This window comes from Mycobacterium angelicum (genome assembly GCF_002086155.1).
Classification (GTDB): domain Bacteria; phylum Actinomycetota; class Actinomycetes; order Mycobacteriales; family Mycobacteriaceae; genus Mycobacterium; species Mycobacterium angelicum.
The window spans coordinates 1-57,671 of record NZ_MVHE01000007.1 but is presented as its reverse complement, the minus strand read 5'-3'; the positions used below and the strand labels follow the sequence as shown (position 1 = coordinate 57,671).

Here is a 57,671-nt window from a genome sequence, read left to right as displayed (position 1 = left end):
CTGTCGCGCCAGCACCGCGGCCACGTCGAGTTCGGGGAAGCTGCCGCCGCGGTACTCGATGTAGCGGGGCGCGATGATCTCGATGCCGTCAAGCAGCTCAGCGGTTTTAGTTCGTCCATGGGTCTCGACGACGGCGGCCACCAAATCGGTGCCGCGCTCCAGGCGCCGGTGTGCCTCGCCGAGCATCGCGTAGGTCTTGCCGACCCCGGGCGCCGCACCCAGATAGATGCGCAGCTCCCCGCGCTTGGGACGGTGGCCGGCGACGCTCACCTCACTATCATCCACCAGCGCCGCTAGCTGGTAACCGGATAGCGATGGTCCAAGGCCAGATTGAGTTGCACCACATTGACGCATGGCTCACCGAAGATGCCGAGGACGCGATCGCTGCGGTACTGCTGGACCACCGCACGCACCTGATCTGCGGTGACGTGGCGGGCTTTCGCGACGCGCGCAACCTGGATTTCGGCGTAGGCCGGGGAGATATCCGCATCCAGCCCACTGCCGCTTGCCGTCACCGCGTCAGGCGGTACCGGGGGATCGGCTGGGGCGGCGCCACGTACGGGCACGATCAACCCGTTGGTGTAGTCGTCGCCGAACACCGCGCATTCCACCCGCACGCCCTGATAGAGGTCCAGGAACGGCTGCTTGGTGCTCGCGCACGGCTCGTTGACGCTGACCACCCTGGCCGGGTGAATCACGTTGCCGCGGGCATCGCGTGGCCCGATCACCGAAAGCACCGCGCCCACACCGCCGCCGGTGCAGAACGGGCGGGATCCATTCACGTTCTCCAGCTGACCCACCGCCAGACTGCGCGAACACACCATCGTCAGCAGGCTCGCCTTGAACCCCGCGTCGGCCGGCTTGGCGCCGGCGGCCAGCTTGGCCGGATCGGCCGGAGTGTCGACCACGCTCTCGGGCCCGAGATTGCTGCCGCCACTCGACAGCGGGTCATACCCCCCCGCCGACGGCCGGGGCTGAAAGTACTGGGGCAGCGGATTGCCCGCCGCATCGGTGAACGACTGGCCGATCAGCGCGCTGCCCACCGCCTTGCCGCCGGCAGTGATGATCGAGCCTTCGGCGTTGTGGTGCAGCCCGGGAATCAAACTCACCAGCCAAATCACCAGTGGATACCCGAAACCGAGGATCACGGTGAAGACGAGCAGCGCGCGCAGCGCGGCCCAGTACTGGCGAAGCGTGTTCGCGACGTTCATCTCACGCCATCCCCGGGAGTAGTTGTACCAATAGGTCGATGAGCTTGATCCCGACGAATGGGGCGACGATGCCGCCCAACCCATAGCGATACAGGTTGCGGCTCAACAGTTTCGAGGCCCGGCTGGGCGTGTAGCGGACACCCCGCAACGCAAGCGGAATCAGCGCGACGATGATGACCGCGTTAAAGATGACCGCCGATAGGATCGCCGACTGCGGGCTGTGCAGCCGCATCACGTTCAGCAGATCCAGGCCCGGGAACAGCGTCACGAACATCGCCGGGATGATGGCGAAGTACTTGGCGATGTCGTTGGCGATCGAGAAGGTGGTCAACGCGCCGCGGGTGATCAACAGCTGCTTGCCGATCTCCACGATCTCGATGAGCTTGGTGGGGTCGGAATCCAGGTCCACCATGTTGCCGGCCTCTTTGGCCGCCGCGGTGCCGGTGTTCATCGCCACCCCGACGTCGGCCTGGGCCAACGCCGGCGCGTCGTTGGTGCCGTCGCCGGTCATCGCGACCAGCCGCCCACCCTGCTGCTCGCGCTTGATCAACATCATCTTGTCTTCGGGAGTGGCCTCGGCCAGAAAGTCGTCCACTCCGGCCTCCTCGGCAATTGCCTTGGCGGTCAAGGGGTTATCGCCGGTGATCATGACCGTCCGGATGCCCATCAGCCGCATCGCCTCGAACCGGTCGCGCATGCCCTGCTTCACCACGTCCTTGAGATGGATGACCCCGAGCACCTCAGCGATTGAGCCGCTGTCACCGTCGATCACCCGGCCCACCACCAGCGGGGTGCCCCCGGCCGCGGAGATGCCGTCGACGATCTGTCCGAGTTCGGCGGGCACGGCGCCGCCGCGGCTACGGATCCAGTCGGCGACGGAACTGGCCGCACCCTTGCGTAGCTGCCGGCCGTCGATGTCGACGCCCGACATGCGGGTCAACGCACTGAATTCCACCCAGGACGCGTTGGCCAGCTCACCTGCCGTCCGGGCGCGCAGTCCATAGGCGTCTTTGGCGTAGACGACGATCGAGCGGCCCTCGGGAGTCTCGTCGGCCAGGCTGGACAGCTGCGCGGCGTCGGCCAGCTCGCCGTTGGTCACCCCGGTGACCGGAATGAATTCCGAGGCCTCCCGATTTCCCAGGGTGATCGTTCCGGTCTTGTCCAGCAGCAGGGTATTGACGTCGCCGGCCGCCTCGACCGCGCGCCCGGACATGGCCAGCACGTTGCGCTGGACCAGCCGGTCCATGCCGGCGATACCGATCGCCGAGAGCAGCGCGCCAATTGTGGTGGGAATCAAGCACACCAGCAGCGCCACCAGGACGATGCCACTGATGCCGTCGGAACCGAGCGCTGCGGTGTCGGGCACACCGGGGTTATTGGCCTTGGAGTAGATCGCCAGCGGCTGCAACGTGGCCACCGCGAACACGAAGATTATGGTCAGCGCGGCCAGCAGAATGTTCAGCGCGATCTCGTTGGGCGTCTTCTGCCGATTCGCGCCTTCGACCAGGGCGATCATCCGGTCGACGAAGCTCTCGCCCGGCTTCTGGGTTATCTTGACCACGATGCGGTCGGAAAGCACTGTGGTGCCGCCGGTTACGGCTGAGCGGTCGCCACCGGACTCCCGGATCACCGGCGCCGATTCGCCGGTGATGGCCGATTCGTCCACGGAGGCAATGCCTTCCACCACGTCACCGTCGCCGGGAATCACCTCACCGGCGGTCACCACGACGATGTCACCCTGCTGTAGCAGCGGCGCCGGTACCTCTTCGGGCGTCCCCGCCGAGCCTGGCGCCCAATCCCGCAGCCGGTGGGCGATGGTGTCGGCCTTCGACTTTCGCAGCGTATCGGCCTGTGCTTTGCCCCGGCCCTCGGCGACCGCTTCGGCGAGGTTGGCGAAAAGCACTGTCAGCCATAGCCAGAACACGGTGAGCCAGCTGAACCAGGTGTTCTGGCCGCATGCCAGCACGGTTGCCCACACCGCCCCGATCTCGACGATGAACATCACCGGGTTGCGCCACAGCGTGCGGGGATCGAGCTTGCGCACTGCGTCGGGCAGCGACTTGCGCAGCAACGCGGGTTCGAGTAATGCCGACACCGTCAGTGGATCCCTTCAGCGAGCGGCCCGAGCGCCAGCGCGGGCAGGAAGGTGAGGGCAACCAGAATGATCGTCACACCGACCACCAGTCCGACGAACTGCGGCCGATGGGTGGGCAGGGTGCCGCTGGACTCGGGAGTGGCGCCCTGGCGGGCCAGCGAACCGGCCAGTGCCAGAACGAGAATCATCGGCAGGAACCGGCCGAATAGCATCGCCAACCCCAATGCGGTGTTGTACCACACCGTGTTCGCCGACAGCCCCGCGAACGCCGAGCCGTTGTTGTTGGCCGCCGAGGTGAACGCGTAGAGCACTTCCGATAGCCCGTGCGGACCGGTGTTGGCCATGCCCGCACGCTGGCCCGGCAGTGCGATCGCGACGCCGGTGCCGATCAGCACGATCAGCGGGGTGATCAGGAAATAGCTTGCGGCAAGCTTGATTTCGCGTGGATTGATCTTTTTACCCAGGTACTCCGGAGTCCGCCCGACCATGAGCCCGGCGACGAATACCGTGATGACGGCCAGGATCAGGATGCCGTACAGGCCCGAGCCGGTACCGCCGGGCGCGACCTCGCCGAGCTGCATGTTGAACATCGTCATCATGCCGCCCAGGCTGGTGTAGGAGTCGTGTGCCGAGTCGATGGCGCCGGTGGAGGTCAGCGTGGTCGCGTCGGCGAAGACGGCGGAATCGGCGACGCCGAAGCGCTGCTCGACTCCTTCGGTCGAGGCACCCACCGCGGTCGGCACGGTGCCGTGGTGCTGCAGCTGGAACAGCATCATGACAGTGACGCTGAACGCGGCGATGACGCTGACCACCGCGGCGATCGCATACCCCTGCTTCTTGCTGCCCACCATGCGGCCGAAGGTGCGCGGCAACGAGAAGCTGATCACCAGCAGCAGGAAGATCTCGATCCAGTTGGTCCACGCGGTCGGGTTTTCGAAGGGGTGCGAGGAGTTGGCGTTGTAGAAGCCGCCGCCGTTGGTGCCGAGCTCCTTGATTGTTTCCTGGCTGGCGACCGGGCCACCGGGAATGGTCTGCTGCGCGCCGGCCAGTGTGGTGACGACTTGATCGTTGAGGTGGAAGTTCTGCACGGCGCCGCCGGCAACCAGGACGATGGCACCGAGGATCGAGATCGGCAACAGGATGCGCAGCGTGCCACGGGTCAGGTCGACCCAGAAGTTACCGAGTTCGCCGGTGCGGTGCCGGGCGAATCCGCGGACCAGCGCCACGGCTACGGCCATGCCGACCGCCGCGGACACGAAGTTCTGCACCGCCAAACCGGCCATCTGCACCAGGTGGCCCTGAGTCGTTTCGCCGGCGTAGGCCTGCCAGTTGGTGTTGGTGACGAAGCTGACGGCGGTGTTCCAGGCCAGCGCCGGCGTCATGTGGGTGGCCGGATTGGCAAGGTGTAGCGGCAGTTTGCCCTGCACCAGCTGCAGCACGAACAGAAATATGACGCTGACCGCCGAGAACGCCAGCACGCTGCGGGCATACGTCACCCACGTCTGTTCGGCCGCCGGGTTGGCGCCGATCAGTCGGTAAATGAAACGCTCTGTGCGGGAATGCTTTTCGGAGGTGTAGACGCCGAACATGTAGTCGCCCAGCGGCACGTGTACGGCCGCGAGCGCGGCAACGAGCAACAGCAGGAACAGCACTCCCGCGGTGGTAGTGCTCATCAGAACTTCTCCGGATACAGCAGGGCTGCGGCGAGCAACAGCGCGATGAAGATGGCCAGCGTCAGTCCGACGGTGTTAGCGGTACTCACTATTACTTCAGTCCCAAGTTCAGCAGTGCGCCGAACGCGGCGAATACCGCCACCGTCAGCACCAGGTACACCACGACGGACATCCCTAACTCCGTTCACATGCGACATCGATCCAGCCCGCCGGGGGAGGGCCGAAGAAGAGGCTAGGCGTCGCCACGGGCCGCCGGGACACCCCTTAACGGATTTTTTACGGCCGCGGCGGTGACTTTTGCTAGGTGTTATCGGTGACGGGCTCGTCGATCATCGGCAGCCGAACCCGGAAGACGGTGATGCCGCCGGCGGACTCGGCGGCCACCGAGCCGCCGTGGGCCTTGACGATGGAATTGACGATGGCCAGGCCCAGTCCGTGGCCGGTCCCATCGGATCGCGACTTGTCGGCGCGTACGAAGCGCTCGAACAGCCGGGGCAGCAATTCCGCGTCGATGTCGGGTCCGTCGTCGGTAACCGTCAATTCGGCGTACGGCCCGTTCGGGTCCTGGCGATCGCAGGTGATTGCCGTCGTCACCGTCACACCGGGCGGGGTGTGCACCCAGGCGTTGGTGAGCAGATTGCTGACCAGCTGGTGCAGCCGCGCGTGGTCGCCGTTGACCCATACCGGCCCGTCGGGCAGGTTCTTGACCCAGTGGTGGGTAGTCGCCGTTACGGCTACATCGTTGACCGCGTTGAGCACGAGATCGGCCAGGTCGAGGTCTTCGGTTTGCAGATCTTGGCCCTCGCCCAAACGGGACAGCAGCAACAACTCCTCGACCAACAGCGACATTCGCCGAGCTTCTGACTCGATGCGGGCCAGCGCGTATTCGGTGGTGGGCGGCAGGCTCGAACTGTCCTGACGAGTCAGCTCGGCATAGCCCTGGATGGCCGCGAGCGGCGTGCGCAGTTCGTGGCTGGCGTCGGTGAGGAATTGGCGCATCCGCAAATCGGACTCGACGCGATAGGCCAACGCGCTATCCACGTTGTCCAGCAAGCGATTCAGCGTGTGCCCGACGATGCCGACTTCGGTATCGGGGTCGGTATCGGCCGGCTGGACCCGCACGCTGATGTGGTGGTCGTCGCCGGCAAGCGGCATCGCGGCGACTTCGGCGGCGGTCGCGGCGACGCGGCGCAGCGGGCGCAGCGCGACTCCCACCACCCACACCGTCAGTCCCGCGGTGATGATCAGCGCGGTGGCGACGAGCGCGGTGGTGGTCACCTGTTTTCGGGTGATGATCTGGTCGGCGACGCTCAGCGAAACGCCGACGACCAGGCGCTCGGACCCGGCCGCGCGGCTGTCCACCTGGTAGGAGCCCAGGCTCCCGAGCGTTTCGACGCGCGACGGTCCGTCGGTCCAGGACTGGGCCTCGATGGCGCGCACGACGTCGGGCGGCGCGGGTCGTGGTTCGTCTTCGGAGAACACGGCGGAGCCGATCACGACGCCGTCGCGAAGTACCGCGATGAGGTTGCCGGGCGTCTGCCCGGTGAACTCCAGCAGCGCCTGGGACACCGGGGGAGTGCCGGTGTGAATCGAGGTGTGTTCGCCGTTGCGGTATCTGGCGTAGGAGTGGCTGAACGCGTGCAGGGATTCGGCGACTTCCGCGTCGTTCATCGCGGTGACATAGCCACGCAGACTCAGCACCGAAACGGCGCCGACGGCCACCAGCACGAGCGTCACCACGGTCAGCACGCCCAGCAGCAACCGCCGACGTAACGAGCGGGGGAGCCAGCGGGGGAGCTTGCGAGACAAGGTATTCCGGGCGCGCGTCATTCCGGTCGTCGTTCCGGTGGTCATTCCGGTGGTCGGAGCATGTATCCAATCCCGCGGACCGTGTGAATCATCGGCTCTCGGTCGGCGTCGATCTTTTTTCTTAAGTAAGAGATATACAAGTCCACAATGCTCGTTCGTCCGGCGAAATCGTAGTTCCAAACGCGGTCGAGAATTTCGGTGCGGCTCAGGGCGCGGCGCGGATTGCGCATCAGGAAGCGCAGCAGTTCGAATTCGGTGGAGGACAGGGACATTTGGTCGCCGCCGCGGGTGACTTCCCGGCTGGCCGCGTCGAGTTTGAGGTCGCCGACCTTCAGCGATTCATCGGCGGGCGGGGCCAGGTGGCTGGAGCGGCGCAGCAATCCACGCAGCCGCGCGACCAGCTCCTCGAGGCTGAACGGCTTGGTCATGTAGTCGTCGGCGCCCGCCGTCAGGCCGGTTACCCGGTCCATCACCGAATCGCGGGCGGTGAGGAACAGCGTGGGGGTGTACGCGTCGGATTCGCGGACCCGCTGCAGAATTTGCAGCCCATCCACATCGGGAAGCATGATGTCGAGCACCAGGACGTCGGGGCTGACGCGGTCGAACTTGGCTATCGCCTCACGACCGTTGTGTGCGATCTCGACATCCCAGCCTTCGTAGTGCAGGGCCATCTTGACCAGATTGGTCAGCGCCGGCTCGTCGTCGACCAGCAAGACCCGGATGGGTGAGCCGTCAGCACGGTTGATGCGGGGCAGCTGCCCCAAGATGGCCTGACGCGGACGTTGACTGCGCGCGTATCCCGACATTGTGGTCATGTTGCTGTCATTCTTCCAAGCACACATGCACTCGTCACTGACCTCATAGAAACCTCAAATGTAGCGGAGTTGCGGGCCTGCGGCGGATCTGGGGCGTATATGTGATTTATATGCGTTTCTTCGGCCCTGACGACTGGGATATCTGACCCAAAGTGAATTTCGTCGTCGGCAGCGCGCGCCCAATGAGGGTCCCCTCGGCACAGCGATTGCTCTGGCTGCTGATGAAGTGCCGGCGCTGACGGCTGCGCATTTCACGTCGTGTGAGCAGGGACAACTAACGCAGGCAATAGATACGGGAGAGATACACGATGGATTTTGGAGGATTACCACCGGAAGTCAACTCGGGCCGCATGTATGCGGGTCCGGGGTCCGGGACGATGCTGGTGGCCGCCGCCGGATGGGACGCGCTGGCCGCCGAATTGGCTTCCACTGCAAGCGGTTACGAGTCGGTCGTATCGGGAGTGACGGCCGAGTCGTGGCTGGGGCCGGTTTCGGTTTCGATGGCGGCCGCGGTCGCGCCGTACCTGGCGTGGATGCGGACCACCGCCGCCGGGTGCGAGCAGGCGGCCACCCAGGCCACCGCGGCCGCCACCGCCTATGAAGCGGCCTTCGCCATGACCGTGCCGCCGCCGGCGATCGCGGCCAACCGTGCCGAACTCGCGGCGTTGGTCGCGACCAACCTCTTCGGGCAGAACACGCCGGCGATCGCGGCCACCGAAGCCCTCTACAGCGAGATGTGGGCGCAGGACGCCGCCGCGATGTACACCTACGCCGACAGCTCTGCCGCGGTCACCAGGCTGACACCGTTTGCCACTCCGCCGCAGACCACCAATCCCGGCGGACTGGCGGGTCAGGCGTCGGTGGCCGGCAATACCGTCGGCGCTTCGGCCGGCACGCAAGCGCAGACGGCGGCCATGTCGGCAGTCCCGCAGGCCCTGCAGGGGTTTGCCAGCCCGGCGGCCGCGCTCTCTCCGGCGGCCGCGCTTTCTCCGGGACAGGCGGCGACGGTCGCGTCGTCGGGCGCCAGCGCGCCGATCACCGCGCTCTCGACCCTGACCGGTTTGACCGGCGCATCCGGAAAGGGCGCGTTCAAGGGCGTCGGGAACACCGTCGACGCGCTGGAGGGCGCGGCCACCGTCCTGACCGGCCTGAGCGGAAGCCAGCTGGGACTGGTCGAAGACACGACCGGTCTCGGCATGGACGCCGTCGGCCTGGTCGGCTTGGACGGCGGCGGTGTTGGCCTGGACCTCGCCGGCGTTGGCCTGGACTTCCTCGGCGCCGACGAGTTGACCGAAGCCGGAGGGTTGGGTGCGCTGGGCGGCATGGCCGGGGTGCCCGTGCCCGGGCTGGGTGCTTCGGCGGCATCGGCGAACATAGGTCAGGCGGCCGCACTGGGTACCTTGTCGGTGCCGCCGAGCTGGGCAGAGGCGCTGTCGGCCGGATCGGTGACTCCGGCCGGCGCAGTGGCGTTGCCGGCGGCCGACGCGGGTGTGGCCCAGACCGCCGCAAGCGGCACCGCCGTCTCCAAGCTGCCGCTGGGAGGCATGATCGGGCGCGAGGCCGGCGGCGGCGCCGAGCGGTTGGGAGTCCGCTCGACGGTGATTCCGCACTCGCCGATGGCGGGGTGATGCCGCCGGAGGCCATATAAAAAAGCGTGGCCGCACACCTAGCGGTGTGCGGCCACGCCTATTGCTGTGGGATCAGGCCCAGCTGGAGCCGACCGCGCTGTCGGTCTGCGCCATGTTGCTGCCGGCGGACTGAACCTTCTGGCCGTGGGCGTTGGCCTGCTCGTAGATCACCTGGAAGTTGCGGCCCAACTGGGTGATGAACTCCTGGCAAGCCACCGAACCGGCGCCACCCCAGAAGTCACCGGCAGCCAGCACATCGCGAACGATGGCCTGGTGCTCGGCCTCCAGGCTGGCGGCCTGTGCGCGGATCAGAGCGCCGTGGGCGTCGACATCGCCGAACTGGTAGTTGATAGTCATGGTTTTTGTTCTCCTTGGCTTGTGTTGGTTGGAAGTTAGCTGCTGAGGGTCTGCTGAGCGGCCTGCTCTTGCTGCTCGTAGTTGTTCGCGTCGCGAACCAGGCCGTCGCGAACGCCGTGCAGCATGTTCACGATGTTGCGGAAAGCGGTGTTCATCTGGCCCATGGTGTCCAGCGAGGTGGCCTCGGCCAGACCGCTCCAGCCGGCGCCGGAGATGTTCTGGGAGGACGCCCACATGCGGCGGGCCTCGTCCTCGACGGTTTGGGCGTGCATTTCAAAGCGGCCGGCCATGTCGCGCATCGCGTGCGGGTCGGTCATAAAGCGTGTGGTCATGCTCGGTATCCCCTTCTCGAAGTCTGTGTTTGTAGCAGTTGTATAGGTACGGCGTCAGCCGTATCGCCGAGACTACGGCTTTTCGATCAAATGCTGGGCTGAATCGAGTGACATGTCCTTTCTTTTTTCTCCCATCACACGACGACCTGTTTGGGCATGACCACCGGCTTGAACCCGTACCGCGGCCCGGCGTATGCACCAGCGCCCTTGGCGGCCGCGGCCATGCCCGGCATTCCGGCCATCCCGCTGACCGCTCCGGCTTCCTCGGGCACGGTCCAGCCGCTGCCGGCCAGCGCCGTACCGACGTCGGCCGCCGCCGGGGCGGCCGACGTCCAACTCGCCGGAACCGACAGGCTGCCGACCAGGGATGCCTCGCCCAGGCTGGCGGCCGCCCCCGCGGGCACCACCTCACTGGCCAGGCCGGCGGCGGCCCCTTCGGCCGCGATGGCACCTCCCTCGACAGCTCCCGCGGCAGCCTCGGCGCTGCCATAGAGACCGGCGGCGGTGTGCGAACCCAAGATGGCGTTGGGGATGGCGGCAAAGACGAACCACGCCGCGGTGACACCAATTTGCTGGACGCCGTTGAAGATCAGCGGGGTGCCGAGGAAGCCGTCCAGCGCGGTCAGCATCTCCTGCACGTTGGCCGGCAACATGTTCCACAAACCGGTGCCAATAGAAGATGTGCCGAGGGTGATGTTGGTCAGTTCGCTCTGCAGGCCGGAGACGATGTCGCCGAGGCCCTGGGCGGGGGAGGAGGCCGCGGCCGCCCCGACCGCGGCGGCTTGCAGGCCCGGGCCGGCCGGGTTGGTGGTCTGCGACGCCGGCGTCAGCGGCTGCAGGGCTGCGGCGACGGCCGAGGCGGCCTGGTAGGTGTACATCGCGACCGCGTCCTGGACCCACATCTCGGCGTAGTGGGCCTCGGTGGCCATGATCGCCGGGGTGTTGATGCCCAGGAAGTTCGTGGCCACCAGGGCAGCCAGCGTCGCCCGGTTTGCGGCGATCACCGGCGGGGGCACCGTCGCGGTGAACGCCGCCTCATACGCCGCCGCCGATGCCGTGGCCTGCATGGCTGCCTGCTCGGCCGCCGTCGCCGTGGTAGTCAGCCAGGACACGTATGGCTGGGCTGCGGCGGCGGCTGCCGCCGAGCCGGCGCCGGTCCACTGCTCGGTGGTCAGTGCGGTGATGACCGACTCGTACTGGGTTGCCGTGCTGCTCAGCTCAGCGGCCAGGTTGCTCCACGCCGTGGCGGCGGCCATGAGCGGACCCGCGCCCGAACCGGTGTACATAAGCCCGGAGTTGACCTCGGGGGGAAAGGCTGCGAAATCCATTTTGTTCCTGTTCTTTTGGCTTAATTGCGCTTAGTGGTTTCTGGTGCTGCCCGGCGCTTAGACGCTCACCGGTTTCGGCATGACGATCGGCTTGATGCCGTAGCGCGGTGCGCCGAAGCCGGCGCTGTTGCGTGCGGCCGAGGCCATGCCCGGCATTCCGGGGTAGAGCATCCCGGGTGAGCCCGCCGACGCAGCCGCGGTCCAACCGGCACCATGCAGCGCGCCGGTGGTTGTGCTCGATACCAGGGTGGCCGGGGCGGCCCAGCTGGGCGGCACGGACAACGCGCCGATCGACGCCGCCTCGCCCACACCCGCCGCGATCGGCGCGGCGCCTTCCGCCAACTCTGCCGCGCCTATCGCGGCGCCTTCCGCTGCACCCTCTGCTTCTGCGATCGCGGTCTCCTCGGCAGGTGCGGCCAGCAGACCACCGCCGGTCAGACCGAGCAGGTTCGACGCCGCCGAGCCCCAGTTGCCGATTTCGTAGCTGGCGAAGTTGGCCGAGTTGCCCGACAGGCTGAAGGGTTGCCCGCCGATGCTCAGTACCGGCCCGCCGAGCAGTGTGCTGATGTTGTTGATGAAGTCCGGAATGCCGCCGGAGCCCGATCCGGCGGCAGAACTCAATCCGGCAGCAGCGGCGTTGGACGCCTCGGTGGAGGCATAGGTACCGCTGCTCAGGCCCAGGGTTTGCACGAACTGCTCCTGCATCGCCTGGGCTTCGGCGGCGAACTGCTGGTACATAGCGCCGTAAGCGGTGAAGAGGGCGGACTGCATGATCGACACCTGGTCGGCGGCCGCGGGAGCGATGGCGGTGGTCGGCGCTGCAGCACCTGCGTTCTGCGCCGTGAGGGAACTGCCTATCGCTGCCAGTTGCGTCGCCGCGGCGGCCAGCTCTTCCGGCACTGCTGTCAGGAATGACATTTATGGCTCCTTGTGTGTGAAAACATGCCGACCATTTCTCCCCTGGTCGATCCCCTGGTCGAACCTGTGTGTTTGCGTAACGGCCCCTGTGCGTTGGCGTAACGCTAACCAGCCACAACTCCACAGTCGTCACGGAAAGGCGCAGCGTGACAGACGTTTACGGCGTCTTAACGCTGGCGCGCGCAGTTTTAACAAGGTCTTGGCGGCCGATACGGCTCTGTCATATGTCCCAGTGAGGCGCGACACTCCCAAGGCGCGCGGCGCGCGATCCTAGCCAACATGTGGCCGGTTCGCACGCTAGGTTTTTCGGGGTAGGGCACGTCCTATCGCCGACGGCGGCGCGCTAGATTTCCCGCCGGGCCCCCATAGCCCAATTGGCAGAGGCAGCGGACTTAAAATCCGCCCAGTGTCGGTTCGAGTCCGACTGGGGGCACCGTAAAAGGCAAGTTCAGAGGCATTTCACGTGGTTGAGATCCCTCGCAACGGTGAGATCGTCCGCAGGCCGTCCGCAGTAGCTTGGGCGGCAGCGTCGAAAGCGTCCGCAATACTGCCCAGGTCATCCGGGAAAAGGTGGCCGTAGCGGTCCAGGGTGAGAGTGGCCGTCTTGTGGCCCAAGAGGGTTTGCAGCACTTTGACGTTGGCGCCCGCGCTGATCGCCAGGGATAGGCGTTATGGCCTGGGCAGCAGGGACAAGCGATGGCGATCAACGATTTGAACAAGTGCTTGCCCTAGGCCAGATTGGAGAGGACATGCAGCTGGCAGTACCGATCGCTGGCGTCACATTCATATTGGTTGGTGTAATTGTCACAGTCCGCCGGCTGGTTCAATCGCCACCTTCATCAAGCACCAGAAGAGCATTGTGGGGCACCATTGGACAGTTGGGTGCCACTGCCATATTCCTGGCGTTAGCGACCTACCACATGCACCGCGGCAATCCGCTATTTCGATGGGAGCTCGTCGCGATGGGGCTTACGGCGTTCATCGTTGTTCTCACACTGATCACGTCCAAATGGCGGACTAAATCCAGCACATAGCTGCGCGGCCAAGCCTGTGAAACTCGATGTCGCCCAACAGAAGAGGTTGATGCGCCTATACGAGCAGGGAGAAGCGATCAGTGAGTTGACAACCATCTTCGGTATTGGTCGGAGCAACTTATTCCGGGACTACCAAGTCACTCATGTGGTGATTTGATAGAAAGGGCCACGCGGCGGCACGGGATCGCATTACGATCTGCGACCGTGCGGAAGTCATTAGCGCTGGTGGCCTACTTCGTCATGGTGCTTGCCTTCCTGCCGACAGCCAGCGCCGATCCGGGCGGCTCGAATTGCGACCCTAACTACTCGGGTGCCTGTGTTCCGATCGCCAGTGATGTCGACTGTGCGGGCGGCAGCGGTAACGGTCCGGCCTACGTCAAGGGTCCCGTAAGAGTAATCGGCAGAGACATCTACGGCCTCGACCGAGACGGCAATGGAATCGGGTGCGAGTAGAAGCCACGAGCTGGCAGGCGGGTGGTGGCGTCCACGCCACGTCCGCACTCTCGCAGCAACCTGCCGGCATGCGCAAACCAGCAGCACAGCTGCTAACGGATGGCCGAAGCCGTTCCCTCCCTGCATGAGCCGGTGGTTTACCGGTCCTGCATTGTTTTCGGCGGCCTTTGCAGCAACCCCAATCGAACAGGGAATTGGGACTTAAAATCCGTCAAGTGCCGGTTCGAGTCGCATCAAACGCACCCGCAGGTGACGCAGCCCAAGGGGGCCTTGCGGCGCATCGAATATAGGTGCCCAGCTGTGATCCTGCGTGCGCACGGCGTATAGCCGCTTCGTCATGTGCCGCGTCGTCCAGCCACCGGACTCCGCTATTGCGCTGACTCCCCAGCAGTGCGTGAAGCTGGCTTCTTTGCGACCAATCGGACACTCTGACACAGAACGTATGATCACTCAGCGCAAATTGTCCAACCGACGCGCAATATACGCTCGACATTGACCATCTTAGGGCAGTGGTCATACGCTCGTGGTACATATGTCCGCACCCGTCAGGGTTCCAGCGGAAGTTGAGACATCGATGAACGCGCACAGCACCGCCCCCAACGTCTTCGAAGCTGGTCTACCAACGCTCGATTACAGCCTCACCGCCACTCCGCACGACATCCTTGAGGATGTCCGACGGGCGCAATCGTGTGCGCCCATCGCCATCGGGCCCCTCGGCCCGGAAATCCTTTCCTACGAGATGGCTCGGGAAATATTGCGCGACAACAGATTCCGTCTGCCGCCCGGTATCACTCTGGCGGCACAGGGCATCACGTCGGGTCCGTTGTACGACAAGTTGGTGAACAGCCTCCTGGGCCTGGACGGCGCACCACACGTGCGGTTACGCAAACTGGTCTCCAAGGCGTTCACTCCCCGCGCGACATCACGTCTCCAAGACACGATCCACGAGGTGATGAACGGGCTGATCGATCGGGTGGTAGACGCTGGACGGTGCGACGTCGTGACCGACATCGCGCGTCCCTACCCAACCCCGATCATCTGCGCGCTGCTCGGTGCGCCTCGTGAGGATTGGCAGCTGTTCGCGGACTGGACCGAGGAAATCTTCAAAGCCCTCAACTTTCAGCCCGCTGCCACCTTCGATGAGGCCGCAATCATGCGCGCATGGAGTGAACTCGACGCCTACGTCGACGACATGGTCGCCGCCCGCCGAAACAATCTGACCGATGACCTGCTGTCCGAACTCATCCGCGCCGAAAGCGAAGGCGACCGTCTCAATCTCGACGAACTCCGCATGCTGGCGGCCGGCTTCTTGATGGCGGGAACGGATACGACGCGGAACCAACTAGCCGCTTCGGTGCAGGTGCTTTGCGAGCACCCGGATCAGTGGGCGAAACTGCGCGACCATCCAGAACTTGCCATGCAGGCGGTCGAGGAGAGCATGCGCCACTCACCGGCGGCCAGTATCGTGCCGCGAGCCGCCGCCGGGGATGTCGAGTTCGGTGGCTACATGTTCCCGGGGGGGACCTTCATACTTGTCAATACCTTTGCAGCCAACCGAGATCCAGCGATCTATGACGATGCCGACCGCTTCGACATCGCGCGCAAGGACGTGCCCGCAATCCTGACGTTCGGCGGTGGCGCGCACTACTGTCTGGGGGCGAACCTCGCCCGCCGCGAACTGGCGGAAGCGCTCACAGTCCTCACCCGCCGCCTTTCGGCCCCCAATCGCGTTGGTCCGGCACCGTGGAAATCCCTGCTGGGTATGACCGGTCCGAAAACTCTGCCGATCGAATTCACCAGCGAAAGGCTTGTGACGGCGGATGCGTAGTCGTGGCTGGGCGGGTTTGACACCCTCATCGGACGAGGAGGCGATTTCACGAATTCTGGCTGCAGTCGACGAAGAGGTCGCCGAGCGTGGATCGGGGATCCGCCTTGCCGACGTCGCCCGCCGGCTCGGCGTCACTCGCCAGACGGTGTACCGCTACTTTCCCAATGCCGACGCGCTGCTCATCGCCAGCTCAATGCGTGCGGTCAACGGGTTCATCGACCAGTTGGTAGAACACGTCAGCGGACTCAACGACCCGGTCACCGCGGTCATCGAATGCGTGTCCTTCGGAGTCGAGAACCTCTCCGGTGATCCCCAGCTGGAGAGCCTATTGACCCGCCGACACGCGGGCGAAGCCGTCACCTCGCTGACCGCCGACACGGCGATCACGTTCTGCTTGTCGGTTTTCCACCGCCTCGATGTCGATTGGGGGCTCCACGGCTTCGACACCACCGCCCTTGCACACCTCGCCGAAATTACCTTGCGCACAGTTCAGTCCCTGCTGACCGATCCTGGGCAGTCGCCGCGCAAAGGACTCGCACTACGCCACTTTGTTACTCGATGGCTGGGCCCAGCGATCCTCTATCCACGGATGGCATCGCTGTCGCAGTTCGAGGCGCCGTCTAACGCTGCCTGCCGAGGTCAGGGTGCGGGTGCGGGCGCAGCCGGGTCGTCGGGCGGAATAGCCCCGTTACAGCCACCGGGCGGAGGCGGCCCCGGAACGGGTTCGTCGCCGCCGACACAGTCGTAGTAGAACTGAGGGCCGACCGCCCAGGTCTTCATCCACTGATGCCAAAACGACCCGTCGGGGTACTTCTCGCCGTCACACACGGCCAAGTTGCCCCAACCCCATCGACCGCCCGGGCAGTAACCCTTCGTCATGTCCGGCTGGTGCGGGTCGGGGGGATCAGCGCTGGCAACCGCGGGAGAAAACACAAACGCTGCGGCACAACCCAATACCGCAGCGCCACGGCGAGCAACTTTGAATTTCATTTCGACTCCCTGAAATGCAACAGATTACAAGCGGTTACGAAAGCTTATAGATGAGCCGCGGCGATGAGGCTTGGGGCAGGTCAGACCTTCCTGGCCACGATCTTAAGTCCAGTTCGCTCTGACCAATAGCGACAATTGGCGCACCAGTCGGGAATGTCGCAAATGTCTTTTCCGAATGGCTTGCGACGTCCTAACTAGGTCCGCCAGCGCCACCGACGCCACCGGCGCTGCCGGCTACTCCTTTGCTGGTGCCCGATCTGACAGCCGCCCCACCTGTCCCGCCCGCCTGTCCTGATCCTCCGGTGCCGCTACCGCCCGGTCCGCCCTTGCCTCCGGCTCCGCCGCTGCCGCCGTAGTAGCTATCGCTGGGGCTGTCGGCGCCGTGCCCGCCGGTGCCACCATGGCCGCCGGTACCTCCGCCCCCGTGAGTGCCGGTGCCGCCGTCGCCGCCAATGCCACCCGCACCACCTGGCATCGAGGTGAAGTGGTAGCTGTCGAAAGCGCCCGCACCGCCGATGCCACCCTTACCGCCAGTACCGCCGGTGAAACCGCTACCGGCCTTACCGCCGGCGCCGCCCTGGCCGCCACCCGAACCTCCCCAGCCCAGGCCGCCGGTGCCGCCGGTACCGCCATTGCCGCCGGCCCCGCTGGTCCCGGTGCCGCCGGCGCCGCCTGCGCCGCCCTGCCCGCCACCGCCGACGACGTTGCCGACGGCGCCGGTGGCGCCGTTGCCACCACTGCCGCCGCTGCCGCCGTTGGTGCCGTTACCGCCACTGCCGCCGGCACCTCCGGCGCCCGCGTAGACGGAACCTTTGCCGCCGTCGCCGCCGTCGCCGCCGGCGCCGCCGTCGGAGCCGTTGACGCCGGCACCTCCCGTGCCGCCGCTGCCGCCCGTGCCGCCGTGGGCGCTCGATGGGCTAGCAAAACCGGTTCCCACGCCTCCCGCGCCGCCGCTACCGCCAGCGCCGGCGGTGCCGCCGCCGCTGCCGGTCCCGCCGGTTCCGCCGGCCCCACCCGTTCCGCCATTGCCGGAGCCCAGCGGGGTTCCGCCGGCTCCGCCGGCACCACCCGCGCCGCCAAAGCCGGTCGGGCTGGTACCGCCGTTGCCGCCGGCGCCACCGGTACCGCCGCTGTTGGCTCCGCGCCCGCCGTCGCCGCCGGTGCCACCGGTGCCGCCCACCGGGGTGTTGCCGACGCTCCCGGCGTCTCCCGGGTGCGATCCGGCGCCGCCGGCGCCGCCAGCGCCACCGCCGCCGGAGATGCCTCCATCACCGCCCTTGCCACCGGTACCCGGCGCGCCGATGGGCGTGGTGTCCGGGCCGGTGGCCCCGTGGCCGCCGGTACCCGCGGTACCGCCGCCGCCGCCATCTCCGCCGCTGCCGCCGACGCCCTGACTGGCTCGGTGCCCGCTCGCATCCACCCCACCTAGGCCGCCGGCACCGCCGGCCCCACCGCTGCCGCCGTTGCCACCGGTTCCACCGGTGCCGCCGCTGGCACCGGTTACACCGGAGCCGGGAGTCACGCCAACGCCGTCGGCGCCCGTCATTCCGGCCCCACCCAGACCGCCGTCACCACCAGCGCCGCCGTCGCCGCCGATGCCACCCGCGCCGCCCAGGAAACCGGCGCGGCCCCCGGCGCCCCCGGCGCCACCGGCTCCGCCCGTGCCGCCGTCGCCGCCAGCACTTCCGGCTGTCAGGCCCTGGCTGCCGGCGGTGCCCGCCGCGCCCGCGCCACCTGCACCACCGGCTCCGCCGGTGCCGAAGATCCAGGCGTGGCCACCCGCTCCGCCGAGACCGCCCATGGTGCCAGCCGATATCGCGGCGCCGCCAGCGCCGCCCGCTCCACCTGCGCCCCACAACCAGCCGCCATTACCGCCGGCCCCGCCGATCGCGCCCGCGCCGGCGGCGCCGCCGTGCCCGCCGTTGCCGAACAGCCCGGCCGCACCGCCGGCTCCGCCGTTCGCGCCGACGGCCGTTTGCGAGTAACCATTGCCACCCTTGCCGAACAACAGCCCGCCGGCCGCGCCATCGGGATGGGCCGCGGAACCGGGGGCGCCATCGCCGATCAGCGGGCGTCCCAACAGGAGCTGGGTGGGGGTGTTGATGGCCTGTTCCAGCAGCTGCAGCGGGGAGGCATTGGCGGCCTCGGCGCTCGCGTACGCGCCACCGGCGCTGGTCAGTAACTGGACGAATCGTGCCTGATACGCGGCCGCGTGCTCGCTCAGTTCCTGATATTCACGGGCATAGCTGCCGAAAAACTCGGCCATGGCCGCCGATACCTCGTCGCCGGCCGCCGCCGCCACCTCGGTGATGGGCAGCGCGGTCACCCGGGTAGCGGCCAATTCGGCGGCCGCAGTTGCCAACGCGTCGGGCGCAATCACAAAAGACATGGCCGGAAGCTATGGAGCAGCTCCTGCAAAAATGTTGAATTTTGACTGAGGACCAGCGTTTACGGAGGTGAAGGCGTGCCGTTGGTGCCGTCGCCGCCGGGGGTGCCGTCGGTGCCGGCCGGGATGCCGCGGAGACCGGCCGAGCCGCCGCCGGCGCCGTAGCCACCGACCCCGCCGGGTCCGTTGCCGCCGTTTCCGCCGTTTCCGCCATGGCCGCCGTTGGCGCCGTTGCCGCCGGACGGAACGGAACCGCCATTGCCGCCGTTGCCGCCGACGCCGGCGTTGCCGCCGACGCCGCCGATGCCACCGGTGCCGGCGTTGCCGCCGTTGCCGCCGTCGGCACCGGCTGAGCCGTTGCCACCGTCGGCGCTGCCCGAAGCACCGCTGCCGCCGTTGGCGCCCGCGGTGCCATGGCCGCCGTTGCCGTTGAGGCCGGTGACTGAACCGGCGTTGCCGCCGTTGCCGCCGTTTCCAGCTAGGTAGGAATCGAATCGCCAAGCCTGGCCGCCATTTTGGGAGGTGCCGGCGAGGCCGTCGCCCGCATTGCCGGCTGTGCCGGCGTTACCGCCGTTACCGCCGTCGCCCCCGCTGCCGCCAGTGCCGGCGTTACCACCGTGACCGCCGTTGCCGCCGTTGTAACCCTCGCCGCCGCCGTAGCCGGCTGAACTGTTGCCGCCGTGACCGCCGTCGCCGCCGTTGCCGTTCACCCCGCCATTGCTGTCGGCGTTGCCGCCAAAGCCGCCGTTGCCGCCTCGACCACCGCCGGCGCCATGGGTGTAACCGCCGGGGACGCTTTGGCCGCCGTCGCCGGCGGCGCCGCCGGCTCCGCCGTTACCCCCGCTGGCGCCGAGACCGACACCGGCTCCGCCATTGCCGCCGTCGCCGCCCCAGCCGCCCCAGCCGGAGTAATTTGGAGTGCCGAGGTCTTTGCTGCCGGCGCTCAGGATGTCGCCCGCGGTGCCACCCGCGCCACCTGCCCCGCCGTCACCGCCCGTCGAGCCGGCGCCGGTACCGGCGCCGCCGTTGCCGCCTCTGCCGCCCCAACCGCCGTAGCCGGCCTCGAGCTGCGTGGTCGCAGCGCTGCCGGTGACGTCACTGCCATCGGCGCCCTTGCCGCCGGCGCCGCCCTTGCCGCCGCCGGTTAAGCCGTCGCCGCCATCACCGCCCCAGCCGCCGTCGCCGCCGCCGCCGGAGTAGATGTACTGGCCGCCGGTGCCGGCTTTCCCACTGGCACCGCCGTCGCCGCCGTCGCCGCCATTGCCGCCGACGCCGCCGGCTCCAGTGCCGCCTTTGCCGCCATTGCCGCCGCTGCCGCCATAGTCGCCGGCGGTCTGGCCGGTGGCGTTGGTGACGTCCCCGGAGGTGCCGCCGGCACCACCCGCGCCGCCGTTCCCCGCGTTGCCACCCGCGGCCTGCGCCCCGGTGCCGTTGCCGCCGTTGCCGCCGACGCCGCCACGACCCCCGCGGTCCGCATAGCTGTAGTTCTCGGCGTCACCAGCGTCGCCGCCCTTACCGCCCACGCCACCGTCGCCACCCGAGCCGCCGCCCGCGGCACCGTCGCCGCCAACGCCGCCCCATCCGGCATCGCCGCCGCGGCCGCCATTGCTATCGCTGCCCTTGCCGCCATTGCCGGCGGCCCCGCCGGCTCCGCCTTGGCCTCCGTTGCCGCCGACGCCGGTGCCGGTGCCGCCACTGCCACCCATGCCGCCCTGGCCGGCGTCGCCGCCTTGGCTTTGCCCGGTGGGGCTGACGTCGCCGCCGTTGCCCCCGGCGCCTCCGACGCCGCCGGCCCCAGCGGCGCCACCTGCTGCATTGACTCCGGTCCCGTTGCCGCCATTGCCGCCGAAGCCGCCGTTGCCGCCGCCACCGCCGACGCTGTAGACCGCCGTGGCGGAGGAGCTGCCGTCGGCGCCGGCCGCACCGTCGCCACCTTTGCCGCCGGCTCCACCGCCGGTGACGCCGTTGCCGCCGGTGCCGCCCATACCACCGTTGCCGCCGTAGCCGCCGTTGCTCTGACCGCCCGTGCCGCTCTTGCCCGCGGCCCCGCCGCCACCGCCCTGGCCGCCGTCGCCGCCGACGCCCTGGCCGGTGCCGCCAGTGCCACCGTCCCCGCCTTGGCCGCCCTGGCCACCGCCACTGAAAGCGCCGGTGGTGACGTCGCCGCCGGCGCCCCCGGCACCGCCGAGGCCGCCCGCCCCAGCGTGGCCACCCGCGGCGTCCGCTCCGGTGCCGCTACCGCCGTCGCCACCTTTGCCGCCCATACCGCCGTCGCCGCCCGTGCTGAAGGTGTTGGTGGCGCCGTCGCCGCCCGAGCCGCCGGCGCCGCCGGTGCCACCGCCGCCGCCGATTCCGCCTCCAGCGAGGCCGTCGCCACCCTTGCCGCCTTCGCCGCCGTTCCCGCCGGTGAAGCCGCCTCGGCTGTTTTCGCCGGCGCCGCCGTTGCCGGCGGCGCCACCAGTGCCGCCGGTACCGCCGGCGCCCCCGACGCCGGAGGTACCGGTGCCGCCCTTGCCGCCCAGGCCGCCGTCGCCGCCATTGCCGCCATTGCCGGCTGTGCCGCCACCGGCGACCTGGTCTCCGCCTTGGCCGCCTTGGCCGCCCTGGCCGCCTATGCCGCCGACGCCGCCATCGGTCTTGCCGACGCCGCCCTGCCCGGCGTCGCCACCGCGCCCGCCCTGGCCACCAGTTGCGACGCCGAAGTCACCGCCATCCCCGCCGCTGCCGCCGGCCCCGCCGACACCACCATCGCCGCCGGCCCCGCCTACCCCGGTGAGGCCGGTACCGCCGCCGCCGCCGGCGCCCGCTTTGCCGCCCATACCGCCGGAGCCGCCCTCGGCCGGGGCGCCAGTGGTGCCACCCGCGCCGCCGGCGCCTCCGTCGCCGCCAGTGCCACCCGCGCCTCCGGATGGGCCGTTGCCGCCGAGCCCGGCATCGCCGCCGGCACCACCGGCACCGCCGTCGCCGGCCTTTGCTCCTGGGCCGGCGGCACCACCCTCACCGCCGCCGCCGCCGGTGCCGCCCGCACCACCCTTGCCGGCGGACCCGCCAGTGCCCACGGTGCCCACGTCACCGCCGGTGCCGCCCTTGCCGCCAGACCCACCGGTGCCGCCGGTGCCGCCATCGCCAGGTAGGCCGGTGTTTTCGATACCGCTCCCGCCGGCGCCGCCGATCCCTCCAGCGCCACCGGCCCCACCACTGCCTGCGGTGCCGGTGGCGTCACCTGCCTTGCCGCCGTTGCCGCCGAGGCCACCATTGCCGGCTTTGCCGCCACCGTCGCCGGTGCCCGCGGCGGCGTCGAGGCCGGCACCACCCTTGCCGCCGGCGCCGCCGGTTCCGCCGCTGCCAACGGTTCCGCCGGTGCCCACGGTGCCGGTCAGCCCGCCGGTGCCGCCCTGGCCGCCGCCGCCTCCGTCGCCTGCGGTTACCGAACTGCTGCCGCCGATGCCGCCGCTCCCTCCTGCGCCGCCGGCGCCACCGCTACCGGCGGTGCCGCTGGCATTACCGGCGTTACCGCCGTTGCCGCCGGTGCCGCCATTGCCTGCCTGACCGCCTGTACTACCGCTCCCATCGGCGGCATTGGCCCCGGCGGCGCCGGTGCCGCCGGCGCCACCGGCGCCGCCATTGCCTACGGTTCCGCCGCTGCCGACGGCGCCGGCAAGACCACCGGTGCCGCCGTTCCCGCCGCTTCCGCCGTTACCCCCTGTTCCTGTACTGGTCGCGCTGCTGCCGCCGGTACCGCCGACACCGCCGGCGCCGCCGGCCCCGCCGCTACCGGCGGTGCCACTGGCGTTGCCGGCGCTGCCGCCTTGGCCGCCGGCCCCACCATTGCCGGCCTGGCCGCCGACGTTGCCGCTGCCATCGGCGGCATGGAGCCCGGCGCCGCCGGTGCCACCCGCGCCGCCGGCCCCACCACTACCGACGGTCCCGCCACTGCCGACAGCGCCGGCAAGCCCGCCGGTGCCGCCGTCGCCGCCCGCACCGCCATCGCCCGCCGTCGAGGTACCGCCGCCGCCGGTACCGCCGATGCCGCCGGCGCCACCCGCGCCGCCGCTGCCGGCGATGCCGCTCGCGCCGCCCGCAGCGCCCCCGGCGCCGCCGTTACCACCGTGTCCCGCGTTGCCGCCGACGGCGCCCATAGCTCCGTCTCCGCCGCTGCCGCCGACCCCGCCGGCGCCGCCGGCCCCGCCCGCGCCAACGGTGCTGTTGAAGAAGGCTTGTGTGCCTCCGCCGGTCCCGCCGGCACCGCCGTTGCCGCCGCTGCCGCCGTTACCGGGTACCGCGCCGGAGGCCCCGGCTGAGCCTGCGCCGCCGACGCCGCCGGCCCCGCCGGCGCCGCCGCCCCAACCGGCCAACGCCCGACTCATGCCACCAGCACCACCGGCCCCGCCGTCGCCACCGACCGCGCCGGCGCCACCGATGCCGCCTGCGCCGCCGAACCCGCCCAGCCACCCGCCGGCGCCACCGCCACCGCCCGTTCCGCCGGTGCCGCCGGTCACTGTGGCCGCACCACCAGCCCCGCCGATGCCACCATTGCCAAACAGCCCGGCGTTACCGCCGCGCCCGCCGACTTGGCCCGCCGCACCCGAGCCGCCATTGCCGCCGTTGCCGATCAAAATTCCGCCGGCCCCGCCGTTGTTTCCGGTACCGGGCGCGCCATCGGTGCCATTCCCGATCAGGGGGCGACCCAGCAGGATGTTGGTGGGCGCATTGATCACGCCCAGCACCGCGTCTTCCAACCACTGCAGCGGCGAAACACTCGCCGCTTCTGCTGCCGCATACGCGCCGGCGCCGGAGGCCAGAGTGCGAGCAAACTGCTCCTGAAACAACGCCGACTGCGCGCTGAGGACCTGATACTCCTGACCGAGGGACCCGAACAACCTCGCGATGGCCGCCGATACTTCATCGCCCGCTGCGGCCACTACCTGCGTCGTTGATGCCGCGGCAGCGGAATTCGCGGCTCCCAGCGCCGACCCGAGTCCGGTCAGTTCCTGCGAAGCGGCCACCAAAGCTTCGGGTGCGATCAGCAAAGTTGACATACGGGCCCCAATGCTCGAATGCGACACAGAGAAATTCAGTGGACGGGACTGTACGCCCGACGTGTTGACGAAGGAGCAAATTTTAAAGAACTCAAATGAGTGTCCTAAATAGCGATCTGTCAGGCTTTACTGCGTGGCCGAATTCCTCGAAGAGCCGCCGTGCCCGTGCGGCAGCGGAGCCGGCTATCACGCGTGCTGTGAGCCGCTGCACCACGGCCAACGGCAGGCGCGATCGGCCGAGGAATTGATGCGGTCCAGATATTCGGCCTACGCCTACGGCAACGCCGACTACCTGTTCCGCACCTGGCACCCCCGTACGCGGCCGCACGATGTGTCTGTCAACCCGGGCACCACCTGGACGGGGCTCGACGTGATCGACACCGTGGGGGGCGGGCCGGCGGACGATCTCGGGGAGGTGGAGTTCGCCGCCAGCTTCGAGTCCGCGGGCCGCCCTGGGAGCATGCATGAGCGCAGTCGTTTCCAGCGGCGCGCCGGCCGATGGTTCTACGTCGACGCCATAACGAGTTGAGGAGGCCCCACCCATGACCACAGACTTGCCCGGCACCGCACTCGAACTGCGTTCGTTGGTGACTACGCAGGAGACGCTCGAGCTGTCACTGCACGACGTCGAAATTCCCGCCCCCGGCGACTACGAGGTGTTGGTCCGGGTGGAAGCCGCGCCGATCAACCCGTCAGACCTGGGCCTGCTCATCGCCAGCGCCGACATGTCGACCGCGACGGTGTCCGGCACGCCGCAGCGCCCCGTCGTCACCGCGAAGTTGGCCCCGGGCTCTCTGCACGCGCTTTCGGCGCGTGTGGACCAATCGCTTCCGGTGGGCAACGAGGGCGCGGGCACCGTCGTCGCCGCGGGCTCGTCCCAGGAGGCCCAGGCTCTAATCGGCAAGACGGTCGGAATCGCCGGCGGCGCAATGTATTCCCAATACCGGGTGGTCCCTGCTGCCGCATGCCTGGTGTTGCCCGACGGGACGCCGGCAAGGGACGGGGCGTCGTCGTTCGTCAACCCGTTGACAGCGCTCGGAATGGTGGAAACCATGCGCCGCGAAGGACATTCGGCTCTGGTGCACACCGCGGCGGCGTCGAATCTGGGCCAGATGCTGGTCAAGCTCTGCAACGCAGACGGGGTGCCGCTCGTCAACATCGTCCGCAAGCCCGACCAGGAAGAGCTGCTGCGCTCGCTCGGCGCGGTCCATGTCCTGAACTCGACGTCGCCGTCGTTCTCGGCAGATCTCGTCGAGGCACTCAAAGCGACGTCGGCGACGTTGGCGTTCGACGCTACCGGCGGGGGCACGCTGGCAAGTCAGATCCTCAACGGCATGGAACAAGCGGCCAACGCCACCGCAGCAAATTACTCCCGCTACGGGTCGAGCGTCCACAAGCAGGTGTACATCTACGGCTCGCTCGACACGGGTCCCACGACGCTTACCCGCAACTTCGGCATGGCCTGGGGTGTCGGCGGCTGGCTGCTGACCCCGTTCCTGCAGAGCGTCGGCGCGGAGGCGATCGCGCGGCTGCGGGCCCGGGTGGCCGCCGAACTCACCACCACTTTCGCCAGCACCTACACCCAGGAAGTCTCATTGGCCGGCATGCTCCAACCGGATGCGTTCAATCGCTATGTCAAGCGCGCCACCGGCGAGAAGTTCCTGGTAGCTCCGCAGGCACTGCCGTAACGCCCGAACCGCAGCCCATACACTGACTTTTCGTGGGCCTGCTCTTTGGTTTCGCGCCCTGGATCGTCTACTGGGTGCTCGTCGGTAACGTCCCCTTCTCGATCGCCGTGGCGGTCGCGCTATTGATCGCTCTCGCCGTGTTCGCCATCGGGCGCGCCACTGGGAAACCGGGCCGCACGCTGGAAATCGGCGCGGTGGCCACATTTGTGGTGTTGACGGTGCTGACCTTCACGCTCAGCGATGCCTTCATGACGCGGTGGATACAGCCGCTCAGCAACGCCGGGATCTTCCTGGTGGCACTGGTCGGCGTGCTGATCGGTAAACCGTTCGTGCGCGAATTCGCGGCCGCGGAGCAACCACCCGACGTGGTCAAGACCGAGTTGTTCAATCGGATCACCACCGTCTTGACGTGGATCTGGGTGGCCGCCTTCGCCGGTATGACCGTGTCGGCGGCGATCCCGCCGATCGTGCAAGGCAACGCGACGATTCTGGACACCAAGACGCCGCTGTCGTTCATCTGCTACTGGGTCATTCCGTTCTCCCTGCTCGGTGCGGCCGCCCTGGCGTCGCGCTACCTGCCGGACCGGATGCTGCAAGGTATCGACGACGTCGCCCGGGAAACCTCGTTCGTCGCCTACGACGAAGCCACCATCGACGAGCTGTATTACCTCGCCCAGGAACACGCCAATCGCGAAGTGGGCCCGGGTAAGGAGGCCTACAACGTCAAAGTCGGCGGGATGGGAACTCCGCTGACCGGCGACGAATCGCGAAAATCGTGGCCCTCGTCCTACAAAGTGCGCGACAAGAAGGCCTAGCTCGCCTCGCGTACACCAACGCGTCAACTAGCCTTGCTAAGCCATGTGCATGGGACGCAACACGAGATGGTCAATTCCAGCGGGAATTCTGGTCGTTGTGCTGACGGCCTGTGTGCCGCGCACGGCGGACTCCACGACCCAATATCAGGGCAAGGTCGACCTGAGCACCACAAAGGGGACGGCTCTGATCATTCCGCCGGACCGGATGCTGGCCGCCACCGGCGGCATCACACCGGTTGCCTACGGCAAGCCCAAACACGGCAGCATCGCCTACAGCGCGAACGGCGAAATGATCTACACCCCCGACGCCGGCTACACCGGGACCGATGAGCTTCCCGTCTCCGTCAGTCACGCCGTCAAGCTCTACTCCGAAGAAGCGCTACCGCTGACCACCATGGGTGGCGTCGCGATCAAAGCCGGCGCCCATGGTTCGGCGATCGCCGGGGTGCCGGGCACCGCCGACGTTATCTACGGCCTCACCGACCGCGGCCCCAACGTCGACGGGCGTAGCGGGAGCGAGAAGGTCCTTCCGCTGCCCGATTACCACCCGCACATCGCCAAGCTCAGACTCGCCGGCGGTATCGCGACGGTGGAGCAGACCATCACGCTGCACGCGCCGGACGGCTCGCCGCTGGTGGGGCTCATCGATCCGCACGCCAGCACCGGCGAGGCGCTGGTGGATCTCAACGGCGCGCCGCTGCGCCCCTCGGAATACGGAGTGGATCCCGAAGGTCTGGTCGCCCGGCCCGACGGCACGTTCTGGGTATCCGACCAATACGGTCCGTACATCATCCACTTCGACGCCAAAGGCAAAGAGCTGGAACGTCTTTCGCCGCTCGACGGGACGCTGCCCCGGGAGCTGTCGCTGCGCAGCCCGAATCAGGGGATGGAGGGGCTGACGATCACGCCGGACGGCAACACATTGGTGGGGATCATGCAGTCGGCGATTCAAACGCCGGGTTTGACCGGGCCCGCCAAGTCTGTCCCATTCACCCGCATCGTGACCATCAACCTCGTCGACCGCAGCATCGTGCACGAGTACCTGTATCCATTGGCCAATCCGCAACAGACGAATGTCTCGATATCCGACATCACCGCGTTGAGTGCGACCACGTTCCTGATCGACGAACGTGACGACAAATTCGCCCCGGACGCAAACAAAAAGATCTACCTGGCCGATGTCGCCGGGGCTACCGATGTGGGCCCGCACTCCACGGTGGTGGGGTCGTCGTATCAGGCCGAGGCCGGCGGTCTGCTGATCAATAACGTTCCGCTGGAGACTTTCGTCGGCGTAACCACCGACGCCGACGCCATCGCCAAGCTCAAGGCCGCCGGAATCACCGTTGCCACAAAGGAACTCAAACTAGACCTCAGCGAATTGCTGCGCACACTGTCGCCCAAGGGCTACTTCTTCGGCCACGACCAGATCGACGGCCTGATCACCCCGGACGGCGGAAAGACGATAGTCGTCGCCAACGACAGCAATTACGGACTGGCCGGTTTGGCCGCAGACAATCCGACGCTGCGTCTCAAACCCAAGACGCTGCCCAACGGCACTCAGGACAACGGCGAGATTCTCTCGGTGGATACCACCATGCTGCCCGCCAAACCGGAATCGATGACTATCCCGATCAGCGTGCTGTGAGGCGGAAGATCCTGATTTCGCGTGGCGCACAACTGCTGCGGTAGCTCTCATATCCGGCGTAGAAGTCGACCGCGTCCGCCCAGGCTTGCGCACGCGCGTCGCCGGTAAGCAGCTCGGCGCGGTGCGGCTTGGGCGGACCCTTGAACTCGACCGTGCATTCTGGGTACGCCAGCAGATTGGCGCTCCAGGCCGGATGATTGGGCCGCCCATAGTTGGAGCCGATGGCGAGCAGCCCGTCGCCGACTTCCAGCAACGCCAACGGATGTGTGCGCTGCTGTCCGGTCTTGGCACCGGTACTGGTGACCAGCCCGACCCGGTCGAACCCCGCCGAACTCAGCCGGCCACGGGTCCGGGGAATCACCGCCTTGTCGATATGCGGTGCCAGCCTGAGCATGAACACATAACCGGCCCGGCTCATCGCAAAGCGTTCGAACAGTGCCTCAAAGAGCCCCAGCCGTCGTCCCCGAATCGGGCTTTCCCGCCTGAGCGCCACGGCTAGACGCTACTCGATAAGTTGGACGGGCGGCAGCCGTCCACGGACCCCAGGGAGCACCATGAATGCGTTCAGTCCAGATGCCATTCGCGCGGAGACGATCACCATCACCGGCCACGGTGGCGACGAGATCGAGGCCTATCGTGCGATGCCGCTCGCCGAGGGTTCCCGGGGCGGTGTCGTCTGGATCCACCACATGCCCGGCTATGACCGCGAGACCAAGGAGTTCGTCCGGCGGCTGGCGGTCAGCGGCTTGCACGCCGTCGCGCCGAACCTCTACTCACGCGAAGCCCCCGGCGCCGAGCCCGACGACGCCGCCGCTACCGCCCGGGCAGCCGGCGGCGTGCCCGACGACCGGCTGGTCGGCGACGTCGCGGGCGCCGTCGGGCATTTGCGCTCGCTGCCCGGCGCGAACGGGAAATTCGGCGTCATCGGGCACTGCTCGGGCGGGCGGCACGCATTCCTGGCGGCCTGCTCGCTGCAATTGGACGCCGCGGTGAACTGCTATGGCGCCTTCATTGTCGAGGATGCGCCAGAAGGCATGCCCAAAACCATGCAGCCGATACTCGGGCTCGCGCCGAACCTGAGCTGTCCCATGCTGGGCCTGTTCGGCGCGGAGGACCGGTTCCCGCCGCCGGCCGGCGTGGCCACCCTGGACGCCGAATTGACCAGGCTGGACAAGCCGCACGAGTTCCACTCCTATGACGGCGCGGGCCACAGCTTCTTCTCCGTCGACCGTCCGGCCTACCGCCCGGAAGCCGCTGTCGACGGCTGGCGCCGCATCGACCAGTTCTTCACCACTCACCTGAAAGGCTAGGCGGCCCAACACATGTGCACATATCTCACCGAACACGTCGAGATCGACGGCAGTGGCAAAGGCGCAACGGGATGGTTCGGCGCCAACCGCGCGACGGTGTACGTCGACCACCCCGTCCACGCACCCTACGGTCACACGGTCAACATCGACGTGCTCAACCCCGAACTCGGCCCGTCCGCGCGGGTGGCGCTCGAACTCACCGAGGAGAGCGCGCTGGCGTTGGCCGACGCCATCCGTCGCGCCATCGGTCATGCCCCGGCCGGCCTCGCCGCCAAGAATCAGTAGGAAGCCATGAGCACCGAACACGACTACCCCCAAATGGCCGCTGCCCGAGGAAGAATCGAGCCCGCACCGCGCCGCGTTCGCGGCTACCTGGGCCATGAGCTGGTCTTCGACACCACTGCAGCCCGCTATGTGTGGGAAATCCCTTATTACCCAGCGTATTACGTGCCGCTGGCCGACGTCCGCGCGGAATTTCTGCGTGACGAGGACCATCCGCAGAAAGTGCAATTCGGTCAATCACGGCTGCACTCGCTGGTCGGCGCCGGCGGGGTGCACAAGTCGGCCGCCCGGGTATTCGACGCCGGCACCGACAGTCCAGTCGCGGGAACCGTGCGATTCGAGTGGGATCCGCTGCGCTGGTTCGAAGAGGACGAGCAGATCTATGGCCACCCGCGCAATCCGTATTCACGGGTCGACGCGCTGCGCTCGCACCGCCACATCCGGGTGGAGCTCGATGGCGTCGCGCTGGCCGACACCCGTACTCCGGTGTTGCTCTTCGAAACGGGTTTGCCCACAAGGTATTACATCGACCCGACGGATGTCGCCTTCGAACATCTGGAACCCACCTCGACGCAGACGCTGTGCCCCTACAAGGGGACGACGTCGGGCTACTGGTCGGTGCGCACCGGCGAGACCGTGCATCCCGACCTTGCCTGGACGTATCACTACCCGCTGCCCGCCGTCGCCCCGATCGCCGGCCTGGTCGCGTTCTACAACGAGAAGCTGGACATCATCGTCGACGGCACCCCGCTGGCCCGGCCGCGCACCCAATTCAGCTAGGGCGCGACGACATCGTCATCGTGGGCCGCCGGCGCCGGGACCGGCTGCACGCAGCGATTATCCGATGGTTCGGCAGGGCAACTGTTTCGCAGAACAGCACGGCAAAATAACAATCTGCGAATCGCCTGTGGGGCCTGTGTGATATTTGCCTCTAAATATCGGCAATTATAAGAAACTCTTATCTAGACGCCTGAGTGGGCTGCGCTCACGAATTAACCAATAAGTATATACCAGCAGTTCAAACCGTTTATACCGGTTGCTGACATGCGTCTACTTGCATATTTGACAGCGATAGCCTGAGTGGAACCTGAGCTCAGAAAGTGACGTAGGTAACAACAATCAAATTGAAATCTTTGCCGCCCTAATTCGATCGTTAGAATCTGTGCAAAGGAAGTCTCAAACAGCGCCTATTTGGTGCTGATCCGGAAAATCCCGGCGGAGGTTTGACGCTAACAGCAAAGGCGGTGCCAATATGAGCGCTAGCAAGGGCCGGCAGGCCGTTCGAGACGGCGGAGACGTTCAGCTCTTCGATTTCGACCCCACGCCGGACGCCCCGGTCACCGTCGAAATCGCCGTGAAACACGGTCCGATCAGCGGCATGGACATCAGCGCCGACGGCAGCCGACTGCTGGTGACCAACCACGGCGACAACAGCGTCTCGATCGTCGACACCGACACCTGCCGGGTCATGCAGACCGTCGCCGGAATCGACGAGCCCTTCGCCATCGCCATGGGCGCCGGCCGCGCATACGTCAGCACCGTGTCAGCGGCGTACGACTCGATCGGCGTCATCGACATGTCCACCAACACGGTCATCGCCAACCACCCGCTGGCCCTGAGCCTGAGCGACCTCACGGTCAGCCCCGACGGAAAGCACGTCTACGCCAGCCGCAACGGTGTTCGGGGCGCCGACGTCGCGGTGCTGGACACCGGCACCGAGCGGGTCGAGGTGATCGACATCGCTACCACCCCGGGCACTGCCACCGAATGCGTGCGCGTCAGCTCCGACGGGACTCGCCTCTACGTCGGCACCAACGGGCCCGAGGGTGGTCAGCTCGTCGTGATCGCCACCGGCGCGCAGGCCGATGACAACGGCGGACGCGCCGGCAGCCGCTCGCGGTGGCGCAAGAAGAGCCCCAAATCGCGGAGCAACACCGCGCAGCCGGGTCTGCGCGTCTTGGAGACCATTGAGATCGGTGCCTCGGTCCGCGACGTCGCGCTGAGCCCCGACGGCGCCATCGCGTACGTCGCCAGCTGCGGTGACGATTTCAGCGCGCTGGTGGACGTGATCGACACCCGCAGCTACCAGATCGCCGACACCATCAAGATCGGCGACATCGGCGGCCTCGTCACCCGGTTGACCGTCGGCGGCAATGGCGACCGCGCCTATGTGGTCAGCGAGGATCGCGTCACGGTGCTCTGCACCCGCACGCAGGACGTCATCGGGACCATCAGGGCCAGCCAGCCCTCCTGCGTGACGGAAAGTCCGGACGGCAAGTACCTCTACATCGCCGACTACACCGGCACGGTCACGCTTACCCCGGCAGTGGCGGCCGACAACGAGCAGCTCGCCTTGGAAAGCAGCAGGTCGGTCGATTGGTTCCTGCCCGAACTGCTGCAGTACGAGCCGGCTTTGGCTTGATTCGGGGCTTGATTCGGGCCTGATTGGGCCTTAACCTCTGATGCCCCGGGCCCGTGTGGCCCGGGGTTTCTCATGCCGGCCCACGGCGATAGCATTCGGCGAGCCGGATATGCGGGCGGACATGAGGGGCGCCGAGACCCATTAGGGCGGTACATCGATGGACAGCACAATGCAGGACTATCCGTTGACGATCACCGCGATCATGAGGCACGGCTGCGGGGTGCACGGGGCACGCAGGGTCACCACTGCGACCGGCGACGGTTACCGTCACATCACCTACCGCGAGGTGGGCCAGCAGGCCGCGCAGTTGGCGAATGCGTTGCGCCGCTTGGGCATTGACGGCGACCAGCGAGTCGCCACCTTCATGTGGAACAACGCCGAACACCTGGCGGTATACCTCGCGGTGCCGTCGATGGGCGCGGTTCTGCACACCCTCAACATCCGTCTTTTCCCCGAGCAGATCGCCTACGTCGCCAACGAGGCCGAGGACCGCGTCGTCCTGGTGGATATGTCGCTGGCCAAGCTTTTGGCGCCTGTGCTGAGCGAGCTGGAAACCGTGCACACCGTGGTCGCGGTGGGGGAGGGCGACACCGCGCCGCTGCTGCAGTCGGGCAAGAGCGTGCTGCGCTATGCCGATTTGATCGCCAACGAGCCGGTGGACTTCGAGTGGCCCGAGATCGACGAGAAGTCCGCGGCCGCCATGTGTTACACCAGCGGCACCACCGGCAACCCCAAAGGTGTTGTCTACAGCCATCGTTCGAGCTTCCTGCACACCATGGCGGCGTGTACCACCAACGGCATCGGGGTGGGATCCAGCGATCGGGTGCTGCCGATCGTGCCGATGTTCCACGCCAACGCCTGGGGCTTGCCGTATGCGGCCCTGATGGCCGGTGCCGACCTGGTGCTGCCCGATCGGCATCTCGATGCGCCGTCGCTGATTCACATGGTCGAGAACCTGCGTCCGACGCTGGCCGGTGCGGTACCGACCATCTGGAACGACGTCATGCATCACCTGGAGAAGGATCCCGGCCACGACATGTCCTCGTTGCGGCTGGTCGCCTGTGGCGGCTCGGCGGTTCCGGTGTCGCTGATGCGGACTTTCGAGGACGAACACGACGTCCAGATCCGCCAGCTGTGGGGCATGACCGAGACCTCACCGTTGGCCACCATGGCCTGGCCGCCGCCGGACGCCCCGCAGCATCAGCACTGGACGTTCCGCGGGACCCAGGGGCAGCCGGTATGCGGGGTGGAAACCAGGATCGTCGACGACGACGGCCAGGTGCTGCCCAACGACGGCGACGCCGTGGGCGAGGTGGAGGTTCGGGGCCCGTGGATCGCCGGCGCGTACTACCGGGGACATGACGCCTCCAAATTCGACTCCGGCTGGCTGCGCACCGGGGACGTAGGCCGCATCGACGAGTACGGGTTCATCACCCTGACCGATCGGTCCAAGGACGTCATCAAGTCCGGCGGGGAATGGATCTCCTCGGTCGAGCTGGAGAATCATCTGATCGCCCACCCCGACGTGGTCGAGGCCGCCGTCGTCGGGGTGCCCGATGAGCGGTGGGAGGAACGGCCGCTGGCAGTGGTCGTGGTCCGGGAGGGCGGCGCTGTCAGTGCGCAGGAGCTACGAAAGTTCCTGGCGGACAAGGTAGCTCGCTGGTGGCTCCCGGAACGCTGGGCGTTCGCCGGCGAGATTCCGCGCACCAGCGTGGGCAAGTACGACAAGAAGGCCATCCGGGCGCGCTACGCCGACGGCGGGTACGACGTCACCGAGGCGCGCGACTAATACGCGCGGTAGAAAGGTCAGCATGAGTCTGCGGGTTGTGCAGTGGGCGACCGGATCGGTCGGGGTGGCCGCCATCAAAGGCGTTCTCGAGCATCCCGAACTCGAACTCGCCGGCTGCTGGGTGCATTCGGAAGCCAAGGACGGCAAAGACGTCGGCGAGATCATCGGTGCCGCACCGCTTGGCGTGATCGCGACCAACAGCATCGACGACATCCTCGCGCTCGACGCCGACGCGGTGATCTACGCACCGCTGATGCCCAGTCCCGACGAGGTGGCCGCGCTGTTGCGCTCAGGCAAGAACGTCGTCACCCCCCTCGGCTGGTTCTACCCGAATGAGAAGGAAGCCGCGCCACTGGAAGTCGCCGCACAGGCCGGAAACGCGACCCTGCACGGCGCCGGCATAGGGCCCGGCGCAGCCACCGAGTTGTTCCCATTGTTGTTGTCGGTGATGTCGACCGGCGTGACTTTCGTTCGCTCCGAGGAGTTTTCGGACTTGCGCACCTACGGCGCACCGGATGTGCTGCGCTATGTGATGGGGTTCGGTGGTACCCCGGACAGCGCCTTGACCGGGCCGATGCAAAAGCTGCTCAACGGCGGTTTCAGTCAGTCGGTGCGGCTGTGCGTGGATCGGTTGGGATTCGCCGCGGACCCCGAGATTCACGCCTCGCAAGAGGTCGCCGTCGCCACCGCGCCAATCGACTCGCCGATCGGGGTGATCGAGCCCGGGCAGGTCGCCGGGCGCCGCTTCCACTGGGTCGCGCTGGTCGGCGACACCGTTGTCGTCGAGATCACCGTGAATTGGTTGATGGGCGACGAAAACCTCGATCCGCCTTGGGCTTTCGGGCCGGCGGGAGAGCGCTATGAGATAGAGGTGCGGGGCAACCCGGACACGTTCGTCACCATCAAGGGGTGGCAGCCCGAGAGCGTCGAAGCGGGACTGATCAGCAACCCCGGAATCGTCGCCACCGCGGCGCACTGCGTCAACGCCGTCCCCGCCACTTGCGCTGCGCCGGCGGGCATTCAGAGTTTCTTCGATCTGCCGCTCATCACCGGCCGCGCCGCGCCGGAGCTGGGTCGCTGACACCGACGATAGGGAATCACTGCAATGGCCAAAGATGTAGTCGTCGCCCAATCACTGGCAATACCAGTCGATGTCGACGCGGCGTTCAGCCGCACGATGCCGGTACCGCTGCCAGTCATCTGTTCGCACTGGTACGGGGTGATCCCACCGATCAAGGGCATCGAGGACCAGACCGGCGACTGGGATGCCGCCGGCCAGACCCGCGTCATCACCATGGTCGGCGGTGGCAGCGTGCGCGAAAAGCTGACCAGCGTGGACCGGCCGCGGTCGTTCAGTTACACGCTCTCTGGCATCAAGGGCCCGCTGGCCCCCCTGGTGAGCTCGGTGGACGGCATTTGGAGCTTCGTTCCCGCCGGCACCGGAACCCAGGTGACCTGGCAATGGACGCTGCACCCGAAGTCGGTGTTGTCGGCGCCGGTGCTGCCGGCTTTCGGCAAAATGTGGCAGGGTTACGCGCGCCGAACGCTGGAGAAACTGTCCGCTTACCTGTTGGCCTGAGAAATGGCGTTTGCACCGTATATCGGCGTCCGCATTTTGAAAGTACTGTGATTGCCGTGGTGGAGCTTTATCAATTGCGCTATTTCCAAACCGTCGCGGAAGTCGGCACGCTGCGCGATGCCGCTGAACGTCTGGCCGTGTCGCAATCGGCGGTCAGCCGGGCCATCGCGATGCTCGAGTCCGAAATCGGGGTCGAACTGTTCACCCGGCGCGGCCGGGCCAATGAACTCAACCGGTTCGGGCAGGCGTTCCTGCGCACCAGCCTGGCCGCGCAGCGCAGCCTTGATACCGCGATGTCCGGGGTGCGCCAGCTCGCGGGGGTCGACGCCGGGACGGTGGCCCTGGGGTTCTTGGCCTCCCTCGGGGTTGCCACGGTGCCCAGGCTGATCCGCCGGCATCACGACCAATTCCCCGCAGCACGGTTCGAGCTGCACCACCGACCCGGCCCCGCGCTGGTCAGCGATATGGCGACCGGCCTGATCGACGTATGCATCAGCTACCCCATGACTTTCGACGAGTCGCCCGGGGTGAAGTGGCACAGCCTGTTCACCCAGCGGTTGTATGCCGTCGTCGACCAGGAACACCCACTGGCCGGGCGGGAGTTGATCGGCTTTGAAGAACTCGCGGGCCAGCCCTTCATCGTCTTCGACCGCAGTTTCACCCTGCGCAGGATTTTCGACGACGCCTGCGCGCGGCACCGGATCACACCCACGATCGCCTTCGAGGGAACGGACATGGCCACCCTGCGCGGCCTCATCGGGGCGCGCCTGGGTGTGGGCATCATGCCGCGGGCATCGACCCGGCCCCCCGACATCGTCGAGATCGCCGTCGACGACAAAGACCTGGTCAGACCCATTGCGGTGGGTTGGATGAGCAATAGGTATCTGCCGCCCTCGGCGGCGGCGTTTCGCGACACCGCAATCGCGTCGTGCGGCCTTCCCGACCAAGACCACTAGCGGGCTCCGGCCAGGTCACGACCACGTTTGCACGGCACACAAGGGTTTGATCGAAGTCTTCTACTAGACGTCAGTGCGTCAACTCCGCAACAATTGCGGTAATGCAAAGCGGGCGACGTGGTGCGCAATTGCGTGTAATTGTCCTGCCCAATGAAATAGCCGCCGGCCGGTGGAAACGCATTTCGTTTATTCCGGTCGATACCAGGACCGGGCATTGTCGCTGAGCCGCTGCAAGGCGCTGTCTCCGAGCGTGTCGGTGATCAAGTCGAGGTCGGCCATGGCGAAGGCGCGCGGAGCGCGGGTGCCGGGCAGGTCGGTTCCGAACAGCAGCGCGTGCGGGTTGACGGCGTCGACGCGGCGCAGCGCATCGGCGATATCCAGCTGAAGACGGCCGAAACCCGTTGCCTTGACTCGCAATCCGCGATCCACAGCGTCGAGCAAGTGGGGCAGGCCCGCGCGGCTCAGCCCGAGATGGTCCACGCTTATCCGCGGTAGCTTGCTCAGCTCCGGCGCGAGTTCGGGCAATTGTGCGGCGTCGACGTAGAGTTCGGTGTGCCAGCCGGCGACGTCGTGCACCCGCATCGCCAAGTCGACGTCGAGGAACCCGCCACGTGCGAGTGTGAAGCGCACCGCCCGGACCCCAGCCCGATCCAGCTCGACGATGTATTCATCGGACGTCGCCGGATCCAGCTGGGTGACGCCGACCCATCCGGGCCCGAGCTGGCGTAAGGCGTCGACGAGGTACCCCTGGTCGAAACCCTGAAAGGAACCGGAAACCACCGCGCCGCCGGTGATGTCGTACGGCGCGGCCTGCCGCAGGTAGTCGGTGACCGTAAACGGCTGTGGCACAAAGCCTTCGTTGGGGACGAGCGGGTGGGCCGGATCGATGATGTGGAAGTGCGCATCGAACGACACCGTTACCTCCGCTGGTCAAATATGTTGGGCGGCAAGCCTATCCTCGCTGCAGCCGGCACGCAACAGATCAGAACCCAAGATGGATTCAATGGCTTCTCTGCGACGCAACGACACACCGTCACGGGCGAGGCGTGGCACCGGCAAGGACGCCTCGAAAGGGCATGTGGCACAGGGCGACAGCGTCCCTGCACGCTTGCAAGTGGTGCAAGGATATCTTCGCAACCTTCTACTGGACGAGACCCTGTCGACTGCATAGCGTGAGTGGACAACAAGGGGAGTGGGTTGCTGAAATGCCGCTCCACACATGGTGTTTGTTGCGCGGGTGGCCGTGCCGGGTGTGGCCCGGCCCGGGATTGGTCCGGTGGAGTTGGCGGCGACGATGGCGCCGGCTCCACCTCCGAGCCGGCCTGCGGAACAGCGCTCGCAGGCCGGGAAATCACGAAGGGCAAGGGAAGGGCCACATGTGGAACGAAGCTGGGCCGGTCCACCCCGGCGAAATTCTGCACACCGAGTTCCTCGAACGATTCGGGATCAGCCAGTACCGGATCGCGCGGGCCATCAATGTGCCGCCGGGGCGCATCAACGACATCGTCCACGGCAAACGCGCTATCAGCATCGACACCGGGCTGCGGCTGGCACGTGCCCTGGGCGTAGCCGACATGTTCTGGATCAACCTGCAGGCTTGCTACGACGCTGATCAGGCCCGCGGTCAGATCGCCGCACAACTGCGCATCATCGAGCCGATCGTCAGGTCACACCGGGAGAGCGTGCACCGTGTCTAATCACGGCCCAGCCCCTGACCTGGAGGCGCCATCGCGGCCCGACAAGCCCGTCGCCGCGGCGCCGGGAGCGCCCCATCCAGCCTCGTCCAGAAAGTTTTTTGCGCCTTCGGAAGGGGCGTTAGCAACGCGAACTAAATGCGAGTTCTCAACCCCGTGCCGGCCTCGAAGGCCTGGTCAAACCGGGAAAGCCCGCGGGCGAAATGCGAATTGAACGCGACGAACCCGCTAGCGGTCAAGTCAGTTAAGGAAACTCACAGGAATTTTCTCAAGCGCGCCTCTTGCGACGCGGATCACAGGCCCATAAGCTTCCGAGCCATAAAGTTGCAGTCGGTAACTGTTTGATAGGCAGAAGTTGGGCGGAAGAAACATTCGGATCTAGCAATAATTTAGCAGTCCTGAGCGAATCCCAGCTAGTGACTCGGCGTGTGAGGATGGTCACCCCGGTGCGGGCACCGTCCCCCCATTGAAGCCGACGAGCGGATGGGCCGAGCGGGTCCTCGCACTTATTGCCAATCGAATTACCTTCTGCACGTGAACTTTTCAGTTACCGCACGGCACAACGGGATTGCCAGTGATTGCCAATCTCGGCGTTTGTCGACAGGAGGACAGATCATGGCAGCTCCGATCACCCATTGCCTTGCGCCATCGATCGACACCGGTGGATTGACGATTCAGCGACTGCTCGACGAGCCGCTGATGTCTGCTGCCCGTGTGGTGGCCGGCTCCGACCAACTCGATCGCGAGTTGACCTGGATGCTGCCGTTGACTGAAGTTCCGCCGCGACCGGAGTCGCTTGACGCCGTCGCCCTCTATGCGCGGCCTGAGGCTCTGACAGCCAACGGCGCCATGCTGACCGCGGCCGTCGCTCGGGGCGCCACCATGCTGGTGGTCGACGGCCGGATCCCGGCCGACTTCCCCCGCAACGGACTGCCCGGTGGGCTGGTCGTGATCGAGCTGGCGTTCCCGGTCGGCTTCGCCGCGCTCAGCCGGCTGCTGGCCGAGCGGACGCTCAGCCAGGAATTGGAGGCGATGCGCTACTCCACGCAGGTCTACGCCGCGCTGGCCGGGCTGTTCCACCGGGGTGCGGGCCTGCAGATGCTCATTCGCGAGGTATCCAATCTGGCCCGCAACCCCGCACTGGCGCTCAACGCCCGCGGCCAGGTGGTCGCCCAGAACGGACTGGCTCCGGAAGCCGTCGAGACGCTGTCCAACTCGGTGCGCCGCATGCTTGCCACCGGTGTGCCGGCCGCGCGACGCCAGAGCCCCCACGGCCCGCGCGTGGAGCAGGTGCCCGGCCCGCGCGGCAGCGTGTGGACGTGCATCGCCAGCGCCATCCAGTTCGGCAAGGCATCCCAAGGCTGGGTCGTCATCCTGGTTCCTTCCACCGCCGTGGGCGGTCAGGACCTGGTCCGGCACCGCATCGTCACCGAACAAGCGACGGCGGTGATCGGGTCGGAGATGCTGCGCCAGCGCAGTGTCGATGAGGCCGAAGAGCGTGCCCGCGGCGACTTCGTCCAAGCCCTGGTGCACGGCAGCTTCTCCAGCGAGCACGAGCTGCGGGCCCGCGCCGACCACCACGAGATCGACATCGATTCGCCCTTCGGGGTTTTCGTCGCGCACGGCGCGCTGCCGCATGCGGTGGGCGGGAACCCGGCCGCGGCCATGATCCGACTGGCCCGCTACGCCGCCAACATCAGCGCGGATGCCTCGGTGCACACCGATGCCACCGTCATCGGCGATGTCCTGGTGGTGGTGCGCACCCTGCAGGAGGGTGACGACGCGGCGTTGGCGCGCCAAATGGCCGATTTCGCCAAGTCCATGTACAGCGAACTGGAGCAGCGCTGCCGTGCCGCGGTGGCCGTCTCCTACGGCCGGCCCTCGCGGGGTGCGAGCAAGGTCTCCGACAGCTACCGCGAGGCCCGCATCGCGCTGGGCATCGCTCGTCGGCTCGGACGCACCAGCGCCATCTCCTACCAGGAATTGCGCAGCTTCACCGTGCTCACCGAGATCGCCGACACCGAGAACAGCCGGCGACTGGTTCAGGAGTTCATCGAGCCGCTGCGCGGAGGCCCCAACCTACTCGAGACGCTGACCGGCTACCTGGCCCACGGCGGCAATATCACCGAGGCCGCGCGTGCCCTCAATGTCCACCGCAACACCCTGCTGACCAAGCTGGACCGGATTTCCCACACGATCGGCCTGGACATCCGCGAACCGGAGAACCAGTTCACGCTCTGGCTCGCCATCCGGCTCAACCTGCTGGCCGAGGTCACCGCCGCCGCCGACCAGGAGGCCAAGTTCGGCTGACCGCACTGGTCCCCGGCGCCCGGTAACGGGCGTCACCAGCAGATTCCACGATCCTGCAAGGATTGCGCACCGCCGGTTGGGCAACGTGTGGGGCACAGTCACTCGTGGTCGAACAATCGCTAGTCATACCGGTGGGTGTCGAGGAGGCGTTCGATAGAACCCTGCCGGCGCCGATTCCGGCGATCTTCGGTAACTGGCACGGGCCGCTCCCGCCGGTTAAGCAGGTCCTCGGCCAGGACGGGGAATGGGGTGCGGTGGGCCAGACCCGCACGCTGCGGATGGCCGGGGGCGGCAGCGTACGCGAAGAACTGATCAGCGTGGAGCCGCCGAAGTCGTTCGGCTATCGGCTCACCGACATCAAAGGCCCATTGGCACAGCTGATTTCGACCGTCGAGGGCGCGTTCGTCTTCCTCCCGGTTGACGGGGGGACCGAGGTCACCTGGCGCTGGACCATCCAGCCCAAGTCCGCGGTGTCCGCGCAGGTGCTGCCGCTGTTCGCAGTGCTGTGGGAAGGCTATGCGCGCAAGGCGCTGCGGGAGCTGTCCGGCTTGTTGTCGGTCTGAGCGTCGCTACCGTCGACACCATGTGTCGACTCTTTGGCCTGCACGCGGGGACCGACGCCGTCAACGCGACGTTCTGGCTGCTGGACGCCCCGGACAGCCTGGCCGAACAAAGCCGCAGGAACCCCGATGGCACCGGGCTGGGCGTCTTTGACGAACACGGCCGGCCGCAGCTGCACAAAGAACCGTTAGCGGCCTGGCGAGACCCGTGTTTCGCTACCGAAGCCCACGAACTGACCGGCACCACCTTCATCGCCCACGTCCGCTATGCCACCACCGGCGCACTCGATGTGCACAACACCCACCCGTTCCTGCAGGACGGCCGGATCTTCGCGCACAACGGCGTGCTGGAAGGGCTGGATGTCGTCGACGAACGATTGCGCGAGGTCGGCGCCGACGACTTGGTTCTGGGTCAGACCGATTCCGAGCGGGTTTTCGCGCTCATCACCGCATCGATTCGCACCCACGGCGGCGACGTGACGGCCGGTCTGGTTGACGCGGTGCGCTGGCTGGCCGCCAATGTGCCGATTTATGCCGTCAACATCCTGCTCAGCACGGCCACCCAGATGTGGGCGCTGCGGTATCCGCAGACCCACGAGCTCTTTCTGCTGGACCGGCGGCGTGACGGGATGCCCGAATTCGACTTGACCACCAAGCGAATCCACGCCCGCTCGGAACGGCTACGGGAGCGCTCGACGGTGGTGTTTGCCACCGAGCCGATGGACGACGACCCGCGCTGGTGTCTGCTGGCTCCCGGGGAACTGGTCCACGTCGACGCCGGGCTGCAGGTCAACCGCAGTGTGGTGCTGCCCGATCCGCCCCGGCAGCTGCTGCGCCGCGACGAGCTGAGCAACCCGGTGGAGCGCGCGCAGCACGCCCTGCCAGGCACCCGGCGGCTGCCCTGAGCCGGGCTGGCAGAGTGGGTGGACGTGACGACCCGACGCGCACTTGTCCTGGCCGGCGGAGGAATTGCCGGAATCGCTTGGGAGACAGGCGTTTTGCGGGGCATCGCCGACGAGTTGCCGACGGCGGCCCGGCTGCTGCTGGACTCCGACGTCCTGGTCGGAACATCGGCAGGGGCGGCGGTCGCGGCGCAGATCAGCAGCGGCCAAACGCTGGAAGCGCTGTTCGAGCGGCAGCTCGCCGAGACGTCGGCGGAGATCGATCCGGGGGTCGACATCGAGGCCATCACCGAGCTGTTTCTGGCGGCGCTGCGTCAGCCGCGCACTGCGGGACTGGACCGGACGCAGGGACGACTGCAGCGCATCGGTGCGGTCGCACTGCAAACCGAGACCGTTCCCGAGCCCGTCCGGCGCGCCGTGATCGCTGCGCGCTTGCCCTCGCACGACTGGCCGCAGCGACCGATGCGGCTCACCGCGATCGACACCGAGACGGGCGAATTCGTTGTATTCGACGAAGCTTCGGGTGTAGAGCTGGTCGACGCGGTGGCGGCGAGTTGCGCGGTGCCGGGCGCATGGCCACCGGTGACCATCGCGGGCCGGCGCTACATGGACGGCGGCGTCAACAGCTCGGTCAACATCGCCGTCGCCGACGACTGCGACACGGCCGTGGTGCTGGTACCCGCGGGCGCGGACACGCCGTCGCCGTTCGGCGCCGGCCCGGCCGCCGAGATCGAGGCATTCACCGGCACGACCTTGGCGGTGTTCGCCGACGACGACTCGTTGGCGGCATTCGGGCCCAACCCACTGGACCCGTGCTGCCGGGTGAATTCGGCGCGGGCCGGACGCCGGCAGGGCCGCCGGCAAGCAGCAGCCGTCGCCCGCTTCCTTGGTATTGAAGGTGTCTGAACCGTTCGGGGATCAGCCCGAAGCCGACGGCACTCGAGCGGACTGCGACAGCGTGAGGTTGCTTTGCTCGATGCAGGCATGCCGATGGGCTGCGGCTATTCCGCGGACGGCGGCCAGAATGTCGCCGTCGTTGTGATTGGCCATCACCTGCAGCCGGAAGCGTGCCTGGCCCTTGGGCACCGCGGGGAACTCGACAAGATTGGCGGCGACTCCGTGGGCGTGCAGTTGCCGGCTCACCAGTCGTGCGATCGATTCGGTGCCCATCTTGACGCAGACGATGGGTGAAGGCGTCCCATAAATGTCGAAGCCGGCATCGGTGAGGTGCCCGCGCAGCGACTGGATGTTTCCCATCAGCTTTTGCCGCAGCTCGTCGCCGGCGGCGCTGTCCACTATCTCGAACGCCTTGAGAACAATGGCGGCCTGGATTGGGGAAAGCGCGTTGGAGAAGGTGTTAGGCGACGCATAGAAACGCAGGTATTCGGTCACCGAGCGATGCTTTGCGACGACAAAACCACCGTTTGACGCGAAAGTCTTGGAGAACGATCCCATCACCAGGTCGACCTTGCCCACCATGGACTGCAGCCCCAGCTGCCCGCGGCCGCCCGGGCCCAGCGCGCCGAGGTCATGTGCGACGTCGACAACCAGCGTCGCGCCGAATTCGTGAGCGAGTTCCTGTAGGCCGGCGATATCGGGAGTGTCCGAGTCCATCGAGAACAGTGCCTCGGTCACCATCATGACGGCGTTGTCCCGGTCGGCCGCCCGGATCGCGGCCAGCTTCTGCCTGGCGGACTCGAGGTCGTTGTGTGCGAACAAATGGATATTGTGGGTCGCGGCCTGGGCGCCTTCCTGCAGGCATGCGTGGGCAAGGGCATCCATGACGATGTGATCGTCGGGCCGCACCAGGCCCTTGATCACCCCGAAGCCGGCGGCCCACCCGGTGGGGAAGAGGCTGACCTGTTCGGCGCCAAGGAATTCCGCGATCTTGCGCTCCAGAGCGATGGAGACCGACGTGTTGCCCAGAAGGGCGGGAGACCCCGCGCTGTGCACGCCGTACTCTTCGATCGCCGCGCTCGCCGCGGCCTTGACTTCCGGGTGTCCGGACAGCGATAGGTAGTCCTGCGACGCGAAGTTGACGCCGTCCATTCTTCTGCCGGCGTCGTCATAGACGGTGGCAAAGGTTCTGGGGCCGGCTTCGGTCGATCGCCCATACGGCCACAGGCATTGCTCGCGCCGCAGGTCTTGCCATTGGTAGAAGTGAATGATTCGCTCAAGAATGCTGTCACCGCTCAGTTGCCGGAAATCTCGCATGCTCCCGTCCAAGGCTGCCGGATCCGTTGGCGTCACGGTTTGGCTCGTGCTCCGTTCAGCAGTCGAAGGCTCGCCTGCGTCGGTGATGTCCGATATGAGGGTCACCTGCACTCCTTTTCGTCGGATGTCCCGTAGAGCCGGTAGATTATGAACCAATCATTGAATATTTCTTGAATCCGCGGGTGCCTTTTATCGCATTTGTTGAATTTTACAAGTCACTTGTACGGCTACCACTTATGTGCTCTAATAAGCCATAACGACGTAATTACAGCCCGGTAATACTTGGGCGTTTAAGTCGTTCTAGCACTAACGAACAACAACCTTTATGATGCCCGGATTCGACGGGCTTTTGTGTTCGAGAAGGAGATGCCGTGATGACACTGGGGTTCGATATGCGCAGTGGCCGGACAACGCCCTTGATGCGACCGCCGACGGGACACTCGACCGCCGCTGCGCCGCCCGCTCCACGGCCGCCGTCGGCCGTGCCGCCGCCGTCGCGGCCCGCCCCTCTCACCGATCTGACGAAGGTCTCGATCTACCTTGACGAGCCAACGGACACTTTTCTCGAGACGGTGCGCACCGCGGCCCGCTTCGCCAAGCCGCGCGTTGATGCCACCCGCAGTGCCGTTGTGCGATTGGCGCTCAACCGTTTGGCCGAGCAGCTGCACCCCACCGATCTCATCGCCGAGTTGCAGCGCAACGCCGCCAATCACACCGGCCCGGGCCGCAAGCGCGGCTGACGATCGGTCACGCTTTTTCCTGACTGGTGTCAAGTCCGGAATTAGTCAATAAGCGGTTTGCTTATATTCCGATCGAATGGGGTTTGTCGCCATTCTTGTGGGGTTGTTTGTGTTCAACCCTCAAGGGCTGGGGGAGCGGGTTTATGGGCGCCGGCTTGCAGGTCTGCCTCAAGTGCGTCCAATGCGCGGCCGGCCAGCTCGCGGCCCTTGGCGATCACCTCGGCGGCGCGGTGGAATTCCAGGCTTCGGCACGTCGTGCGGGGCACTTCGATCAGCAGGTCGGCGGGATAAGCCGCCAGGGTATGGCGCGCCAGCGCGGATTGGGCGATATCGATCGTCCGGTTCATCACCTCGAAGCTGCCCATCTTGGGGAGCTCGGGCCCGACGGGAGCGTCGAAGGGTTCGCCGGCCCCGTCGGCGTCAGGCTCGAGGTCGGCGTCGTCGGCCCAGGAATCGGCTACGGGAGCCGCGTCTGGACTCACGTCGGTACCCGCTTCCGGACCCGCTTCAGGCAGCGTGGCCCCGAACCGGCTCAGCACGGCGCGCGCGGCCGGGCGGTCCAGCAGCGACCGGGCGGCGCTGGCGTCGAACAGCGCAGAAGTGCTGCGCACCATGCGGTTCAGCCATTCGCCCGTGGCACCTTGTTCTACCTCGCGGCTGCCGCCGGCCTCGCTGCCGTTGAGGCTCACCGCGATCGTCAGGTCGGCGTTGACCGCTGCGATGGGCGCCATTGGCAGCGGATCGAGGATGCCGCCGTCGGCGAGCAGGCGTCCGTCGATTTCGTGCGGCGCGATGACGCCCGGTATCGCGATGGATGCCCGGATGGCCTCATCCAGCGGGCCGCGCTGAAACCACACCGACTTGCCCGCCAGCAAATCGGTAGCCACCGCCGTGTACGGGATGGCGAGGTCTTCGATGTCGACCGGGCCCAGGATGTCGCGCACGGCGTCCAGAATCTTCTCCGCCCGCAGCACTCCGGCCGCGGTGATGGAGGGATCCAGCAGACGCAGGATGGTGCGCTGCGTCAGCGACTGTGCCCAGTCGGCCAGCTCGTCGAGTCGTCCGGCCGCTTGCACCCCGCCGACCACCGCACCCATCGACGAGCCGGCGATTCCCACGATCTCGTAGCCGCGTTCCCGCAGCGTCTGAATCACACCGATGTGGGCGTAACCACGGGCGCCACCGCTGCCTAGTGCCAGCGCGACACGGGTCGCCGACGAGCTGCGCGCGCGCATCGGTACGGGTCCAGACATTCCTTCATTCTGCTCGGCGAGACGTGCCGGCCCGGCACCGGCCGACAGTTTTGTGCAGCCCTGATCTCAATTGCGGACCGCTAGCCGCAGCCGTGATCGGCGGCCGCGGCCGCGGCGACGATCACCGCCGATTGTCGCGCCGGGGTCAGATCCGCCCACCGGGTGTTCCAGCTGCCCGCAACGCCGGAAGCCGACGCCTGAACCATCGCCAGATAGGGCTCGATGAGGGGCTGGCCGGTGTCGGGCTGGGTGTCCATCCACATCCTGGCGGCATGGCAGGCCTGGAAATACTCCTCTTCGGTGGAATCGGCCGGGACGTCGACCCTGGTCGTCACGCCGGCCGGCGAGATGCCGACGGCCCCGGGCGGCAGCGAACCCGCTCGGCTCGACGACTGCGCCGGAGAAGTGGAGGCCTTGCTATGACCGCCGCTGTGCGAACACCCCGCGACGACCGCCAGGCATGCCGCCGCCACGATCAAACTCCATCGCAGGGGGGCAGCACGGCATCGGCGCACACTCCCAATCTATGCAACACTTTCCTACGTGATGGAGCGTGTCGGATTTTGCGAGTGTTGTCGGCCCTGAACCGCCGCCGCTTGCCCTGACCGTTTCCGACTCCTTGGAGCCCTTTCCATGGCCATGCCTCTTGTCACGCCGACCATCGCCGCGCCCGCGCCGGGGCCTACCCGGTTCAGGGTCCCCGATCTGCTGCACGCCACCGACCAAGCCGCCGACGACGTGCTCAGCGGACGTTGCGACCACCTGCTGCCCCGGGGTGGGGTGCCGGACGCCGAGCGCTGGTTCACCCGCATCTACGGCGACGACGAGATCGACATCTGGCTGATCAGCTGGGTGCCCGGGCACCCGACCGAGCTGCACGACCACGGCGGGTCGCTGGGGGCGCTGACCGTGCTGTCCGGTTCCCTCAACGAATTCCGTTGGGACGGAAGAAGGTTGCGCCGCCGTCGGCTTGACGCCGGTGATCAGGCCGGGTTCCCGCTGGGCTGGGTGCACGACGTGGTGTGGGCGCCGCGGCCCGCGGATCGGCCGGTCGCCAAGTCCGGGGCCGCGGGGCGGTCCGTCGGCTCGGTCGAACCGACGCTGAGCGTGCACGCCTATTCGCCGCCGCTGACCGCGATGTCGTATTACGAAGTGACCGAGCGCAATACGCTGCGCCGCCGGCGCACCGAATTGACCGATCAACCCGAAGGGCCGCAATGAGCCGGATCGACCAGGTGCTCGACGCCGCCCGGACCCGCTATGACCGCCTGCCCGCCGACCGGGTGCCCGAGGCGGTGCGCCGGGGCGCGGTGCTGGTCGACATCCGGCCCCAGGCGCAGCGTGCCCGCGAAGGCGAGGTGCCCGGCGCGCTGCTGATCGAACGCAACGTTCTGGAATGGCGGTGTGATCCGACCAGCGACGCCCGGCTGCCCGAGGCCGTCGGCGACGACGTCGAGTGGGTGATCCTGTGTTCGGAGGGCTACACGTCCAGCCTGGCCGCCGCGGCGCTGCTGGATCTGGGGCTGCGCCGTTCCACTGATGTGGTGGGCGGCTATCACGCACTGGCCGCCGCCGGGGTGCTGGCCGAGCTGTCTGGCTGACTATCCAGCGTTCTCGCCCGGTGAGCCCAGTGGCTTGGTGCCGGCGTGCAGCAGCGGCCGCAGCTTCTCGGTCTTCTCCTGAGTCCAGCCCGGGGGCGCCAGCACGGCGGCCCACCCGTCGGCGACGTCCTCGACGTAATGGTGGCCATGCCCGGACGGCACGTCGACGGCCACCGCCATGTCGGCCGAGACCTGGATGAAGGTCACCACCGGGATCCAGTGCGTCTGGGGAAGTACGTCATAGCCACGCTTTTCCCGCAGCCAGTCCGGCTTGCTGAACAGCAGGTCCGGACTCCACCAGGCAATCGGGTCGGAGGCGTGCTGCAGATACACCACCCGCGGCCGGCCCCATTGGGCATCCGGGCGCTGCACGTCGCTGGGGCGCGCAATGAATCGAACGTTGTGGCCGTCGTCGTAGATGGGCAGCCACTGCGGCGAGCCCGGATCGCGCGTCGAGGTCAGGTCCGTCCAGATGGTGTTGTTGAACGTCGGCCCGCTGAACAACGCCCCGTCGGTGCGGGCCAGCACATTGTTGAGGCTCATGAACGGCGCCTCGCCACCGAAGGATCCCAGGCTCTCGCCGAATACCACGAGCTTGGGGCGCTTGAATTCCGGCATCTGGCGGATCAGCTTGTCGACCGCCTCGAACAGCGCCTGGCCGGCGTGCCGGGCGTTTTCCTTGTCCACCAGGAACGACAGCCAGCTGGGCAGGAACGAGTACTGCATGCTCACGACCGCGGTGTTGCCGTTGTACATGTACTCCAGCGCCGAGGCTTCGGCTTCGTTGATCCAGCCGGTTCCAGTGGTGGTGCCCACCGCCACGACGGCACGCTGCAAACCGCCGGTGCGCTCGAGTTCGCGCGCTGCGAGCTCGGCCGTCGCGATGATGTCGTCGGCCGACTTCAACCCCGCGTAGGCCCGGATCGGTTCGGTGGCCGGGGCCCCGTTGAACGCGCTGAGTTCGCGGACGGTGGGCCCGCCTTCCACGAAGATCCGGCCCTGATGGCCCAACGATTCCCAGGAGACCAGCGATTGCGGCCCACCCGATCGCAGCGTGGTTTTCGGCGGCGCGGAATTGGGATCCATCTCGTTGTTGACCGAGGCGAAGGTGTTGTTCATCGAACGCATCGCGAACTTGAGGACCACACCGTTGAGCAGGGTGATCGTCAGCGTCACCAACAGCACCACCACGATGGTCGCCGAGAGGCGGAACGGCGCAATGCGGTCGACCTGCCGCACCAAGAAGCCGACCAGCCAGCGGATGAACTGGCCGATTTCGACGAGCGTGAACAGCACCACCAGCGACAGGCCCGCAGCCAGCGGATAGTCGAACCATTCCAGGTGCTCGACGCCCATCAGATTACGCACGTCGTCCTGCCAGAGGTGGAACCAAATCGCCATCAGCACCTGGCCGACGGCGCCGATGGCGATGAGCACCCACCAAGCCCAGCGCGGGGCCTGCGGGCTGGAAGCTCGCGACCGCATGTAGCGCACCAGCCACACCGCGAACACGCCAATGCCATAGCCGATGGCGCCGGAGATGCCGCTGACCAAACCCTGGTACAGCGGGCCGCGCGGCAGCAACGACGGCGTCATCGAAAACCACACGAAGACAAGGCCGACCGCGGTGCCGGTGAACGTGTAGTGCCGCACCCACCACGGCTTGCGGGTCCGCATGGGGGGTTCGGCCTCGACTGCTGGGTCAGCGGATTCTTGGGTGGCAGTCGTGGTCGCCGCCGGCTCTGTCATCGGTGGGTGAAGTTGGGCGGTCGCTTCTCGATGAACGCCGCCATTCCTTCGGACTGGTCATCTGTCGCGAATGCCGAGTGGAACAGCCGTCTTTCGTAGAGCAGCCCTTCGGCGAGGGTCGACTCGAAGGCCCGGTTGACGGCCTCCTTGGCCATCCGGGCCGCCGACCGCGACATCTGGGCAATGGTGGTGGCGACGGACTTTGCCTCGCTGAGCAATTCGTCGGCGGGTACCACCCGCGAAACCAGCCCGCTGCGCTCGGCCTCGGCGGCGCCGATGGTGCGCCCGGTCAGGATGAGGTCCATGGCCTTGGCCTTGCCGATGGCCCGAGTCAGGCGCTGCGAGCCGCCCATGCCCGGCAGCACACCGAGTTTGATCTCCGGCTGCCCGAATTTCGCTGTGTCCGCGGCAATCAGCACGTCGCACATCATGGCCAGCTCGCACCCGCCGCCCAGCGCGTGTCCGGCCACCGCGGCGATCGTCGGGGTGCGCACCGCGGCCAGCTTGCTCCAGGGCGCGAAGAAGTCGGCGCTGAACGCGTCGGCGAACGACAGGCCGGACATCTCCTTGATGTCGGCACCCGCGGCGAACGCCTTGGCCGATCCGGTGATGATGATCGCGCCGATGCCCGGGTCATCGTCGAATTCTGCTGCGGCGGAGGTGACTTCGTTCATCACCTGAGTGTTGAGCGCGTTGAGGGCCTGCGGCCGGTTCAGCGTGATGATGCCAACTCGCTGGTCGCGATCGACCAGGATGGTTTCGTACTCGGTTGTCACCGAACCGCCTTTCTAGAAACTCAAGTCGTCGTCGACCGGTGCGAAGTACGCCGTGACGTCGGCCACGGTGACCTCGGTCAGTGCCGCCGGCGACCATTTCGGATTGCGATCTTTGTCGACCAATTGCGCGCGGATACCCTCCACCAGATCGTGGGAGCGCAGCGATGCCGACGACACTCGATAGTCTTGCACCAGAGCATCTTCCAGCGTTTGCATCTTGGCTGCGCGGCGCACCGCTTCCAGGGTCACCATCAGCGAGATGGGCGAGCGGGTGGCGATCACCTCGGCGGCGTCGTTCGCCGGTCCGGCGTCATGGGCGCGCAGCGCGGCCAGAATGTCGATGACGGTGTCGCCGGCATAGCATTCGTCGATCCATTCGCGTTGGGCGGCAAGCTCACTCGGCGGTGGCTCGATCGCGTAGTGGGCCAGTGCGCTCTCCACTCCGTCGGCGGCGATCGCCGCGGTGAACGCGTCGAGATCGGCGTGCGGCACGTAATGGTCGGCGAATCCCAGCGCGATGGCGTCGGCGCCGGAGAACGGCGCTCCGGTCAGGGCGGCGTGCAAGCCGAGGGAGCCGGGTGCCCGGGACAGCAGGTAAACCCCGCCGACGTCGGGGATGAACCCGATCCCGACTTCGGGCATCGCCACCTTGGAGGTATCGGTGACCACCCGGGTGTTGGCGTGCGCGCTCACGCCGACGCCGCCGCCCATCACGATGCCGTCCATCACGGCCACGTACGGCTTGGCGAAGCGCCCGATTTGGCCGTTGAGCAGATACTCGTCGCGCCAGAACCGCCGCGCCTCGACGCCGTCCTTGCGGGCGCTGTGGTAGACCGCCACCACGTCGCCACCTGCGCACAGGCCGCGCTCCCCGGCGCCGGTGAGAACCACCGCGCGGATCGCGTCGTCGCGTTCCCAACGGTGCAGCACCGTACTCAGGATGTCGACCATGTTCTGGTTCAGCGAGTTGATCGCCTTGGGGCGGTTTAGCGTCACGTATCCGATGCCGCCGTCGACGCGGGTCAGGACCTCGTCGGTTTCTCCAGTTACGGCCCCAACCGTCTCCGTCACGTGCTAGCTCCCCTCGCCGAAATCCGTCGTCACAGCCGCATGAGTTTGACCAGCAATCTAGATCGTGACTCGCTCAGCGGTCCCCGCGGGGCTAAGGTTATCGGGGGTTATCGAGGGTTTATCGAGAAAGCATCAGCTCCGCCGGGAACCTAGGCGGACCACTTGATCGTTGAGCAGGTATTCGCACAGCTCGAAGCTGTGGCCGTAGTTGGAACCATTTAAGAAGCCATAGGAGAGGAACCGACGGTGCGGGAGACAAGCAACCCGGTATTTCGTTCGCTGCCCAAGCAGCGCGGCGGATACGCACAATTCGGCGCAGGAGGGTACCCAGCCGACCCGTACCAGCCCTACCAGGGCTATCAGGAAGCTGGTACTGCCCGGGCTTCGCGCCCGCTGACCATCGACGACGTTGTCACCAAGACCGGCTTGACGCTGGCCATGCTGACGGGAACGGCGGTCGTCTCGTACTTCCTCGTCGCGAGCAATCTCGCCCTGGCGATGCCGCTGACCATGGTCGGCGCGCTGGGCGGCCTGGCGCTGGTGCTGATCGCGACCTTCGGCCGCAAGCAGGACAACCCCGCGATCGTGCTCAGCTACGCCGCGCTGGAGGGTCTTTTCCTGGGCGCCATCTCGTTCGTCCTGGCCAACTTCTCGGTGGGCTCGGCCAACGCCGGGATGCTCATCGGTGAGGCGGTGCTGGGCACGCTGGGCGTGTTCTTCGGAATGTTGGTCGTCTACAAGACCGGGGCCATCCGCGTCACCCCGCGGTTCACCCGGATGCTGGTGGCCGCGATGTTCGGCGTGCTGATTCTGATGCTGGGCAACTTCGTGCTGGCGATGTTCCACGTCGGCGGCGGCGAGGGTCTCGGCCTGCGCAGTCCCGGGCCGCTGGGCATCATTTTCTCGCTGGTCTGCATCGGCATCGCGGCGTTCAGCTTCCTGATCGACTTCGACGCCGCCGACCAGATGATCCGCGCCGGAGCGCCGGAGAAGGCGGCGTGGGGTATCGCCCTGGGCCTGACCGTGACTCTGGTGTGGCTGTACATCGAGATCCTGCGGCTGCTCAGTTATCTGCAGAACGACTAGTCTCGCTCGACGAAAAAAGCCGGCACTTGCGTGCCGGCTTTTTTCGTCTCCTCACTCGGCAGGCGCGTCAACTTCGGCAGGCGCGTCAACTTGCGCAGGCGCGTCAACTTGCGTATCGAGTGTGTACCTGCGGCGGGCCGCGCCGGCGTGTCGCCGCCCTGGACGCACACCGGTTGACCAAACGGACGGCTTAGCTGAGTCGCTCGATGATCATCGCCATGCCCTGGCCGCCGCCGACACACATGGTTTCCAGGCCGAACGTCTTGTCGTGTGTGGTGAGGTTGTTCAGCAGCGTGGTGGCGATGCGTGCGCCGGTCATGCCGAACGGATGGCCCAGGGCGATCGCGCCGCCCGCGACGTTCAGCTTGTCCTCGTCGATGCCCAGCTCGCGCGCGGAACCCAGAACCTGGACCGCGAACGCCTCGTTGATCTCGAAGAGGTCGATGTCGCTGATCGACAGGCCGGCGTTGGCCAGCGCCTTCTTGGACGCCTCGATGGGGCCCAGACCCATGATCTCCGGGGACAGGCCGCTGACGCCGGTGGCCACGATGCGGGCCAGCGGAGTCAGGCCGAGCTCCTTGGCCTTGGTGTCGCTGGTGATCACCAATGCGGCCGCGCCGTCGTTGAGGGGGCAGGCGTTGCCCGCGGTCACCGTGCCGTTGGGCCGAAACACCGGCTTGAGGTCGGCGACCTTTTCGTAGGTGGTTCCGGCCCGCGGGCCGTCATCGGTGCTGACGGTGCTGCCGTCGGGCAGGGTGACCGGAGTGATCTCGCGTTCGAAGAACCCGCTCTTGATCGCCTCCTCGGCCCGGTTCTGGCTGCGAACTCCCCAGTGGTCCTGGTCTTCGCGGGTGATACCGGTCAAGATCGCCACGTTCTCGGCCGTCTGGCCCATCGCGATGTAGACGTCGGGGACGTTGTCGTCGGCGCGGGGGTCGTGCCATTCGTCGGCGCCCGCGGCCGCGGCGGTGGTGCGTTCCTGGGCCTCGTCGAACAGCGGGTTCTTGGTGTCCGGCCATGAGTCGGAATTGCCCTTGCCGAACCGCGACACCGTCTCCACGCCGACCGAGATGAAGGCGTCGCCCTCCCCGGCCTTGATCGCGTGGAACGCCATCCGCGTGCTCTGCAGCGACGACGAGCAGTAACGGTTGACCGTGGTGCCCGGCAGGAAGTCGTAGCCCAGCGCCACGGCGACGATGCGGCCGATGTTGAAGCCGGACTCACCACCGGGCAGTCCGCAGCCCATGATCAGATCGTCGATCTGGTGTGGGTTGAGCGCCGGTACCTTGTCGAGCGCGGCGCGCACCATCTGGACGGCCAGGTCGTCGGGACGCATGTTGATCAGCGATCCCTTCATGGCACGGCCGATCGGCGAGCGGGTGGCTGAGACGATGACGGCTTCGGGCATTGGGCGGGCTCCCTCCATTGGGGTATGGCAGAAGCCGAATCTAACCCGACGACGATGCGGCCCGAGTAGCGGCCCGGTCGGATTCAGCCGCGGCCACAGGAGTGGTGTGCCGGGCCGCGCGGTCCCAAAGCCGTGACACGATGATGCGCCGCTTGCGGCTGGCTTCGAGCGCGGCTGCCGCGGGCGGTGCCGGCACCTGAAGCGTTGGGATATCGAGCTTTTCACTCAGCGCATCGCGCAGGCTGGCCAGCAGCGCGTCAGCGGCCAGGGCATACGCGGCGGCGGACGGGTGATAGCGGTCGGCGGAGAACATCAGCTCGGGCCTGGCCCGGAACTTGGGAGCCAGCAGGTGACCCAGCGGAACCGGCACGCCACCGGCCGCCCTGACCGCGGCCGCCTGTGCGCGGGCCAACTGAACACCGCGGGTGTGCGCCAGGGAGCGCAGCGGTTGCGGAATCGCGGTGATGACTCCCAAATCTGGGCAGGTGCCCACGACCACCACCGCCCCGCGGGCGCGCAACTTGCGCACCGAGGCCGCCAGCCGTTGCGCCGACGGCCCCACGCCGTTGAGCCGGGTGATGTCGTTGGCACCGATCACGATCAGCGCCGCGTCCGGCGGCGGCCCGGCCACGAACATCGCATCTACTTGGCCGACAACGCCTTTCGAGGTGGCCCCGACGATGGCCTTGGTGCTCAGCCGAATACGCATACCGGTCAGGTCGGCGAGCCCGCGGGCGATCATGACGCCGGGTACTTCTTCGGCGGCGGTGCAGCCGTACCCGGTGGCTGTCGAGTCGCCGAAGATCATCAGGTGCAGGTCCACGGCCATGCCGCGGTACCAGCGCCGCGGCGGCCCGCCGCCGCGGCGGTATACGCCGTCGGCGCGGGGTGGGGCGTCGAAGGATTTGGGAATTATCGTGCGCGCATGTGTCGCCTGGCCGACCAGCAGGTTGCGTGCGCCCAGATAGGCCGTGCCCGTCGAGGCGAGCGCACCCGCTGTGGCCAGGGCGACCGTCGAACGCCGTGGCACGCGCATGCTCACACTAATCAGTTTAGGTCGGCTTCGCTGTTTGCGTGGGCGGCTGAACAAAGACGCAATCACGTTGTGGATCAATTGTGATATCGAATCGGCCTCGTTGGATGTTGCCTCTGGAATAAGCTGTCAAGCTAAGTCGGCGAGGTTGGCTGAGCGCCCGGGGGAGTACCTGAACTTCGACGCCAGTCGCTTCGTTTACATGCTGTATCGGACTACAACGGCGTAGGAAGTGTTGAGCATGACTGCACCTGGCAAGGTATCCGGTTCGCCGAGAGATGCTATTCGCCCGCGCGACCTGCTGAAGGCACGTAGACTCAAGGCACGCAGATTTGCCATCAGCGACGGCGCTCCGGTTGAGGTCGTCGAGTCTGGCCCGAGCGTTGCTGCGCGGTTAGCTACGCTGGCGTCGCGGCTGACGATCCGGCCCATTCTCGCGGTCGGCAGCCATGCCCCGCACCTGCCCTATCCGTGGGGCCTCATCGACCACGCGGCGCGCGCTCTGCTCCCGGCATCGACCACGGTTCGAGCCGAGGTGAGCTTGCCTAATGCGTCGGCGCAGCTGGTTCGCGCACCGGGCGTGCTGCCCGCCGACGGCACCCGGCGGGTGATTCTCTATCTGCACGGCGGCGCGTTCCTCACGTGTGGGGCAAACTCGCACGGCCGCCTGGTCGAGCTGCTGTCGAAGTTTGCTGACTCGCCGATACTTGTAGTCAATTACCGGCTGATGCCCAAGCATTCGATCGGGATGGCGCTCGACGACTGCCACGACGGCTACGGCTGGCTGCGCCTCTTGGGCTACGACCCGGAGCAGATCGTGCTGGCCGGCGATTCGGCCGGCGGGTATCTGGCGCTCGCGCTTGCGCAGCGGCTCCAGCGCGAAGGCGAGGAGCCCGCGGCACTGGTAGCGATCTCGCCACTGCTGCAGCTAGCAAAGGAAGCCAAGCAATCGCATCCCAACATCAAGACCGATGCGATGTTCCCCGCGCGGGCCTTCGATGCGCTTGGCGAATTGGTTGCTAGCGCGGCTGCCAAGAACAAAACCGACGGCGTGCCCGAGGAGGTCTACGAGCCGCTCGAGCACATCCAGCCGGGCCTGCCGCGGACGCTGATCCACGTCTCCGGCTCGGAGGTGTTGCTGCACGACGCACAGCTGGCCGCGGCCAGACTCGCCGCCGCCGGTGTGCCGGCCGAGCTGCGCATCTGGCCCGGACAGGTGCACGACTTTCAGGTCGTCGGCCCGATGGTGCCCGAGGCGGTGCGCTCGTTGCGCCAGATCGGGGAGTACATCCGGGAGGCCACCGGTTAAGCCGGCTGGCGTTTGGCCCACATGTGGGTGTGCGGGGTCCGAAATCGCCTGAGACCATAGGCGCATGCGGATTGCGCAGCACATCAGTGACCTCATCGGCGGTACTCCACTGGTTCGACTGAACTCCGTCGTGCCCGAGCGGGCCGGCATCGTGGCGGTCAAGGTCGAATACCTCAACCCCGGCGGCAGTTCCAAGGACCGGATCGCGGTGAAGATGATCGACGCCGCCGAGGCCAGCGGCCAGCTGAAGCCCGGCGGCACCATCGTCGAACCCACCTCGGGCAACACCGGCGTCGGCCTGGCTCTGGTCGCACAGCACCGTGGATACAAGTGTGTGTTCGTCTGCCCGGACAAAGTCAGCGAGGACAAGCGAAATGTATTGCGCGCCTACGGCGCCGAGGTAGTCGTATGCCCGACGGCGGTGCCGCCCGACGACCCGGACAGCTACTACAGCGTGTCCGATCGGTTGGTCCGCGAAATCGACGGCGCCTGGAAACCCGACCAGTACGCCAACCCGCAGGGACCGGCCAGCCACTACGCCACCACCGGCCCGGAGATATGGGCCGACACCGACGGCAAGGTCACCCATTTCGTCGCCGGAATCGGCACCGGCGGCACGATCACCGGCGCGGGCCGCTACCTCAAAGAGGTATCCGGCGGGAAGGTACAAGTTATCGGCGCCGACCCGGAGGGCTCGGTGTATTCCGGTGGCACCGGCCGGCCCTACCTGGTCGAAGGCGTCGGCGAAGATTTCTGGCCCGCGGCCTACGACCCGTCGGTGCCCGACCAGATCATCGCGGTGTCCGACTCGGACTCCTTCGACATGACCAGACGGCTGGCGCGTGAGGAAGCCATGCTGGTCGGCGGGTCGTGCGGCATGGCTGTGGTGGCCGCGCTCAAGGTCGCCGAAGAAGCGGGACCGGACGCGGTGATCGTGGTGTTGCTTCCGGACGGCGGCCGCGGCTACATGTCGAAGATCTTCAATGACGCGTGGATGTCGTCGTACGGATTCCTGCGCAGCCGGCTCGACGGCTCCACCGAGCAGTCCACGGTCGGCGATGTATTGCGCCGCAAGTCCGGAAAGCTGCCCGACCTCGTGCACACCCATCCGTCGGAGACCGTCCGCGACGCCATCGGAATCCTGCGCGAATACGGCGTCTCCCAGATGCCGGTGGTCGGCGCCGAGCCGCCGGTGATGGCGGGCGAGGTGGCCGGCAGCGTCTCGGAACGCGAACTGCTCTCGGCCGTCTTCGAGGGGCGCGCCAACCTGGCCGACGCGGTGTCCGCGCACATGAGCCCGCCGCTGCGGATGATCGGCGCCGGCGAGTTGGTCAGTGCCGCCGGCAAGGCATTGCGCGACTGGGACGCGTTGATGGTGGTCGAGGAAGGCAAACCGGTTGGGGTGATTACTCGGTACGACTTGTTGGGCTTCTTGTCAGAAGGAACGCAGCGACGCTAGCCGACACTCCGGTGCCCAACCCCTGACCTCAGGTACGGTGATTCGGCCTAGATCAGCTATTCCTGAGTTTGGAAGGTTGCGCATGACCGATCAGCCGCCGCCTGGCGGGTCAAACCCGCCGCCC

Annotated in this window: 52 protein-coding genes, 1 tRNA gene and 2 pseudogenes (1 of these 55 running past the window's edge); 30 read left to right on the top strand and 25 right to left on the bottom strand. The window is 67.1% G+C overall.

Going from position 1 to position 57,671, the window contains the following annotated elements; all coding sequences use genetic code 11:
* The 7 genes from BST12_RS07255 to BST12_RS07225 all read right to left on the bottom strand — a co-directional run.
* Positions 1–288, bottom strand: partial view of a sensor histidine kinase gene (locus BST12_RS07255; RefSeq protein WP_245850128.1) — the start only. 2,259 nt of this gene lie to the left of the window's left edge; only the first 288 of its 2,547 coding nucleotides appear in the window; the start codon lies at positions 286–288; its stop codon lies beyond the left edge, outside the window.
* Positions 289–293: 5 nt separating this feature from the next.
* Complete coding sequence (locus BST12_RS07250; protein WP_083112437.1) at positions 294–1,211, bottom strand: potassium-transporting ATPase subunit C; 918 nt, start codon at positions 1,209–1,211, stop codon at positions 294–296.
* 1 nt (position 1,212) lies between these two features.
* Positions 1,213–3,306: a potassium-transporting ATPase subunit KdpB gene (gene kdpB, locus BST12_RS07245; protein WP_245850122.1), complete on the bottom strand. Its 2,094-nt coding sequence runs from the start codon at positions 3,304–3,306 to the stop codon at positions 1,213–1,215.
* 2 nt (positions 3,307–3,308) lie between these two features.
* Positions 3,309–4,979, bottom strand: coding sequence for a potassium-transporting ATPase subunit KdpA (gene kdpA, locus BST12_RS07240; protein ID WP_083112435.1), 1,671 nt, complete (start codon positions 4,977–4,979; stop codon positions 3,309–3,311).
* Positions 4,979–5,068, bottom strand: a complete 90-nt coding sequence (locus BST12_RS33245; protein ID WP_139801533.1) for a potassium-transporting ATPase subunit F — start codon at positions 5,066–5,068, stop codon at positions 4,979–4,981. The genes kdpA and BST12_RS33245 overlap by 1 nt, the downstream gene beginning before the upstream one ends.
* A gap of 211 nt (positions 5,069–5,279) precedes the next feature.
* Positions 5,280–6,809, bottom strand: a complete 1,530-nt coding sequence (locus BST12_RS07230) for a sensor histidine kinase (protein WP_083112536.1) — start codon at positions 6,807–6,809, stop codon at positions 5,280–5,282.
* Positions 6,810–6,829: 20 nt separating this feature from the next.
* Positions 6,830–7,603, bottom strand: coding sequence for a response regulator transcription factor (locus BST12_RS07225; RefSeq protein WP_083112535.1), 774 nt, complete (start codon positions 7,601–7,603; stop codon positions 6,830–6,832).
* Between the two features lie 308 nt (positions 7,604–7,911).
* Here BST12_RS07225 and BST12_RS07220 point away from each other — a divergent pair, with 308 nt between their 5' ends.
* Positions 7,912–9,231, top strand: coding sequence for a PPE family protein (locus BST12_RS07220; protein ID WP_083112433.1), 1,320 nt, complete (start codon positions 7,912–7,914; stop codon positions 9,229–9,231).
* A gap of 72 nt (positions 9,232–9,303) precedes the next feature.
* On the opposite strand, the gene BST12_RS07215 is transcribed toward BST12_RS07220, so the two are convergent.
* The 4 genes from BST12_RS07215 to BST12_RS07200 all read right to left on the bottom strand — a co-directional run bounded on the left by BST12_RS07215 (position 9,304) and on the right by BST12_RS07200 (position 12,166).
* Positions 9,304–9,588, bottom strand: coding sequence for a WXG100 family type VII secretion target (locus tag BST12_RS07215; RefSeq protein WP_083112432.1), 285 nt, complete (start codon positions 9,586–9,588; stop codon positions 9,304–9,306).
* Positions 9,589–9,623: 35 nt separating this feature from the next.
* On the bottom strand, positions 9,624–9,920 hold the full coding sequence (locus BST12_RS07210; protein ID WP_083111339.1) for a WXG100 family type VII secretion target: 297 nt from the start codon (positions 9,918–9,920) through the stop codon (positions 9,624–9,626).
* A gap of 134 nt (positions 9,921–10,054) precedes the next feature.
* Complete coding sequence (locus BST12_RS07205) at positions 10,055–11,248, bottom strand: PPE family protein (protein WP_083112431.1); 1,194 nt, start codon at positions 11,246–11,248, stop codon at positions 10,055–10,057.
* Positions 11,249–11,305: 57 nt separating this feature from the next.
* Positions 11,306–12,166 (bottom strand): PPE family protein, SVP subgroup, encoded by an 861-nt coding sequence (locus tag BST12_RS07200; RefSeq protein WP_083112430.1) that lies wholly within the window; start codon positions 12,164–12,166, stop codon positions 11,306–11,308.
* Between the two features lie 359 nt (positions 12,167–12,525).
* On the opposite strand from BST12_RS07200, the gene BST12_RS07195 reads away from it, so the two are divergent.
* A tRNA-Leu gene (locus BST12_RS07195) sits at positions 12,526–12,599 on the top strand.
* Between the two features lie 26 nt (positions 12,600–12,625).
* On the opposite strand, the pseudogene BST12_RS33240 reads toward BST12_RS07195, so the two are convergent.
* Positions 12,626–12,829, bottom strand: a pseudogene (locus tag BST12_RS33240) (site-specific integrase); the annotation flags it as partial.
* Between the two features lie 8 nt (positions 12,830–12,837).
* On the opposite strand from BST12_RS33240, the gene BST12_RS30650 reads away from it, so the two are divergent.
* The 5 genes and pseudogenes from BST12_RS30650 to BST12_RS07175 form a co-directional block, all read left to right on the top strand.
* Positions 12,838–13,200, top strand: a complete 363-nt coding sequence (locus BST12_RS30650; RefSeq protein ID WP_139801532.1) for a hypothetical protein — start codon at positions 12,838–12,840, stop codon at positions 13,198–13,200.
* A 16-nt stretch (positions 13,201–13,216) separates the two neighbouring features.
* Positions 13,217–13,357: a helix-turn-helix domain-containing protein gene (locus tag BST12_RS30645; protein WP_139801531.1), complete on the top strand. Its 141-nt coding sequence runs from the start codon at positions 13,217–13,219 to the stop codon at positions 13,355–13,357.
* Positions 13,358–13,404: 47 nt separating this feature from the next.
* Complete coding sequence (locus BST12_RS07185) at positions 13,405–13,653, top strand: hypothetical protein (protein ID WP_245850120.1); 249 nt, start codon at positions 13,405–13,407, stop codon at positions 13,651–13,653.
* A 574-nt stretch (positions 13,654–14,227) separates the two neighbouring features.
* The gene (locus BST12_RS07180) at positions 14,228–15,481 is read left to right on the top strand and encodes a cytochrome P450 (protein ID WP_083112429.1); all 1,254 of its coding nucleotides are present in this window, start codon (positions 14,228–14,230) and stop codon (positions 15,479–15,481) included.
* Positions 15,474–16,085 (top strand): annotated as a pseudogene (locus BST12_RS07175) (TetR/AcrR family transcriptional regulator); the annotation flags it as partial. The gene BST12_RS07180 and the pseudogene BST12_RS07175, both read left to right, overlap by 8 nt.
* A 35-nt stretch (positions 16,086–16,120) precedes the next feature.
* Here the strand turns inward: BST12_RS07175 and BST12_RS07170 are convergent.
* From BST12_RS07170 to BST12_RS07160, 3 genes are all read right to left on the bottom strand, one after another.
* Positions 16,121–16,471: a hypothetical protein gene (locus BST12_RS07170; RefSeq protein WP_083112427.1), complete on the bottom strand. Its 351-nt coding sequence runs from the start codon at positions 16,469–16,471 to the stop codon at positions 16,121–16,123.
* A gap of 190 nt (positions 16,472–16,661) precedes the next feature.
* Positions 16,662–18,860, bottom strand: a complete 2,199-nt coding sequence (locus BST12_RS34585) for a PE family protein (protein WP_083112426.1) — start codon at positions 18,858–18,860, stop codon at positions 16,662–16,664.
* Positions 18,861–18,919: 59 nt separating this feature from the next.
* Entirely contained in the window at positions 18,920–23,896 is a 4,977-nt protein-coding gene (locus BST12_RS07160; RefSeq protein WP_083112425.1) for a PE family protein, read from the bottom strand.
* A gap of 133 nt (positions 23,897–24,029) precedes the next feature.
* On the opposite strand from BST12_RS07160, the gene BST12_RS07155 reads away from it, so the two are divergent.
* Genes BST12_RS07155 through BST12_RS07140 form a run of 4 tightly spaced genes read left to right on the top strand, consistent with a single transcriptional unit; the run spans position 24,030 to position 28,044 of the window.
* Positions 24,030–24,425: a YchJ family protein gene (locus BST12_RS07155; protein ID WP_083112424.1), complete on the top strand. Its 396-nt coding sequence runs from the start codon at positions 24,030–24,032 to the stop codon at positions 24,423–24,425.
* A 13-nt stretch (positions 24,426–24,438) separates the two neighbouring features.
* On the top strand, positions 24,439–25,584 hold the full coding sequence (locus BST12_RS07150; protein ID WP_083112423.1) for a zinc-binding dehydrogenase: 1,146 nt from the start codon (positions 24,439–24,441) through the stop codon (positions 25,582–25,584).
* 32 nt (positions 25,585–25,616) lie between these two features.
* Positions 25,617–26,399, top strand: a complete 783-nt coding sequence (locus tag BST12_RS07145; RefSeq protein ID WP_083112422.1) for a hypothetical protein — start codon at positions 25,617–25,619, stop codon at positions 26,397–26,399.
* A 49-nt stretch (positions 26,400–26,448) separates the two neighbouring features.
* The gene (locus tag BST12_RS07140; protein WP_083112421.1) at positions 26,449–28,044 is read left to right on the top strand and encodes an esterase-like activity of phytase family protein; all 1,596 of its coding nucleotides are present in this window, start codon (positions 26,449–26,451) and stop codon (positions 28,042–28,044) included.
* Here the strand turns inward: BST12_RS07140 and BST12_RS07135 are convergent.
* Positions 28,031–28,537 (bottom strand): nitroreductase family deazaflavin-dependent oxidoreductase, encoded by a 507-nt coding sequence (locus tag BST12_RS07135; RefSeq protein WP_245850119.1) that lies wholly within the window; start codon positions 28,535–28,537, stop codon positions 28,031–28,033. The two genes, BST12_RS07140 and BST12_RS07135, sit on opposite strands and share 14 nt — an antisense overlap.
* 61 nt (positions 28,538–28,598) lie before the next feature.
* Between BST12_RS07135 and BST12_RS07130 the strand changes: the two genes are divergently transcribed.
* The 8 genes from BST12_RS07130 to BST12_RS07095 all read left to right on the top strand — a co-directional run bounded on the left by BST12_RS07130 (position 28,599) and on the right by BST12_RS07095 (position 36,382).
* Complete coding sequence (locus tag BST12_RS07130; protein ID WP_083112420.1) at positions 28,599–29,354, top strand: dienelactone hydrolase family protein; 756 nt, start codon at positions 28,599–28,601, stop codon at positions 29,352–29,354.
* A 12-nt stretch (positions 29,355–29,366) separates the two neighbouring features.
* Complete coding sequence (locus BST12_RS07125) at positions 29,367–29,639, top strand: DUF6295 family protein (protein ID WP_083112419.1); 273 nt, start codon at positions 29,367–29,369, stop codon at positions 29,637–29,639.
* 6 nt (positions 29,640–29,645) lie between these two features.
* Positions 29,646–30,416 (top strand): DUF427 domain-containing protein, encoded by a 771-nt coding sequence (locus BST12_RS07120; protein WP_083112418.1) that lies wholly within the window; start codon positions 29,646–29,648, stop codon positions 30,414–30,416.
* A gap of 472 nt (positions 30,417–30,888) precedes the next feature.
* Positions 30,889–32,058 carry a YncE family protein gene (locus BST12_RS07115; RefSeq protein ID WP_083112417.1) on the top strand — a complete coding sequence of 390 codons (1,170 nt, stop codon included), beginning with the start codon at positions 30,889–30,891 and terminating at the stop codon, positions 32,056–32,058.
* 157 nt (positions 32,059–32,215) lie between these two features.
* On the top strand, positions 32,216–33,847 hold the full coding sequence (locus tag BST12_RS07110) for a long-chain fatty acid--CoA ligase (RefSeq protein ID WP_083112416.1): 1,632 nt from the start codon (positions 32,216–32,218) through the stop codon (positions 33,845–33,847).
* Positions 33,848–33,869: 22 nt separating this feature from the next.
* Positions 33,870–34,928: an NAD(P)H-dependent amine dehydrogenase family protein gene (locus BST12_RS07105; protein WP_083112415.1), complete on the top strand. Its 1,059-nt coding sequence runs from the start codon at positions 33,870–33,872 to the stop codon at positions 34,926–34,928.
* A 24-nt stretch (positions 34,929–34,952) separates the two neighbouring features.
* Positions 34,953–35,426, top strand: coding sequence for an SRPBCC family protein (locus BST12_RS07100; protein ID WP_083112414.1), 474 nt, complete (start codon positions 34,953–34,955; stop codon positions 35,424–35,426).
* Positions 35,427–35,482: 56 nt separating this feature from the next.
* Positions 35,483–36,382 (top strand): LysR family transcriptional regulator, encoded by a 900-nt coding sequence (locus tag BST12_RS07095; RefSeq protein ID WP_245850117.1) that lies wholly within the window; start codon positions 35,483–35,485, stop codon positions 36,380–36,382.
* 186 nt (positions 36,383–36,568) lie between these two features.
* Here BST12_RS07095 and BST12_RS07090 read toward each other — a convergent pair whose 3' ends face one another.
* On the bottom strand, positions 36,569–37,297 hold the full coding sequence (locus BST12_RS07090; protein WP_083112413.1) for an amidohydrolase family protein: 729 nt from the start codon (positions 37,295–37,297) through the stop codon (positions 36,569–36,571).
* A gap of 461 nt (positions 37,298–37,758) precedes the next feature.
* Here BST12_RS07090 and BST12_RS07085 point away from each other — a divergent pair, with 461 nt between their 5' ends.
* The 5 genes from BST12_RS07085 to BST12_RS07065 all read left to right on the top strand — a co-directional run bounded on the left by BST12_RS07085 (position 37,759) and on the right by BST12_RS07065 (position 42,754).
* Positions 37,759–38,079, top strand: coding sequence for a HigA family addiction module antitoxin (locus BST12_RS07085; RefSeq protein WP_083112412.1), 321 nt, complete (start codon positions 37,759–37,761; stop codon positions 38,077–38,079).
* Between the two features lie 612 nt (positions 38,080–38,691).
* On the top strand, positions 38,692–40,386 hold the full coding sequence (locus BST12_RS07080) for a helix-turn-helix domain-containing protein (protein WP_083112411.1): 1,695 nt from the start codon (positions 38,692–38,694) through the stop codon (positions 40,384–40,386).
* A 104-nt stretch (positions 40,387–40,490) separates the two neighbouring features.
* Positions 40,491–40,949, top strand: coding sequence for an SRPBCC family protein (locus BST12_RS07075; RefSeq protein ID WP_083112410.1), 459 nt, complete (start codon positions 40,491–40,493; stop codon positions 40,947–40,949).
* Positions 40,950–40,969: 20 nt separating this feature from the next.
* Positions 40,970–41,851: a class II glutamine amidotransferase gene (locus BST12_RS07070; protein ID WP_083112409.1), complete on the top strand. Its 882-nt coding sequence runs from the start codon at positions 40,970–40,972 to the stop codon at positions 41,849–41,851.
* A gap of 24 nt (positions 41,852–41,875) precedes the next feature.
* On the top strand, positions 41,876–42,754 hold the full coding sequence (locus BST12_RS07065; protein ID WP_083112531.1) for a patatin-like phospholipase family protein: 879 nt from the start codon (positions 41,876–41,878) through the stop codon (positions 42,752–42,754).
* 12 nt (positions 42,755–42,766) lie between these two features.
* Here the strand turns inward: BST12_RS07065 and BST12_RS07060 are convergent, their stop codons facing one another.
* Positions 42,767–44,167, bottom strand: coding sequence for an aminotransferase class I/II-fold pyridoxal phosphate-dependent enzyme (locus tag BST12_RS07060; protein WP_211281224.1), 1,401 nt, complete (start codon positions 44,165–44,167; stop codon positions 42,767–42,769).
* Between the two features lie 269 nt (positions 44,168–44,436).
* Between BST12_RS07060 and BST12_RS07055 the strand changes: the two genes are divergently transcribed.
* Entirely contained in the window at positions 44,437–44,802 is a 366-nt protein-coding gene (locus tag BST12_RS07055; protein WP_083112408.1) for a hypothetical protein, read from the top strand.
* 113 nt (positions 44,803–44,915) lie between these two features.
* Here BST12_RS07055 and BST12_RS07050 read toward each other — a convergent pair whose 3' ends face one another.
* Complete coding sequence (locus BST12_RS07050) at positions 44,916–46,055, bottom strand: patatin-like phospholipase family protein (RefSeq protein WP_083112407.1); 1,140 nt, start codon at positions 46,053–46,055, stop codon at positions 44,916–44,918.
* An 80-nt stretch (positions 46,056–46,135) separates the two neighbouring features.
* Entirely contained in the window at positions 46,136–46,570 is a 435-nt protein-coding gene (locus BST12_RS07045) for a lipoprotein LpqV (protein WP_083112406.1), read from the bottom strand.
* Positions 46,571–46,688: 118 nt separating this feature from the next.
* Here BST12_RS07045 and BST12_RS07040 point away from each other — a divergent pair, with 118 nt between their 5' ends.
* Together BST12_RS07040 and BST12_RS07035 are read left to right on the top strand one after the other, a co-directional pair.
* A complete protein-coding gene (locus BST12_RS07040; protein WP_083112405.1) occupies positions 46,689–47,276 on the top strand; it encodes a cupin domain-containing protein in 588 nt (195 codons plus the stop codon).
* Complete coding sequence (locus tag BST12_RS07035) at positions 47,273–47,656, top strand: rhodanese-like domain-containing protein (protein WP_083112404.1); 384 nt, start codon at positions 47,273–47,275, stop codon at positions 47,654–47,656. The genes BST12_RS07040 and BST12_RS07035 overlap by 4 nt, the downstream gene beginning before the upstream one ends.
* On the opposite strand, the gene BST12_RS07030 is transcribed toward BST12_RS07035, so the two are convergent.
* From BST12_RS07030 to BST12_RS07020, 3 genes are all read right to left on the bottom strand, one after another.
* Positions 47,657–49,333, bottom strand: coding sequence for an alpha/beta hydrolase (locus BST12_RS07030; protein WP_372510898.1), 1,677 nt, complete (start codon positions 49,331–49,333; stop codon positions 47,657–47,659). It abuts the gene before it with no gap.
* A gap of 68 nt (positions 49,334–49,401) precedes the next feature.
* Positions 49,402–50,181, bottom strand: coding sequence for an enoyl-CoA hydratase (locus BST12_RS07025; RefSeq protein ID WP_083112402.1), 780 nt, complete (start codon positions 50,179–50,181; stop codon positions 49,402–49,404).
* A 12-nt stretch (positions 50,182–50,193) separates the two neighbouring features.
* Positions 50,194–51,252 (bottom strand): enoyl-CoA hydratase/isomerase family protein, encoded by a 1,059-nt coding sequence (locus BST12_RS07020; protein ID WP_083112401.1) that lies wholly within the window; start codon positions 51,250–51,252, stop codon positions 50,194–50,196.
* A 246-nt stretch (positions 51,253–51,498) separates the two neighbouring features.
* Between BST12_RS07020 and BST12_RS07015 the strand changes: the two genes are divergently transcribed.
* Positions 51,499–52,338, top strand: coding sequence for a Bax inhibitor-1/YccA family protein (locus tag BST12_RS07015; protein WP_083112400.1), 840 nt, complete (start codon positions 51,499–51,501; stop codon positions 52,336–52,338).
* 190 nt (positions 52,339–52,528) lie between these two features.
* Here BST12_RS07015 and BST12_RS07010 read toward each other — a convergent pair whose 3' ends face one another.
* Positions 52,529–53,746, bottom strand: coding sequence for an acetyl-CoA C-acetyltransferase (locus tag BST12_RS07010; RefSeq protein WP_083112399.1), 1,218 nt, complete (start codon positions 53,744–53,746; stop codon positions 52,529–52,531).
* Between the two features lie 40 nt (positions 53,747–53,786).
* Positions 53,787–54,776: an SGNH/GDSL hydrolase family protein gene (locus BST12_RS07005; RefSeq protein ID WP_139801539.1), complete on the bottom strand. Its 990-nt coding sequence runs from the start codon at positions 54,774–54,776 to the stop codon at positions 53,787–53,789.
* Positions 54,777–55,020: 244 nt separating this feature from the next.
* Here BST12_RS07005 and BST12_RS07000 point away from each other — a divergent pair, with 244 nt between their 5' ends.
* Entirely contained in the window at positions 55,021–56,088 is a 1,068-nt protein-coding gene (locus tag BST12_RS07000) for an alpha/beta hydrolase fold domain-containing protein (RefSeq protein ID WP_083112397.1), read from the top strand.
* A 64-nt stretch (positions 56,089–56,152) separates the two neighbouring features.
* The gene (locus BST12_RS06995; protein ID WP_083112396.1) at positions 56,153–57,547 is read left to right on the top strand and encodes a cystathionine beta-synthase; all 1,395 of its coding nucleotides are present in this window, start codon (positions 56,153–56,155) and stop codon (positions 57,545–57,547) included.
* Positions 57,548–57,671: the final 124 nt, after the last annotated feature.

Coding starts and splice junctions, on each gene's coding strand:
- BST12_RS07180 (WP_083112429.1), top strand. CDS start 14,228: ATGAACGCGCACAGCACCGCCCCCAACGTCTTCGAAGCTGGTCTACCA.
- BST12_RS06995 (WP_083112396.1), top strand. CDS start 56,153: ATGCGGATTGCGCAGCACATCAGTGACCTCATCGGCGGTACTCCACTG.
- BST12_RS07140 (WP_083112421.1), top strand. CDS start 26,449: ATGGGACGCAACACGAGATGGTCAATTCCAGCGGGAATTCTGGTCGTT.
- BST12_RS07080 (WP_083112411.1), top strand. CDS start 38,692: ATGGCAGCTCCGATCACCCATTGCCTTGCGCCATCGATCGACACCGGT.
- BST12_RS07110 (WP_083112416.1), top strand. CDS start 32,216: ATGGACAGCACAATGCAGGACTATCCGTTGACGATCACCGCGATCATG.
- BST12_RS07205 (WP_083112431.1), bottom strand. CDS start 11,248: ATGGATTTCGCAGCCTTTCCCCCCGAGGTCAACTCCGGGCTTATGTAC.
- BST12_RS07160 (WP_083112425.1), bottom strand. CDS start 23,896: ATGTCAACTTTGCTGATCGCACCCGAAGCTTTGGTGGCCGCTTCGCAG.
- BST12_RS07225 (WP_083112535.1), bottom strand. CDS start 7,603: ATGACCACAATGTCGGGATACGCGCGCAGTCAACGTCCGCGTCAGGCC.
- BST12_RS07150 (WP_083112423.1), top strand. CDS start 24,439: ATGACCACAGACTTGCCCGGCACCGCACTCGAACTGCGTTCGTTGGTG.
- BST12_RS07170 (WP_083112427.1), bottom strand. CDS start 16,471: ATGAAATTCAAAGTTGCTCGCCGTGGCGCTGCGGTATTGGGTTGTGCC.
- BST12_RS07130 (WP_083112420.1), top strand. CDS start 28,599: ATGAATGCGTTCAGTCCAGATGCCATTCGCGCGGAGACGATCACCATC.
- kdpA (WP_083112435.1), bottom strand. CDS start 4,979: ATGAGCACTACCACCGCGGGAGTGCTGTTCCTGCTGTTGCTCGTTGCC.
- BST12_RS07085 (WP_083112412.1), top strand. CDS start 37,759: ATGTGGAACGAAGCTGGGCCGGTCCACCCCGGCGAAATTCTGCACACC.
- BST12_RS34585 (WP_083112426.1), bottom strand. CDS start 18,860: ATGTCTTTTGTGATTGCGCCCGACGCGTTGGCAACTGCGGCCGCCGAA.
- BST12_RS07120 (WP_083112418.1), top strand. CDS start 29,646: ATGAGCACCGAACACGACTACCCCCAAATGGCCGCTGCCCGAGGAAGA.
- BST12_RS07010 (WP_083112399.1), bottom strand. CDS start 53,746: ATGCCCGAAGCCGTCATCGTCTCAGCCACCCGCTCGCCGATCGGCCGT.
- BST12_RS07115 (WP_083112417.1), top strand. CDS start 30,889: ATGAGCGCTAGCAAGGGCCGGCAGGCCGTTCGAGACGGCGGAGACGTT.
- BST12_RS07125 (WP_083112419.1), top strand. CDS start 29,367: ATGTGCACATATCTCACCGAACACGTCGAGATCGACGGCAGTGGCAAA.
- BST12_RS07215 (WP_083112432.1), bottom strand. CDS start 9,588: ATGACTATCAACTACCAGTTCGGCGATGTCGACGCCCACGGCGCTCTG.
- BST12_RS07030 (WP_372510898.1), bottom strand. CDS start 49,333: ATGCGGACCCGCAAGCCGTGGTGGGTGCGGCACTACACGTTCACCGGC.
- BST12_RS07050 (WP_083112407.1), bottom strand. CDS start 46,055: ATGTCTGGACCCGTACCGATGCGCGCGCGCAGCTCGTCGGCGACCCGT.
- BST12_RS30650 (WP_139801532.1), top strand. CDS start 12,838: ATGGCCTGGGCAGCAGGGACAAGCGATGGCGATCAACGATTTGAACAA.
- BST12_RS07230 (WP_083112536.1), bottom strand. CDS start 6,809: ATGACGCGCGCCCGGAATACCTTGTCTCGCAAGCTCCCCCGCTGGCTC.
- BST12_RS07040 (WP_083112405.1), top strand. CDS start 46,689: ATGGCCATGCCTCTTGTCACGCCGACCATCGCCGCGCCCGCGCCGGGG.
- BST12_RS07100 (WP_083112414.1), top strand. CDS start 34,953: ATGGCCAAAGATGTAGTCGTCGCCCAATCACTGGCAATACCAGTCGAT.
- BST12_RS07000 (WP_083112397.1), top strand. CDS start 55,021: ATGACTGCACCTGGCAAGGTATCCGGTTCGCCGAGAGATGCTATTCGC.
- BST12_RS07250 (WP_083112437.1), bottom strand. CDS start 1,211: ATGAACGTCGCGAACACGCTTCGCCAGTACTGGGCCGCGCTGCGCGCG.
- BST12_RS07105 (WP_083112415.1), top strand. CDS start 33,870: ATGAGTCTGCGGGTTGTGCAGTGGGCGACCGGATCGGTCGGGGTGGCC.
- BST12_RS07210 (WP_083111339.1), bottom strand. CDS start 9,920: ATGACCACACGCTTTATGACCGACCCGCACGCGATGCGCGACATGGCC.
- BST12_RS07220 (WP_083112433.1), top strand. CDS start 7,912: ATGGATTTTGGAGGATTACCACCGGAAGTCAACTCGGGCCGCATGTAT.
- BST12_RS07070 (WP_083112409.1), top strand. CDS start 40,970: ATGTGTCGACTCTTTGGCCTGCACGCGGGGACCGACGCCGTCAACGCG.
- BST12_RS07200 (WP_083112430.1), bottom strand. CDS start 12,166: ATGTCATTCCTGACAGCAGTGCCGGAAGAGCTGGCCGCCGCGGCGACG.
- BST12_RS07035 (WP_083112404.1), top strand. CDS start 47,273: ATGAGCCGGATCGACCAGGTGCTCGACGCCGCCCGGACCCGCTATGAC.
- BST12_RS07055 (WP_083112408.1), top strand. CDS start 44,437: ATGACACTGGGGTTCGATATGCGCAGTGGCCGGACAACGCCCTTGATG.